The following is a 48,654-nucleotide window of genomic DNA, read 5'->3' as shown; positions in this document are numbered from 1 at the left end:
GGGGCGGCCGTGCTGGCCGCAAGGCCGGCCAGCACGGCCGCCCCGTTTCCGAGACCACGGGCGCCAGCGGCGAAGCGCCGCATTTTAAGAAGATTCCTTTGAGGTTTTTTACCTTAAGAGGCTTTCAAAGCATAATCCCTTCAAACTCGCCCTGAAAGGGCGACGGCCTGGGGCCGGAATTTTCCCTGCCGAGCCTGCCGCGAAAGCGGCGGCAGCGGCAGGGGAAATTCCGGCCCCATCTTCGTACCGCCAACGCCAACCCTCCCGGTGCCCGCAGCCTTCCCCGCAGCACCACGCCGCCCGGGGGGACCGGGGGGAGTGACTCCCCCCGGCGGGTGCAGGGCAGAGCCCTGCCGGGGTCCGGGGCAGCGCCCCGGCAGGGTCCGGGACAGCGTCCCGGAGATCAATCGACGTACTTCTGGGCGTAGGCGGCGTCGTTGTAGAGGGCTTCGCCGTGCTTGTCCTTACCGAAGGAGCGGATGATGTTCTGGCCTTCGGGCGAGGCGACGAAGGTGATGAAACCGACGGCGGTTTCCGAGGCCGGTTTGCCGTCTTTCTGGCCGCACAGGGCGTGGTAGGTATTTACGAGTTTCTTGTCGCCGGAGAAGAGGATTTTGAGTTTGGGCATGTTTTTCTGTTCGGCGGCCCAGGTGCTGCTGTCGGTCATGAAGTAGCCGCCCTCGTCGTTGGCGCGTTTGAGGGTCGCGGTCATGAAGTCTTTGGTGACGATGTACCAGTCGCCTGCGGGGGTGGTGCCGGCGTCCTTCCAGATGCCCAGTTCTTTTTTGTGGGTGCCGGAATTGTCGCCGCGGGAGTAGAATTTCGCCTTGGCATCGGCGATGGCCTTGTAGGCGTCGGCGGCGGATTTGGCTTTGGCGATGCCGGCGGGGTCGTTTGCGGGGCCGACGATGAAGAACTCGTTGGAGCCGATGAGGGTGGGGCAGCCGGCCCAGCCTTCGGCCACGGCTTTTTTCTCGGCGGCGGGGGCATGGACCATGATCATGTCCACTTCGCCGTTCTTGAGCATGTCGAGGGACTGTCCGGAGCCGGCTTTGACCCAGTCGAGGCGGCAGCCGGCCTTGGCGCAGTAGGCCTGGCCCAGTTGTTCGAGCAGCCCCAGTTCGCCAGGACTGCCGGTGGCCAGGGTGAATGTTTTTGGGCCGTTGCCGTAGCCCGCCTCCACTTTGGGGCCGGCCAGAGCCGTGGTGGCGCACAGGATGCAGAAAGCGGCGAGGCAGAGAATGCGGGTACGGATGCGGAACATGGCGGAACCTCCCGTGTTGTTTTGCGCCATCGTTATCAAGAATCACGATTTACGTCCAGGACGTGATTCTTAATTCTCTGTAAAATCGAGCGATTATATTAAAAATGACAGTACGCCCAAAACATGCTTGACACCCTTTACACGTAATCCCATTACGTGTTTTGATGCATTTAGAATGTGACGGGCATTCCTGATCTCATGGAAAAAAACGATTTCGCGACAGCTTTCGGCCGCAGGCTGCGCCAGGTGCGCCGCCTGGCGGATCTGACCCAGGCCGCTCTGGCCGAGCGCTCCGGCATGTCGCTCGAGCACCTCAACAAGATCGAGCGGGGCGCGGCCGCGCCTTCGCTTGCGGCCATCGAGGCCCTGCAACGGGCGCTCGAGGTGGAGCCGGCGTCGCTGTTTCTCTTTGCCGAAACCATCGAAGAGGGGGACGCGGAGCGTTTCGAGACAGAGAGCCTTTCCTCTTCCCGGCTCGGCGTTTTCGGCCTGCACCCGGACACGGGCATGGTCCGGCCCGCGCCGTCGTTGCGCCGACTGCTCGGCTGTTCCGGGAAATCCCGCCTGGAGCCGGTGGAGGGTTTTCTGCAGGGCCTTTTCGCCACCAACGCCCCGGCCGTTGCCGAGGCCCTGGCCGTGCTCAAATCCCCGGGCGACCGGCGCGTGTGCGGCGTCACGTTCTTGCGCCACGACGGCGAGACCCGCCGGGGCACACTGGTCCTCGAGATGCTGCGCAACGCCGACGCCCGCGGCCGGCTGGTGCTTGGCGTGCTCATCGACATTTCGGAGCGGGTGCGCCTGATGCGGATCATGCACGGCGAGACCGCGCGCATCGAGCGCAAGGTGCAGGAACGCTCGGCCAAGCTCGAGCGGGCCAAGGAGCGGCTGCGCCGGGAACGGGACGCCCTGGCCGTGCGGGAACGCCGCTACCGCGAGGCCTTCGAGCACTGCCCCACGGGCATCTGCCACATTGCGCCCACAGGCGCGCTGCTCGACGCCAACCCCTCCCTGGCCAGGCTTTTCGGGTTCGACACGCCGCAGCAGATGTGCCGGGAGGTGACGCATTTCGGCAGGCAGCTCCACGCCGACCCGGAGCGTTTCGAGCAACTGCGCGACAGGCTCAGGGAAGCCGGCCACGTCGGCGGTTTCGAAACCGGCGGCCGCCGCCGGGACGGCTCCTCGTTCATCGCCCGTTGCGAGGCGCGCAGCGTGGCCGACGCCGACGGCGCGGTCCAGTACTACGAAGCCTTCGTGGAAGACCTCCAGGACATGGCCAGCGCGGAACAGTACCTGCGCCGCTATTCCCGTATCATCGCCGCCTCCACGGACATGGTCTCGCTCATCGACGGGAACGGCTGTTACCTGTTCGTCAACGACGCCTACACGGCGGCCTACGGGCTGCCGCGCAACGCCATTATCGGCCGGCACGCCTCGGAGTTCCTGGGCAAGGAATTCTACGAGACACGGGTCGCCCCGCGGCTCGCCCGCTGCATGGCCGGGGAAACCGTCGCCTTCGAGAACTGGACGCAGCTGCCGGCTCTCGGCCGCCGCTATCTCAGCGCACGTTATGCGCCCTGGACCGACGAGGACGGGGTCAAAAGCGTTGTGGCCAACATCCGCGACATGACCGAGACGCGGCTGGCCGTTGAGGAGCTGCGCGAAAGCGAGAAAACCACTTCCATCCTGTACCGGGTGTCCAGCGCCGTGGCCTCGGAAGAGGATATGGACAGCCTCTACCGCACCATCCGCAACATCCTCGGCGAGGCCATCGACGCGCGGGAGTTCTTCATCGGCCTGGTCGACCACGAGAAAGACCGCCTGGAATTCGTCCACTGCGTGAGCGAATCCCAGCCGCCGCTGCCCCCCGTGACCGACCTCGCGCGACGCCTGACGCCCGTGACGCGCAACAACATCACCGACTACCACGAGGCCGACGCGATCATCGAGATCATGCGCACGGCCCATCCCCTGCTCGTGACCCGCCGGGGCATGCGCCTGACCGGCCTGTCCTGCCCGGGCCGCCAGCCGGAGGCGCTCCTTGGCGTGCCCATCCGCGTGCGCCAGGAAGTGCTCGGGGTCATGGGCGTCATGCATTTCAGCGATTCGAGCCGGTACGGCCGCAAGGACGCGGAACTCATGCTGTCGGTGGCCGAGCAGCTGGCGCTCGGCGTGGAGCGCCGGCGCAACCTCGACGCCCTGCGCGCCGCCAAGGAGGAGGCCGAGGAGGCCAACCAGGCCAAAAGCCGCTTCCTGGCGAGCATGAGCCACGAGATCCGCACGCCCATGAACGCCATCCTGGGGTTGACGGAGGTGGTCCTGCGCACGGAGCTTGGCGGCGAGCAGCGGGAATACCTGGACACGGTGCGGGACGCGGCGCGGCATCTGCTCGGCATCCTCAACGATATCCTGGATTTTTCCAAAATCGAGGCCCGGCGCATGGTGCTTGACGCCACCGTGTTCGCCCCGACTGCCCTGGCCGAGGCCGTGGTCAAGACCCTGGACGTGGGGGCCGCGGCCAAGGGGCTGCGCCTGTCGCTCGAGATCGCGCCGGGCGTGCCCGGCTACGTGTGGGGCGACGAGGGCCGGGTGCGCCAGATCCTGGTCAACCTCATCGGCAACGCGATCAAGTTCACCGACGAGGGCGCGGTCACCTTGCGCCTGTCCGCGGTCCGGGCCGAAAGCGGCGAGAGCCGCCTGTCCTTTGCCGTGTCCGACACCGGAATCGGCATTTCCCCCGCCATGCAGGAAGCCATTTTCGACAGCTTCCGCCAAGCCGACAACTCCACCGCCCGCCAGTACGGCGGCACAGGTCTCGGGCTGGCCATCAGCCGGGAACTGGCCGAGCTCATGGGCGGCGACATCCGCGTCTCCTCGACGCCGGGGCAGGGCAGCACCTTCGTCTTCAGCGCGCCCTTCCCCGTGGCCGGAGACGCCGCTCCCGCCCCCCTGCCCAAGACCGCCCCGCCGCCGCCGAGCCGGAAACTGCGCGTGCTCGTGGCCGAGGACAACCCGGTCAACACCAAGCTCATGACCATCCACCTCGGCAAGCTCGGCTACGAAAGCGTCACCACCACGTCGGGCGAGGCGGCCCTGCGCCGGCTGTCCGAGGAATCCTTCGACCTCGTGCTCATGGACATCGAGATGCCGGCCATGGACGGCCTGACCGCCGCGCGCATCATCCGCGCCGGCGGCAGCCCGGAGCAGCCCATCCGCGACAAGGACGTGCCCATCGTCGCCGTGACGGCCCACGTGTCCGGGGAGGTGCGTCAGGCCTGCGCCGAGGCCGGCATGAACGCCTATGTGGGCAAACCCGTGAACCTCGAGGAACTGGCCGCCACCATCGGACGGCTCGCCGCGGCGCAGCCGGGCCAGGGCGACGCCGCCACGGCCAAGGCCCGGGACTGCCCGAGCGGCGTCCTGGACGTGCCCTGGGCCCTGGCGCGCCTGGGCATCGAGCCCGAGCTGTTCGCCCCCATCCTGGCCACGTCCCTGGACGAATTCGCCAAACGGCTGCAGGGAGCCAGCGCCGCACTGGCTGCCGGGGACATGGGAACCCTGCGCCTGCACGCCCATACCCTCAAGTCCACGGCCGCGACCATGGGGGCCGGGGAATGCCTGCTCCTGGCCAGGGAACTGGAAGCCGCGGCGGCCAGGCCCGAGACGGACCGGTCGGCCCTGGCCGACCTGCTGTCCCGGCTGGGCTGGGCCGGTAACGCCGTCGCCGACGCGGCGGCCAAGCCTTGACGCCCCGCGTCCAAGGTGACAGGGAAACCCTCAACGCCGCGCCTTCCGGGCAGCGGCACAGGATATCCGCCATGCCGCTATTGCTGATCGCCGACGACTCCATGTTCCAGCGCTTCCAGGCCGCCAAGGTGGCCAAGGAAGCGGGATTCGACGTCATCGAGGCCAAGGACGGCCAGGAATGCCTGCGCCAGGCCCGGGAGCACGAGCCCAAGGCCGTGCTGCTCGACCTCAACATGCCGGACCCGGGCGGCCTTGCCGTCATGGAAATCCTGTCCAGGGAACAGCCGCGGATCGCCGTCATCGTAGTGACCGCCGACATCCAGGAATCCACGCGCAACCGTTGCCTGGAACTCGGCGCCGTCTGCTTTCTCAACAAACCCGTGGACGCCGCCTCCCTGCGCGAAGCCCTGGAACCTTTCGGCCGTTAGGACCCGGCAGCCATGCCCCTTTCCGCGTTGCAACTCGACATCCTGCAAGAGCTCATCAACATCGGCGTCGGCCGCGCCGCCGGCATGCTCAACCAGATGGTCAACACCCACATCCAGCTCCAGGTGCCGGTGCTGCGGGTGCTGACACAGTCCCAGTTGAGCGAACTCTACGCCGAACGGCCCAATTCCGTCTTTTCCGCGGTCCAGCTGGGATTCTCCGGCGAATTCGCCGGCATCAGCGCCCTGATCTTCCCGCCCGAGTCCGCTTCCAAGCTCGTGGCCGTGGTGCTCGGCAAGGAAGAAGGCCTGGCCGACGACGAGGCCATGCGCCGGGGCACCCTCCAGGAAGTGGGCAACATCGTCTTAAACGGCGTCATGGGCTCCATCGCCAACATCCTGCGCGAACCGCTGCGCTATTCCCCTCCGGACTTCATCGAGGACGACATCTCGAGCATCGTCGGCCAGGGCACGGGCATGATCCTCGTGGCCCGCACCCAGTTCAGCATGAAGGACCACCTCATCGAAGGCGAGGTGCTCATCATCTTCAGCCTCTCCTCCTTCGATTCCCTGCTCGCCGCCATCGACGCCCTGGCCGGCGCGTAACGCCCCCCGCCTCCCCGAATGTCCGCAACGGCCCCACGCAAGGCGCGGCCGCGAAGAAAGCCGCTGTTTCCTCGAAGGCAACACCCTTGAAAGGTTGTTTTCCTTTGAAAAATACTGCCGTATTTTTGAAGGGGCGCCACGCTATCCCGCGACGAGGGACACCATCCTGTCGATGGCCCCGGGCCAGACCGTGTCCAGGGTCATGAGCGCGGTCAGGCCGATGAGCCCCGCCACCGTGGCCCAGGCCACGGTGTTGAAAACCGGGCCGTTGACGAACGCGCCCATGAGCCGTTTGTCGTTGATGAGCAGGAGCATGAGGATGAGCACGAAGGGCAGCACCACGCCGTTGACCACCTGGGACACGTACATGACGGCCAGAAGCGGCATGCCCGGGACCAGAATGGTGAGCGCCCCGGCGGCCACGCTCAAGGTGAACAGCCAGAAGAACTCCGGGGCCTTGCGGAAATCCTTGTCGATGCCGAGCTCCCAGCCCATGGCCTCGCAGATGTAGTAGGCCGTGGACAGCGGCAGCACGCCGGCCGCGAAAAGCGAGGCGTTGATGAGCCCCACCGCGAAGAGCCCCGAGGCGTAGCGCCCGACCAGCGGCTCGAGCGCCCGGGCCGCGTCGGCCGCGGTTTCCACGGACTGGCCGTGCCCGTAGATCGAGGCGGCGCAGGACACCACGATGAAAAGCGCCACGGCCACGGCGAAAAAGCAGCCCACCACGACGTCCAGGCGCGTGTAGCCGTAGTTCTCGGCCGTGATGCCCTTCTCCACTACGGCGGCCTGCTGGTAGAACTGCATCCAGGGCGCGATGGTCGTGCCGACGAGGCCGATCATCATGGCCACGTAGCCGCCGTCGGCCCGGAACGTGGGCGTTACCGAAGCCTTGGCCACATCGAGCCAGGGCACGTCGGCGGTGAGCGCGGCCAGGGGATAGGCCAGGTAGATCACGCAGGCGACCAGGAACACCCGCTCCACGATGCGGTAGGAGCCCTTGACGATGAGCAGCCAGACGAGCGCCGCGGCGATGGGCACGGACACGAACTTGGAGACGCCGAAGATCTCCATGCCCGCGGCGATGCCCGCGAATTCCGAAATGGTGTTGCCGAGGTTGGTCAGAAAAAGCGCGATCATGATGTAGAACGTGGTGCGCAGGCCGAACGACTCGCGGATCAGGTCGGAAAGCCCCTTGCCCGTGACCGCGCCCATGCGGGCGCACATCTCCTGCACGACGACCAGGGAGACGGTGGTCGGGATGAGCATCCACAAAAGCGAGTAGCCGTATTGCGCCCCGGCCAGGGAGTAGGTGGTGATGCCGCCGGCGTCGTTGTCCACGTTGGCGGTGATGATGCCCGGGCCGAGAAGGGCCAGGAACAGGAGCAGGCTTTTGCGCAAGGATTTCTTCTGCGGCGCGGCGGCAGCGGCTGCGGTCATAGGCGTTCCCCGTGTGCGGATGCCGGCCTACATGGCGGCAAAACGTTTCTTGGTGACGGATTCGGGCAAAAACATTTCCAGCACGTCGTCGGCGGGCACGATGCCGGCCATGTGCCCGGCGTCGTCCACCACCGGCACGGCGAGGAGGCTGTACTTGGCGATGAGCTCCATGACCTCGGAGGGCGTGGCGTCCACATGCACGGACTTGAGCCCCACGGTCATGATCTCGGCCACGGGGGTCCTCGGCGGGGCGAGCAGCAGGCGCTTGAGCGTGACCACGCCAAGGGGCGTCTCGTCGCCGCGGATCACGTAGACATAATAGATATTGTCGATCTCCGCGCCGACCAGGCGGATGTAGTTGATGGCCTCCTCGGCGGTCATGGCCGGGGGCACGAAGGCGAAGAGGTTGTTCATGAGGCCGCCGGCGGTGTCCTCCTCATGTTCGAGGAGTTCCTGCACCATCTCGGCGTCCTCGGCGTCCATGAGGCCAAGCAGTTCGCGGGCCTTATCCTCGGGCAGGTCGCCGAGAAGGTCGGCCGCGTCATGGGGCTCCATTTCCTCCAGGATGTCCGAGGCCTGCTCGCTGTCGAGCTGGCTTATGACCTTGACGCCGAGTTCGGTGTCGAGTTCGCCCATGGTTTCGCCGAGCGTTTCGGGATCGAGGGACCCGAGCACGGTGCCGGCTTCCTTGTGGGGCAACTGGGCAAGGATCTCGGCGATGTCGGCCGGATGCATGTCGGTCAGGCGCTCGCGGGCCACGGTCAGGGTCAGGCGGTCGGCGTTGGGGTCGAGCTGGGCCACGAAGCGCCAGTCGATCTCCCGGACGGGCAGTTTCGCGCCGAAAAGTCCGGCCAGCCAGTTCCAGAAACGCAGCTGGCCCAGGCGGCGGGCCATGCCGCGCAACCCCACGTCCACGGCGGCGACGAGCAGGTTCGCCCCCCGCGTCGCGAGTTTGAGATCGTTGACGCGCACCACCTTGGCCCCGTCCACGTCCACGATCTGCCGATCAAGGATGTCGCGGCGCAACCGGATATCCGGCGCGTCGGCGGCATGCGCTTCGGCATGGCCGGCGGCGTCGGGATCGGCCGAGACCACGACCGGGGTGAAAAGGTTGACGGCCCGCCAGGGGATAAACCGCCGTTCCCCTTGCGCGCGGATGAAAAGCCCGGACACCACGGGCAGGGTCTCGCCCGGGACCAGGCGCAGGTCTTCCAGACGGCCGAGCGTCGCCCCGGACGGATCGATGACGGGCCGCCCCAGCACGGCGCTGACGTACAGTTCGCTCATGGCAGGCCTCCCCTGCTGCGGACGCCGCGAAAGGGCCGCGCGCGGCCGGTCCGGGCGTCCATGTGTGCAATCGCCGCCGCAAGGGCGCGGCGGGCGCACATGGAACAATCGGGTGAAACGCGAAACAGACGGCCGGAGCCGCCGGAGCACTACGACGAAGGCAGGGGGCTTGCTGACGGAGGTTCGGGGGCATGCGCCGCGCGCTCGGAGCGATACCGGCGCGGACACGCAAAAAGACTGACCGCCGCAAGGGAGCGGCCGGCATAGGGAAGGGGTCGCGAGGCGACGCTGTAGGACCGGATGAAGGGCGTGTTCATCGGGCGCCTCCTTTTCTGCCGCCGCCTGTCCGGCGGGCTGGCGGAGGCGACCCGTCTCCGCAAGGGGAGGGGGACGTCGGCGCGGGCCTTTTGGGCAGGGGGGCTATCTCAAAAGCACGTGCAAAACCGCTTGGTTTTCGCAACAACTACTGTACGGATCGTCCATTTTTTCCTCTAAAGGGTTACCGTGGTGGTTCGGCTTTAAGCCCGCAAGGCCGCCTTGTCAACCGGCCCGGGCGCCAACGGCCGCTATCGCCGCATTGAGCACGGAGGACGTGGCACCGCTGTCGTTACCGCCACTGGACGCGCTTTGTTGCCGCAAGGCCTGGGCATATTCGTTTTGCACTTGCATCAATTGCGTCTGCAACTGCATCAACTGCGCCTGCTTCTGCTCCTGGGGCAAGTCCTGGCTTTGCAGTTCCTGGATCTGCTGCATCAGTGCCTCAATGCGTTCCTTGAGCTTCTGGACCTTGTTGTCGGCCTCGTCCGACTCGTCCTGCGACGTGCCTTCCGACGCCTGGCCGGCGGACGTGCTGCGCCCCTGCGCGGCGTCGCCCGAGGCCTTGCCCGCCGTGGCGACGGAAAGGGCCTTGCCCGCATCGGAAAGGGTCACACTGTCGCCCGCGGCCTCCGCCACTGTGTCCGTCGCCGCCTGCGCCCCGCCGGAAACGCTTTCGGACAGCCGAAACGCCGTCAGGGACGTCGCCATGTCGCTGTAGGGGGAAAGGGCGTGCAATGCGTTCATGCCGGCCTCCTTGCCAGCATGCTTATCGGCCTTCCCGCACGAAGATTTAGGTGGCAACGTAACGGAAAACGTTTTTTCCCGTCGGAAAGGCGAGATGCGAGGGGCCGCGCAAAGGCGCGGTCGCGCTCCCCGGCCCCCCGCTCACTCAACCCGCCGCGCCGTAGGTGGTGGAAGCGGTATTACCGCCGGTGCCGCTCGAGCTGGAAGAGGAATTCTCCTCCTCCAGGGCCTGGGCGTATTCCGTCTGGAGCTGGGCCAGTTCGGACTCGAGCTGCATCTTCTGGGCCTTCTTCTCGTCCTCGGAAAGCTGCTGGCTGTCGAGCTTCTCGATTTCCGCCTGGACCTGCTGGATCTGCTCCTTGAGGTCGTCGAGGGTGTCGTCGGAATCGTCCGAATCGTCGTCCTCGTCCGAGGAACCGCCCGAAGCGCCACCCGCGGACATGCCCTGGGCGGAAGCGGCCGACGAGCCCTGCGACGCGGTCGAATCGGTCGCGGCGGCGGTATCCGTCGTGTCGGTGTCGGCGTCGGTGTCCGAATCGGTGGAGGACGCCGTGGTCGTCGCGGCATTGGCGTTGCTGGCCGTGGTCGTCGTCGAGGATGCGGACAGGGAATACATTGCCTTGGCCTCGTCGGAAATGGTCACGGTGTCGCCGGAGGAACCCGACGACGAGCCCGAAGAGGTGTCGGAGTCGGTTTTGCCGGTTCCGGTGAGGCTGAACGTTCCATAGGCCGACGCCGTGTCGACGTATGACGTGAGGGAGCTGATGGCTGCCATGCTGGCCTCCTTGTTTTCGCTCCCTATCGGCCCTGCGCACCGGATATTTAGGGTCATTTTCATAATAATATTTTTTTATTTTCAACAAAAAAACTGTATCCGAAGAGGGAAAGGACCGTCCGTCGATGCAACGATGTCTGCAACATTTGTAATTTCGCAGAACCATACCTTACTGCAATCAATAAGTGCGACCATTTTCCATCGGAAACCGTTTACGGCAATGCGTCGACAGGCAGACGCAAAAGCATTGCATCGGTTACACATCCAGACAAAAAAGGCGCGCCCGCAAACGCGGCGCGGGAGGAAAAACGGAGGCCGGCCGAACGAGACGCTACGGGCAGGAACAGCGGCCGTCGCCCGACCGCCCGAGCAGGCGGCCGGCGGCGTCCTTGTCCAGGGGACGCGAGAACATGAACCCCTGCGCCTTGTCGCAGGCGCACTGGCGCAGCCGGTCGAGCTGGTCCTCGCGCTCCACGCCTTCGGCGATGACGGTAAGGCCCAGGCTTCGCGCCAGGGAGATGATGGACTTGACGATCTCCTGGCTCTCGCCGTCGCAGTCCGCGCCGCTGATAAACGAGCGGTCGATCTTGAGGTGGTCGATGGGCAGCTGGCGCAGGTAGGACAGGGAGGAATAGCCCGTGCCGAAGTCGTCGATGGCGATCTTGACGCCAAGGGCCTTGAGGCGGGACAGCTCCTTGGCCGTATGCCGGGCGTCGTGCATGAGCACGGATTCGGTGATCTCGAGCTTGAGACAGTCCGGCGGCAGGCCGGTTTCGGCGAGCACCTGCGCCACGTGCTCCACCAGCCCGTCCTTCACGAACTGACGGCAGGACACGTTGACGCTGACCGAGAGCCCGCGCGCGAAGGGGTAGTCGCGCTGCCAGTCGCGCAGCTGCCGGCAGGCCTCGGCGATGACGAAGCGCCCGAGCGGCAGGATGAGCCCGGTCTCCTCGGCCAGGGGGATGAACTGCACCGGCGGCACCAGCCCACGGGTGGGGTGGTCCCAGCGCACGAGGGCCTCGAAACCCTCGATGCCGCCGTGCTGCACGTCCACGATGGGCTGGTAGTGGAGCAGGAGCTCGCCGGCGGTCAGGGCCTGGCGCAGGTCGGCCTCCAGGCTGATGGCCTCAAGGATCTCCTCGTGCATCTTGCGGTCGAAGACCATGGACGGCCGGCCCTGCTCCTTGGCGCGGTACATGGCGATGTCGGCGTCGCGCAGGATGTCCTCGGCCGAGACGTAGTCGCGGGTGCGCAGCACAATGCCGACGCTCGCCCCCGGGGTCACGACGGCGCCGCACAGGGGGAAGGGCTGGGCCAGGACCGTGCTGATGCGGTCCACCACGGACATGACTTCCTTTTTGGATTTGAGCTCCTCGAGGATCACGGCGAACTCGTCCCCGCCGAGCCGAGCCACGGTGTCCATGCCGCGCACGCAGCGGACAAGCCGCTGCGCCACCTCGACCAGCAGCGCGTCCCCTGCCTGGTGGCCCAGGGTGTCGTTGATCCCCTTGAACTTGTTGAGGTCGATCATGAGCACGGCGTACTGGTAGTCGTCGCGGCGGGCGGCGCGGGTGAGCGCCCGCTCCAGGCGGTCGGCGAACAGGCTGCGGTTGGGCAGGCCCGTCAGGGCGTCGTGAAAGGCCTGGTGGGTGATCTGCGCCTCGAAGGCCTTGCGCTCGGAAATATCCTGGTAGATGTAGACGATGCCCTGGGGCGTCCCCTGGATCACGATGGGGAAGCCGATCATGGACACGGGCAGCAGCCGGCCGTCGCGGTGGCGGCGCGCGGTCTCGCGCTCCACCGACTTGCCGGACAGGATGGCGCCGCGCACGTTCTCGCATTCCGTAAGCAGGTGGTCGGGCACGATGAAGGCGCGCATGCCGTAGCCCTTGATATCCGCCGCGCGGAAGCCGAACAGGCCCTCGAAGGCCGCGTTGACGTCCACGATGTTGCGGTGCATGTCGATCAGCGAAATGGCCTGGGGCGAATTGGCGAACAGCTGCGAGAAATAGGCGCGCTGGGCCGCGAGCGCCTCCTCGGCGCGCCTGCGGTCGGTGATGTCCACCACCGTGCCTTCGTAATAAAGCGGCCGGCCGGCGGTGTCGCGCACGACCCGGGCGTTTTCGGAAATCCAGATGACCGTGCCGTCCTTCTTGCGGATCTCGGACTCGAAATTGCGCACCTGGTCGTGGGCGGCGAGTTCGCGCACGAAGTCGTCGCGACGGCTCGGCACGACGTAGAGCTGGTTTTTGATGTCGCGGAAATGTTCGGTCATTTCGGCCACGGAGTCGAAACCGTAGATGCGGGCCAGGGTGCCGTTGACTTCCAGATAGCGGCCTTCGGGCGTGGTCTGGAAGATGCCCTCCACGGCGTTTTCGAAAATGGAGCGGTACTTGCGCTCGGCGGCGCGCAGCTGCTGCTCGGCGCGGCGGCGGCTGGAGATGTCGCGAAAGAGCATGCAGGTGACCGGCTTGCCGGCACTTGCGCCCACCACGAACTGGGAAACGCTCACGTCCGCCACGTGGCCTTCGCCGGCGCTCCAGCGGGTCTGGCGCAAAAACGCCGCGCCGGAGAGACTCCAGACCTCGCCGTCCTCGCCCATGCGGCTTTCCACGGGACGCACCACCGCGCGCAGGTCCTCGCCCACGACCTCTCCCGCCTCCACGCCGAAAAGCGCCTCGAAGGCCGCGTTGACGGCCAGCACGGCACCGTCGGCGTCGCGCAGCACGGCGGCGTTGGGGGAGCATTGGAACACGCGACGAAAGGCGTCGTCAGGAACATCGGGAAGAGCGCCCGGGGAATCGATAGCCATATTTCGCCTCTGGAAAGATTCCCGATGCTTTGCAGTATGCGCAGGCCGTTGTCAACCTATTGGAATCAAACGACTAAACAATAAATTCGCGTGACCGTGTTACATTTTAGTCAATAATCCCGAATTGTTGTCCACACCCGGGGAGCCCGAACACGCCAGAGGCCGGAAAACCGGGAAATCGACGTTGACGGATGAAAATCAGGGGGTATAGTAAAAATACTGCGGCCCTCCCTTCCCAGGGGAGAGAATCGACGCAGCGTCCGGGTCGGCACAATGCCGACAATCTGGTTGTGTCCCACATGAAAGGAGGTTTTTATGAAAATTCGTCGCATCGTTTCGATGTTCGCCCTCGCTTTCGCACTTCCTGTCCTTGTCCTTGCATTCGCCGGCATTGCCCGGGCCCAGGCAATGCCGCAAAACGCCATGACGTCGCAGCAACAGGCCATCCTGGCCGAAACCTGGACGCTGACGCCCCAAAAGACGGCCAAGGCGGGCTTCACGGGCCTGCCGCTTCGCAACTGCGAGGGCCTCTCCTGCGGCGTGCTGGGCAAGATGGCCCTCGGCGACCGGATCGACATCCTGATCGACGACCGCGAAGGCTGGGCGCTGGCCCATGTGCCGAGCCTCAACCTCTACGGCTGGGTCAACACGCACAACATCTACTGATCCCGCGAGGCGGATACCGCTCCCGGGGCCGGCCGGCGCGTGCAGCGTCCGGCCGGCCCCTTCGTTTCGCCGCGTCCGGCCCCATTTGACCCCTTGCCGGTTTTGGCCTATTTTTCTTGTTTCTTGCGGCCATGCCGGCCGCCTGAACCCCACCAGCAACGAGGTCCAGCCATGACCGCACCCGAAGCGGACGAAAAGGACAAATCCGGCCCGGTCGCGGGCCGCGATTTCATACGCCAGATCATCGACGAGGACATGAAAACCGGCAAATGGGGCGGACGCGTCCACACCCGTTTCCCGCCGGAACCCAACGGCTACCTGCACATCGGCCACGCCAAGTCCATCTGCCTCAATTTCGGCCTGGCCAGGGATTTCGGCGGCCAGTGCAACCTGCGCTTCGACGACACCAACCCGGCCAAGGAAGAGGTGGAATACGTCGATTCCATCCAGGAAGACGTGCGCTGGCTCGGTTTCTCCTGGGACGACCGGATGTTCTACGCCTCGAACTATTTCGACCAGCTCTACGCCTTCGCCGAGACGCTCATCGAAAAGGGCCTGGCCTACGTGGACGACCTGTCCCAGGAGGAAATCCGCGCCTACCGCGGCACCCTGACCGAGCCCGGCAAGGACAGCCCGTACCGGGGCCGCTCCGTCGCGGAGAACCTGGATCTTTTCCGCCGCATGCGCGCGGGCGAGTTCCCGGACGGGGCCAAGGTGCTGCGCGCGAAAATCGACATGCAAAGCCCCAACGTCGTGCTGCGCGACCCGGTCCTCTACCGCATCAAGCACGTGGAGCACCACCGCACGGGCGACGCCTGGTGCGTCTACCCCATGTACGACTACACGCACTGCATCTCGGACTCCCTCGAGGGCATCACCCACTCCATCTGCTCGCTGGAATTCGAGAACAACCGGCCGCTCTACGACTGGGTCCTCGACAACCTGCCCGTGCCCTGCCACCCGCAGCAGATCGAGTTCGCGCGCCTGAACCTCTCCTATACGGTCTTAAGCAAGCGCAAGCTCATCCAGCTCGTCACGCAAAAGGTCGTCTCCGGCTGGGACGACCCGCGCCTGCCGACCCTGAGCGGCATCCGCCGCCGCGGCTACACCCCCGAGGCCATCCGCGACTTCTGCGAGCGCATCGGCATCTCCAAGGCCGAGAACATGGTGGACATGGCCCTGCTCGAGCACTGCCTGCGCGAGGACCTCAACCGCAGCGCCAAGCGCGTCATGGCGGTGCTGCGGCCGCTCAAGGTCGTCATCGAGAACTACCCCGAGGGGCAGGTGGAGGAAATCGATTTCCCCTACCACCCCGAGGATGCCTCGCTCGGGTCGCGCAAGGTGCCTTTTACGCGGGAAATCTACGTCGAGCGCGACGACTTCATGGAAACGCCGGCGAAAAAATGGTTCCGCCTCGCCCCCGGGGCCGAGGTGCGCCTGCGCTACGCCTACTACGTGACCTGCACGGGCGTCGTGAAGGACCCGGCCACGGGCGAAGTGACCGAGCTGCGCTGCACCCACGACCCGGCCACCAAGGGTGGCTGGTCCTCCGACGGGCGCAAGGTCAAGGGCACGCTCCACTGGGTGTCGGCCGCCCATGCCGTGCCGGCCGAAGTGCGCCTCTACGACCGGCTCTTCACCAAGGAAAACCCCACCGAAGGCAAGGGCGACTTCATGGACGCCCTCAACCCCGACTCGCTGGAAGTCATCCCCGAGGCCCTCGTCGAGCCGAGCCTGGCCGCGCTCCCCGTGGGCGAGCGCGTCCAGTTCGAACGCCTGGGCTACTTCTGCGTGGACAAGGACTCCACGCCGCAAAAGCGCGTCTTCAACCGCGCCGTGGCCCTCAAGGATTCCTGGGCCAAGGCCGGGGGCCGGTAGACCAAAGAGGGGAAGAAGAAAAAGAAATGCCTCCGGCGGCCAGGAGGGGCCGGGGGCCCCTCCTGGACCACCCCGAAAGGGGGAGAGGCCCGCACGAGGTGGCATGAGCGGTCAAAGGTTTTGTACGCGCCCGTTGGGAAACGAAATCCCGGCGGGCGCGTGCATTTCACGAAGCCACCAGCGTAAATAGCAGGGAAAAGAGTTACGGGCGCGCAACCTGCGCCAGGCGGCGGCAAGAGGGCTTCGCTCAAGGCGAGGGCATGGCTGCAACCGCCCAGCGCGGGGCGCAAAGCCGCACAGCCGGCCACCGTAGCGCATTGCCCGCCGGGCAATAACGAAAACCCCAAAAAGCGGAAAAGGACTCCCGGGTCGCCATCCCTGGAGTCCTTTTCCTAAATTTGAAGTTCTTGGAGGAAGGATGCCTAGCGTATAGCAAGGGGCGGGCCAAACTTGCCAGCTGGCCAATTATATTTTTTTATCATGGCATTTCAAAGTATTAGAAAATCACCCGGCCGCTTCGCCGACAACAGACGCAGGATTTTCGGTACAGAATCCTGTACCGGTCCGGGCAAGCCGGCCAAGGGGGGTACAAGGGCTTGTACCGTCCGCCTCCCGGGGAGGATGCCGGCAAAGTTCCACGCAGCGTGCGCGTTGGGGCTTCCAAGCCGCGCCCGGGCGGTATATCGTGGCTGCATGGGGAGACCGGGCCGTCCCGGAAGAATTTTGGCCACGCGCCCGGAGGAGGTTTCGTCCATGAAGTTGTTCGTGCTGCCGCTTTTTTGCATCCTCGCCGCCGCCCTTGCGGGCTGCGGCGTCAGCAGGCCGCTGACCGATTCGGAATTCCGGGGCTTTTGCTACACAACCATCGGCCGCAAGGCCTCCTGCGACACCATCATCCTGTGCGACGAATACGACACCGACGTGCTCTCGACCAAGCACGCCTCCCGGGCCGACTGCGCCAAGGGCTGCGAGACCGTCTACGACCGCCAGTACGTGCCCAACGAATTCATCGGCTGCGGCCCGACCGTGCTGGCCGCCTACAACTGGTGCGTCAAATACTGCAACACCAACTACCCGGAGTGACGGGCCGTTGTTTCACGCAGTGACTCCCCGGCGCGAGGACGTTTCATCCGGTCAACCGGCTCGGGCCCGAGCGCCAGGGACGCGGCATGCCTTCAAGGCGCAACCTGCTGCGATAATACGATTTTACTGAAAACATTCGCGCCACCATTTCCGGCACGGTTCTTGCTTCGTCCCGTATACTTCTTGGGAGGAAGCATCATGTCTCTGCAAAGCGCCATGGAATTCGTCAACCGGCTCCGCGAGGATCAGGCTTTCCGCTGGGCCCTTGGAGAGTGCCGCAACAAATGGGAGCGCCGTCGCTTCGTCGTCACCCAGGGCTACCGGTTCACCCCGGCCGAGCTCGTGTGCGCCACGAGCCCCGGAGGCAACGTCACCGACGACCGCTCGGCGGTGATCGAACGGGTGCGCCGCCAGCAGCACGGCCACGGTTCCTACGCCTTCATGTAGCCGTCGCGCCATCCGCCCGGTCCGCCGCCGCTCGCCACGGCGCGCGGGCCTTGCGGTCTAGCGCCCTTGCCGCGCTCGCCGGCTTTTTCGCCGTACCCGGGACGCTCCGCGCCGCGACAACCAACGTCGCGGACGGCCTCATGGACCACTCCGCGGCGTTGGTTGTCGCCGGCTTCGCCTTCCTGCTTCTGTGCGGCCTCGTGATCTGGCAGCGGCTGCGTTGCCTGAAACGGACGCGTCGCGACCGGGATCTGCTGCGGGAACTCGCCATCGGGCGCGACCTGCTCGAAGCGGTGTTCGAGGCCACAAGCGACGCCATCCTGGTCCTCGACGAGAACTTCCGGGTCGTTTCCGCCAACCGCACCGCCGCCGCCCGTTTCGGCTGCGACATGGACGCGTTCATCGGCTGCGAAATCCTCACCCTGACCGATCCGGCCATTGTGGAGTCCCGGCGGGACCGCTACCGGCTGGCCCTGGAAACGGGGCGTCCCATCGCCTTTCGCGACGTCCGCGACGGCCGGTCCCTGGAAAACGTCCTGCATCCCCTCCCGCCGGGCCCAGGCGGCGAACGCAGGCTCGCCGTCTACGCCCGCGACGTCACGCGGGAGCTCGCCAGCCGCCAGATGCTCGCGGAAAGCCGCGACCGTCTGGCCAAAATCCTGCGCCTGACCCCGGTCGGCATCGCCATCGTCACCTCCCCCGAGGGCCGCTACCTCGAAGTCAACGAGGCCTTTCTCGCCGGCACCGGCTATACGCGCCAGGACGTCATCGGCCGCACCCCCGAGGAACTCGGCTTCTCCATCGTCCCGGCCGACCGCGCCCGCATCGAGAACGCCCTGGCCAGCGAGGGACTGATCCAGAACATCGAACTCGAATACCGCCTGCGGGACGGCGACAAGGGCACGGTGCTTTTCTCCGCGATCACCCTCGAAGCCTATGGCCAGCCCTGCATGCTGTCGGTCATCGTGGACATCACCGCGCGAAAGGCCATGGAACAGGCGCTGCTCCTGGCCAAGGACGAGGCCGAAGCGGCCAGCCAGACCCAGCTGCGCTTCCTGTCCGTCATGAGCCACGAGATCCGCACGCCCATGAACACCATCCTCGGCATGGTGGACCTGCTGCGCGACTCGGGCCTCACTTCCCACCAGGAAGAGTTTCTCGCCGCCCTGGAGCAGGCCGGGGAAGGCCTGCTCGCGCTGCTGTCCGACATCCTGGACGTGTCGCGCATCCAGTCCGGCCGGCTGCGCCTGGCGCGCGAGGCTTTCGATCCCCGCGCCCTGGCGCGGGAGGCCCTGGCCGCCCATGCCGCCCGGGCCGCGGCCAAGGGTTTGGCCCTTTCCCTGGTCGAGGCGCAGGATATGCCGCAAGCCGCCGTGGGCGATCCGGCGCGGATACGCCAGGTCCTCCACAACCTCCTCGACAACGCCGTGAAGTTCACGCGCGTTGGCGCGGTGCGCCTGGACGTCGGCCTGGAACGGAACGCGGCCGACACGCCGCGGCTGGTGTTCGCCGTGACCGACACCGGGATCGGCATCCCGCCGGAGAAGCAGGAACGGATCTTCGAGCCCTTTGCCCAGGCCGACGGGAGCACGACCTCCCGTCCCTACGGCGGCACGGGCCTGGGTCTCACCTTAAGCGCCATGCTGGCCCGAAGCATGGGCGGCCGGCTGCGGCTGGCCAGCCGCCCCGGACAAGGCAGCGTCTTCACCGTGACCCTGCCCCTGGCCCTCCCGGATGTAGCGCAGGAGGAAGCGACGTTCGTCCTTTGAGCCGTGGACAGCCGCGCATCAAAAGGATACGGTCGGAAAGAATGGCAAAGCCCCTGTTGCGGAGGTTCCACGATGGCCAGAAGGACATACGCCGACGAAGCGACGCAGGAACTGCGTGAGATCGCGCGCCACGCCGGGGCGCTGCTTGACGCCACGGCGGGAGAAGCCGACGAGCGCATCAAGAAAGCCCGGGCGCAACTCGAAGAACGGTTGGCCGTGGCCAAGGGAAAATACGCGGAACTCGACGGCATCCTTGACGAAGCCCTCGGGGACGCCGCGGCCGCGGCCGACCGCGTGGTGCGCGAACGCCCCTACCATGTCATCGGCGGCGCGTTCCTGGGCGGGCTGCTGCTTGGCTGGTTCATGAGCAGGAAGTAGCGTGGCCGCACGACCCGGCCCCCTGGCCGAACTGCTCGAGGCCGGCACGGCCGTCGTCGGCGTGCTGGCCGACATCCTGGCCACGCGCCTGGAGCTTGCCGGCGTCGAGGCCCGGGAGGCCGCCGTACGCCTAGTCCAGCTGTGCATCCTGGCGTGCCTCGGCTGCGGCCTGCTGCTTCTCGGCCTTGGACTGTCGCTCCTGGCCGCCGTGCTGGCCACGCCGCCCCCTTACCGGGCGCTCGCGGCCGCCGGCGGCGCGGTGCTGGCCCTCGGCGCGGGCGCGATCTTCCTGTGCGGCGTCCGGCGGCGGCTGGCACGCGCCCCGCGCCTTTTCACGGAGAGCGTCCGGGAGTTGCGAAAGGACAGGGAATGTTTCTAGACGGCCGTTTGCGCGCCCTTGAGGGCGAAAAGAAGCGCCTGTGTGCCCGCGCCGCGCTGGAGCGCCGGCTGCTCGAGGTCGAATGGGGCATGGCCAAGGCCGGCGGGGCGCGGGAATGGTCACGCCTGCGCGACGGCTGGGACCTGGCCGCCCGGCTGTTCGGCCTGTTGCGCCGGCGTTGAACCGGCCATCGCGCCGCGATCATGGCGGGAGAGGCATGTGAGACGCTTTCCCCAGACGCTCTCCATCCGGGCGGGACTCGTGCTCCTGGCCCTGCTGGCCGTCCTGCCGGCCCTGACCCTCCAGGTCTACGACGGCGTGAAGCAGCGCCGCCACCTCGTCGCCGACGCCACCATGGAAGCCCGGCGCGCCGCGGCGGCCATGGCCGAGTCCCAGGCCCGCATCACCGAGAGCACGCGCCTTCTGCTCGCCACCCTGGCCGCCATGCCCGAGGTCAGGCGCATGAACACGGCCGCCTGCGGCGCGCTGTTCGCCTCCCTGCTCAACGACAATCCCCTCTACATCAACATCCTGGCCGTGGACCGCCACGGCGACATCTTCGCCTCCGGCCTTCCCTTTGGCCGCGTCAATCTCGCCGACCGCAAGCACGTCATCGACGCCATGACCTCCGGGGGCTTCAGCGCGGGCGAATACATCGTCAGCCGCACGGGATACGATTCCGCCTTTCCCTACGCCTTGCCTTTCCGGGACGAACACGGGCAGATCGCCGGAGTGCTCATCGCCTCCATCAAGCTGTCGCATTTCGACGACGCCTTCGACCGGATGCTCATGCCCGCTGGCTCGATCCTCGGCATCACCGACCACCAGGGCATCCGCCTGTACTACCGCCCCAAATCGCCCACCAACCCCCCGGGCGCTCCCATCCGGGAGGAGGTGTGGAAAGCCATCTCCGCGGGCCCCAAAAACCAGGGCGTGGTGTTGCTGCCGGGCTCCGACGGCTTCAAGCGCTTCTACGCCTTCCAAAGGCTCTCGCTTGGCCCGGACCAGACGCCCTACATGTATTTCGTGGTCGGCCTGCCCGAAGCCACAGTCCTCGGCGCGGCGCGCAAGTCCCTGGCGGGCAACCTGTTCTTCCTGGCGGCCTCGGCCCTGCTCGCCCTGTGCGTGGCCTGGTTCTTCGGCGGTCCGGTCATCGCCAAGCGTCTGGACCGCCTGGCCGATACCGCCGGCCGCATCGGCCAAGGGGACCTCGCCGCCCGCACCGGCCTGCCCCACGGCGAGTCCGGCATCGCCAAGGTAGCCAAGAACCTCGATGCCATGGCGAGCCTGCTCGCCGCCCACGACGCCGCGCGGGAGCAGGCCCTGTCTGCGCTGCGCCAGAGCCAGGAACGCATGGGGCACATCGCCTCGAGCATGGCCGACTGGATCTTCGAAACCGACGACGAGGACCGCTACGTCTACATCAGCGAGAAGGTCGCCCGGACGCTGGGCTGCGAACCGGGCGCGCTGCTCGGCAAAACCCCCTTCGATTTCCTGGCCCCTGGCGAGGAGGACGCGTTCCGGACGGCGTTTGCCCAGGCCAAGGCCGCCCGTGCGCCCATCCGCGACCTCACGGCCTGGCGCGCCACGCGCGACGGCGACAAGCGCTGCGTCCTGACGAGCGCCGTGCCCTGGCACGACGAAACCGGCGCGTTCAAGGGCTACCGCGGCGTGGACAGGGACGTCACGGCGAGCGTGCGCGCGCAACAAAAACTCCGCCAATCTCTGGGGGAAAAGGACATCCTGCTCAAGGAAATCCACCACCGCGTCAAGAATAACCTCCAGATCATCTCCGGCCTGCTCTATCTCCAGGAAGAGCGCGTCCACGACCCCGTGGCCCTGGAGAGCTTTCGCGAAAGCCGCAGCCGCATCGCCTCCATGGCCCTGGTCCACGAGGAGCTTTATCGCTCGAACGACCTCGCGCGCGTGCGCCTCGACCACTACATCCAGGAACTGCTGCCGCGCCTGTTGGGGCACGACCAGAAGACGCCGGTCATCGCCTACGACTGCCGCCTCGCCTCCGTGGACGTGCCCATCGAAAAAGCCGTGCCCGCGGGCCTGGCCCTCAACGAACTGCTGACCAACGCCTACAAACACGCCTTCCAGGGACGCCCGGCCGGCATCCTGCGCCTGCGCCTCGAGGCCGATGCCCATACCGTGACCATCATCGTCGCCGACGACGGGCCGGGCCTGCCCCCGGATTTCGACCTCGAGGCGACAGGCACCCTCGGCATGCAGCTCGTCGCCAACCTCGCCCGCCAGCTCGGCGGCGAGGTGCATGGCGGCAACGACGCGGAAGGGGCCGTGTTCACCCTGCGCTTTCCCCGTTGACGCCGTTGGGGGCCCCTTTTCAATACGCCCGGGCGGCGCGCTGTCACGGCGCCTCTTCCCTGGAAAAATCCGCGAATTTTTTGAGGGACGCCCGCCACGCAACGTGCTAGCATGTTGTGCGTACGGCCTGTTTCCCCAGGAGGTGCCATGGCTCCCGAATGGACCAAACACGACGAGAGCACCCATTACCTGAACCTCGGCCGGGCCCTGCTCGTGGTCGTGGTCCACGAGAAAATGGGCGCGCCGGGCTGGAAGGTGCAGGTCGGCAAACGCTCGCTCAAGGACAAGATTCCCAACCTGGAGGACGCCAAACGCGTCGCCCTGGCCTATGCCGAACGCGTGGCCCGGGACATCCGCGCCGACCTCGACGCCCTCCTGCCGCCCGCACCCGACAAGGACGCCTCATGATCGACCGCGCATCCGCCCTGGCCCTGGTTTCAGCCGAACACCCCAATCCCGGGCTCCTGGCCCACGGCCGCCAGACCGAGGCCGTCATGCGCGCCCTGGCCGAACGCCTGGGGCACGATCCGGAGCTTTGGGGCATAACCGGCCTCGTCCACGATCTGGATTATCCGCGCACCGCCGCCGAGCCTGCCCGGCACGGCCTGGCCCTGCGCGAGGCCCTGCCCGAGGGGGCGCTGCCCGAGGAAGCGCTCTACGCCATCGCCGCCCACAACGACGAGCACACGGGTGTGGCCCCGCAAAGCGCCTTCGACTTCGCCCTGCGCGCCGCCGAATCCGTCACCGGCATCATCAGCGCCGCCGCCCTGGTGCGCCCCGACCGCATGAACGGCATGGCCCCGAAAAGCATCAAGAAAAAGATGAAGGACAAGGCCTTTGCCGCAAACGTCCGCCGCGCCAACATCCTGGAATGCGAAAAGGCGGGGCTTTCCCTGGACGAATTCCTGACCATCGCCATCGCGGCCATCGCCGGGGTCGCCGCCGAAACCGGGCTGGCCTGATCCCCTCCTGTATGGCGCACGATCCGAAGGCGCGTTTCGTGGCCCGCCTGCTCATCCTGGGGGCCATGGCCGCCCTGTTTTTTTCCAGCACCTTCGTGCTCAACCGGGCGATGAGTCTGGACGGCGGCCCCTGGGTCTGGTCGGCCAGCCTGCGCTACGCCTTCATGCTGCCGATCCTCGTCGCCTGGACGCTGGCTTCCGGGGGCGTACGCGGCCTGCGGGACACGCTCGCGCTTTTCGCCGCGCATCCCCTTTTCTGGACCCTGGCCGGGTCGGTCGGCTTCGGCGTGTTCTACGCCGGGGTGACGCTGGCGTCGGTTTTCTCCCCGGGCTGGGTGGTGGCCACCACCTGGCAGGTAACGATCCTGTGCTCGCCCGTGGTGCTGGCCCTGCTCGGGCGGCGGGTGCCGGCCAAGGGGCTCGTTTTCACGGCGCTCATTTTCGCGGGCATCGTGCTGGTCAACCTGGAACAGGCCCGAAGCGCCGCCGACGTGGGCAGCCTGTGGGGCGTGGCCGCGGTGCTCGTGGCCGCCTTCGCCTATCCGCTCGGCAACCAGTTGGTCTGGGAGGCCCGCCACGGCGGCGGGAGGGGAAAAGGCCTTCTCGCCCGCATTCCGCGCATCGACCAGCCCGCCCTGGACGCCGGGCGCGCGCCGACGCTGCTTTTGACCATCGGCTCGATCCCTTTCTGGATCGCGCTCGTCGCCTTTACGCAACCCCCGCCGCCCGCCACGGGCCAGATCGTGCAGACGGCGCTGGTGGCGCTTTTTTCGGGCGTGGTCGCCACCACGCTTTTCCTGCGCGCCAGAAGCCTGGCCAAAAGCGCCTACGAGCTGGCCGCGACCGACGCCACCCAGTCCCTGGAGGTGGTGTTTTCGCTTCTGGGCGAAACCCTGCTCCTGGCCGGCCCCTGGCCCGGCATCCTGGGCGCGGCCGGCATCGCCCTGGCCGTCGCCGGGCTCGTGCTCTACGTCTGCCGGCAAGTTTAGACTTCCCCCACCGCCTCGACGAGGAGTTCCGGGTAGCTCATGACCCGGATGCGGCCGGCCCCGGCCTGGCGCAGGGCGACGTTGCAGCCGGAGCAGGCGCAGACCAGGGTGTCCAGGCCCTGCGACGCGACCCAGGCCACGATCTTCTCCGCCGCGACCTTGCAGCACAGGTTCCCGGCAACATCCTGCACCGTAAGGCCCGCCACGCCGTCGAGGAACGCGCGATAACGCGGCCAGTCCAGGCCGGAGGCGGGAAACGGCTTGCGGTAGGAGGTATGGCAGCCCTCGAAATAGGCGACGCGCCGGGGCGCGAGCCGCAGCGGCCGGCCCACCAGGGCGTCGAGGAGCGTATCGAGGAGGTAGGCGTGCCGGGGGGCCTCGTCGGGCAAGGCCCCCTTGGCGGCATGGGCGCAGCCGGCGCAGCAGTAGACGAGCGTGTCCGCGCCCTTTTCCCCGGCCATGTCCCGGTTGGCCCGGACCGACTCCCGGGCCACGTCCATGACCTCGTCCGACCGCTCCCTTCCGGCCTGATGGAGCAGGGGCAGGCCGCAGCAGTATTCCTTTTCGAGCCAGGTGAAATCGACGCCGAGCCGCGTCAGCAACGCCACGGCGTCGCGCACGATGTACGGCGTGCTGAACGGACGGTAGCAGCCGAAGACGAGGGCGTTTCGCGCCGCAACCGCCGGCCGGCCCACGCCGTTTGCCCCCAGGGCCATGGCCCGCAGCAGGGACGGCGCGCCGTGATTGCCCTGCTCGCGCACGGCGGCGATCTGCGCGTCGAGGCTGCGGCCGGCGGCCGCCTTGGCCACCCAGTCGGCCTGCCCGGGTTTTTCCGTTTTTTCGCTCATGCCCGTCTCCTTGCGCTTCTTTGCCGGAAAGCCGGTTCGCAACCGCGAACCTTCCCGTCCGCTGCCCCCTTTAGCCGCGTCCGTCGCCGTCGGCAAGGAGCGGGCCGGCCCCCACCACTTCCCCCTTGCCCTTCCCCCCCGCCTGCCCTACTCCTGCCCGCAAGGACGGGCGCACCATACAGGCGGCTGCGCCCCACTCCACCCCTTTAAGAGTTTTTTGGGAAGGAGGGGGTTCGGGGGAGGAAACCTTGTTTTGCAACAAAAGGTTCCCTCCCCCGCTCCTCCCGCAAAGGACGCCATGGATCGTAACTTCATCTGGCCGGCGGAATTCGACCGGCATGCGGCGGTATGGCTGGCATGGCCGGGCAACGCCTCGGACTGGCCGGGCAAGTTCGCGCCCATCGCCTGGGTGTACGGCGAAATGCTGCGTGCGCTCTCGCGCGCAGGCGAAACGGTGCGCCTGCTCGTGCGCGACGCGCGCCAGGAGGCCGCCGCACGGCGCGTGCTGCGCGACGTCGGCGCGGACATGGGGCGCATCGCCTTTTTCACCGCGCCCATGGACCGGGGCTGGACCCGGGATTTCATGCCCTTTTTCGTGCGCGAGGGAGGGGGCATCGTGGCCGTGGACTGCGCGTTCACGGGCTGGGCCAAGTACCCGGACCATGCCCTGGACAACGCCGTGGGGCCGGCCGTGTGCCGACAGCGCGGCATGGAGGTCGTGCCGGCCCTGCATCACGGCCGGCACGTGGTCCTCGAAGGCGGGGCCATGGACGGCAACGGCGCGGGGGACGTGCTCACCACCGAGGAATGCCTGCTGGACGCGGCCGTGCAGGTGCGCAATCCCGGGTTTTCGCGCGGGGACTACGAGACGGTGTTCCGCAACTACCTCGGCACGAAAAACGTGCTCTGGCTCGGGCGCGGCATCGCCGGCGACGACACCCACGGCCACGTGGACGATTTGTGCCGCTTCGTCTCCCGCGACACGGTCGTGCTCTGCCGCGAGGACGACCCGGCCGACGCCAACCACAGGCCCCTGGCCGAAAACCGCGAGCGCCTTCTGGGCGCGCGCCTGGCGGACGGCGGCAGGCTCACGGTCGTGGACCTGCCCATGCCGCGCCCGCTCCACTTTCGCGGCCAGCGCCTGCCGGCCAGCTACGCCAATTTCCTCATCGCCGAGCGCGTCGTGCTCGTGCCCACCTTCAACGACCCGAGCGACCGGCTGGCCCTCGGCATCCTGGCCGAGGCCTTCCCCGGGCGCGAAGTGGTCGGCGTCCACGCCGTGGACCTCGTCTGGGGCCTCGGCACGGTGCATTGCCTGAGCCACGAGGAACCGGCGGCGTAAGACTGCGTTCTGCCGCTAGACGTTGAGAATTGAAACGCCGTCGATCGTCTCGCCGGGAAACGAACGCGCGACAAAGGGACCGTTTCGCAGATCGGGCTTGTTGTAGAGAAAAGGCGAGCCGTCATAGGCGGTCAGTTCCCCGCCCGCGCCGAGAAGCAGCGCATGGCCGGCGGCGATGTCCCATTCCATGGTCGGCCCCAGACGGGGATAGAGATGGCACGCGCCCATGGCCAGGGCGGCGAGCTTGAGGGCGCTGCCCCGGCTGGTCTGGCGCACGGCGGGAAAGCGGCGCAAATACGCGGCCAGTCCCGGGTCGGGATGGGAGCGGCTGGCCATGACGCAAATCTCCTCGCCGGGCGCGGGCGGCACGGCGCGGATCGGCTCGGCCGGGCCGCCGGCCACGCGGCGCACGGAGGGGATGCCCGGGCCACCGCAGAAAAGCGTGTCCGTGGCCGGGGCGTACACCACGCCGTACACGGGAGAACCCTTCTCGATCAGGGCGATCAGGACGCAGTACTCGTCCGTACGCCGGATGAACTCCTTGGTGCCGTCCAGGGGATCGACCAGGAAAAAGCGCTTCCAAGTGCGCCGCGCGGCATAGGGCGCATCCTCGGTTTCCTCGCACACGACCGGCAGGCCGGGAAAGACCTGGGCGAGCCCGGCCAGGATGATGCCGCTTGACGCCGTGTCCGCCGCGGTCACGGGCGATTGGTCCTCCTTTTCCGTGACGGCAAAGCCGGAACGGGCGATGTCCAGGATCGCCTGGCCGGCCAGCCGGGCGATGCCGCCAAGGGCGGAGAGGTCGAGGTCGTGCATGGGGACTCCCGGATCGTGGAATGGCAGCCACTATCAAGCCGGCGGGAAACGGCGTCAATAGCGGCGGCGGCCGGGAGCGGGACCGGGCGCGGTTGCTTTTCGGCGGACGCGCGGCTATGAAACGGCATCGTCGGCACGTCCAAGCGGAGGGATATTCGTGAGCGAGGCAGCAGCGGTGCGGGTGCTTCTGGTCGATGACGAGGAAAGCTACGTGGACACGCTGCGCAAGCGGCTGTCGCGCAGGGGGCTTTCGGTGCTGACGGCGAACAGCGGGGAACAAGCCCTGGAAACCCTGGCGGCCAACCCCATCGACGTCGTCCTGCTGGACGTCAAGATGCCGGGCATGGACGGCATGGAAACGCTTTCGCGCATCAAGCAGGCCCATCCCCGGGTGGAGGTCATCATGCTGACCGGCCACGCCAACGTGGACGTGGCCATACGCGGCATGGAGCAAGGGGCCTTCGACTACCTCATGAAGCCGGCGGAAATGGACGACCTGTACTACAAGATCCAGGACGCCCACAAAAAAATCCAGCTTTCCGAAAAAAGCTGATTCCGGACGCCGCCATGGATGACGCGGTCCGCCGCAGGGTGCTCATCGTCGAGGACGACCCGCTCTCGGCCCGGATCGCGGCCAAGATCCTGGCCCGCCTGGGCTACGGCGTGTGCGCCGTGATCGAAACCGGCGAGGACGCCGTGACCGGGGCCGCGCTGCACGCCCCGGACGTGGTGCTCATGGACATCAACCTGGCCGGGGCCATGGACGGCGTGGCGGCGGCCAAGGCGATCATCGAATCCGTGGGCGCGCCGGTGATCTTCCTCACGGCGGCCATGGACCGCGACATCATGGACCGCGTGGCCGCGACCGGCGCGGCGGGCTACATCCAAAAGCCGGTCAAGCTCCTGGACCTCAAGGCCAACCTCGAAATGGCCATCACGCGCCGCCAGCGCGAGCGGCCCTGCCCTACGGACGCCGTGGCCGCGCTCTACCGCAGCCTGCTTTTCGCCGTGGCGACGGCCTGCGCCGCGCCGCTGGTCGTGGTCGATCCCGAGGGCCGCGTGCTTTTTTCCCATCCCGACAACAGCATCGCGGGCGAGCTTTTCAGCGAAGCCTTCCCGGGCCGGCCGGCCTTTCCCCAGGCCGGGGACACGCCCTGCGAAGACGCGTCCGGCAACCTGCTCGGCTGGGTGCGGCTCTCGCCGTAACCGCCGTCCTTTTCCGCTTCCCTACCCTTACGGCATGCGCTCCTGCGCGTGTCCCGCCAGGGCCAGACGCCGCGCCGCGGGCGCATCGGGCTCGTGCGGCGCGGGCCGCCCGGCCAGCTTGACCGCCGCGGCGGCGTGGCGCTCGATGTTGGCCGCGAAATACGCCGTCACGGCCAGAGTCGCGCCCTTTCGCGCCATGGTCACGAGGCCGCCGTCGCGGGCCCAGGCCGCGCCCGCCGCGCCCGAGGCCGCCGGCGGCCCGAAGCGTTCGCTCAAATGTCTGGTCATGGCCGCCTGGTAGCCGTCGGCATTGCCCGTAAAGCGCAGGCTCATGGTGAGCAGGCCCGCGCCGACGCCGGAAAAGACGGCCGTGCCGGCGATGGGGCCGGCCGCATCCGTGCCGCCGGCGGCGTCGCGGGAAAAGGCGTAGGTGGCGAGCTGCCCGGGCAGGGTCGTCGCCAGGGCGCAGCACTGCCGACTGCGCTCGCGGATATAGTCCGCCACGGCCCCGCTCCCGGCGGCCGGCAGGGCCAGGGGCCGGGCGAAATCGCAGGACTCGCCCCGGTCGCGGCCGACGCGGAAGCGCTTGCGGCCGAGCTTGTCCGCCAGGGAGCGCGGCGTCTCGCCGGAACCGATGTCGTAGAAGGAGAAACCGGCCGGAGCCTCGGGCGCAGCGGCAAAGCGCACGGCGCGCGAAACCGGGGCGCGCAGGGCAAACGCCTGCGGCGGCACGGGCGCGGCCAAAAGCGCGGCCGGCGGCGCGGGCAGGCGCGGCGGCCTGCGCGAAAGCTCTTCGTAGTAGTAGGCCCCGGCGGTCAGCACGAAGGCGAGGCCGGTAAAAAGCGTTGCCAGGATATATTTGAGCAGCCCCAGCCGCTCCAGGGCCGGAACCCAGCCCGTGCGCGCGCCCGCCATGGCATCCTCCCGCGGAGTCTCTACCCGCCTATCGGACACGTCTCCGGCGTCCCTTAGGCCTCTTCCACGCGAACCGGCCTAAGGGCACGGCGCACCATACGGGGTGGTCCAGGAGGGGCCCCCGGCCCCTCCTGGCCGCCGGAGGCGTCTCCCCCCAATCATCTCGCGGCAGGTTTGGCCGGGATGCGGATGCACTGGGTGAGCGCCAGGGAGACGGCGCCGAGGCCCACGCCGATGAAGAACGGAATCTTGTAATCGACCATCCACAGCACGCCGCCGAGCACGGGCACGACCACGGCGGCGATGTGGTTGATGGTGAAGCCCATGGCCATGCCCGAGGCCATGTCTTCAGGCGCGGCGATCTTCTGGTAGTAGGTGCGCACGCCCACGTTAAAATTGAAGATGAGGAAATCGAGGACGTACATGATGCCGGCCACGATGTGGGAATCGGTGTAGGCGTAGGTGAGGAAGACGAGGATCATGCCGGCGTATTCGACGGTGAGCAGCTGGCGCTCGCCGAAACGGTTGATGGCCCGGCCGATCAAGGGGTTGAGGAAGTAGTTGATGGCGTTGTTGATGATGAAAAGGATGGAAATGGCCTGGATGGAATAGTCGAATTTCTTGACCAGCAGGAACACGGCGAAGACGATGAAGATCTGGCGGCGCGAGCCCTCGAGGAATGTGAGCACGTAATAGAGCCAGTATTTGCGACGCAGGTACATCTTCTTTTTCTGGGGCGCGCCGTGCGTCTCGCAAGGCTTCTTGCAAAGTCCCCACACGCCCACGGCCGCGACGAGGGCCCCGACCAGGGCGAACATGCCTTTGTAGCCCATGGCGTCGGAAAGGAAATAGATGAGGATGCCGACGGCGATATTGGCCAGGGCCCCCACGGCGCGCACGCGCGAAAGGACGACCGGAGCCTCGAAGGTGTTGAACTGCTGCAGGGTGAGCGACTGGTTGAGGGGCTCGTAGTAGTGAAAGCCCGTGGACATGACGAGGGTCGTCAGCGTGAGGCCCCAGAAGCTCGGGAAATAGCCCGTGGCCGCAAGCCCGATGCCGAGCACCAGGATGGACAGCGAGGCGGCGCGCTGCTCGCTGAGGACAAACAGCACGTAGATGACGAGCATGGAGAGAAAGCCCGGCACCTCGCGGATGGACTGGACGAAGCCGACGGCGTCGGCCCCGAGGTGGGCCGAATCCACGGCGAAGTTGTTGATGAGCGTCTGCCAGGCCTGGATGCCGGCCGTGGAGGCGATGGTGGACACGAGCAGGAAAAGCAGGATGTCCGCCCTGCCCGAGGCGCGAAGGGCCGTGCGGGTGAGGGCGTGTTCCGGCCGGGCCGGATCGAGGTGTGGCTTCACGGGATGATGCTCGGTTTGCGGCTACTGAGCCACAGTTGCAGGACCAGGAGCGTCCAGAGTTTCTTGCGGTGGTCGGCCGCGCCCGAGGCATGGTCGGCGACGAGGCGGCCGACTTCCCTGGGATCGAAAATGCCCTGCTCGCGCAGGTGCTTTTCGCCAAGGAGCATGTCCACCTGCGGCCGCAGTTGGCCGCGCAGCCAGGACGCCACCGGAATGAGAAAGCCGCGCTTGCCCCGGCCGAGAATTTCCTTGGGCAGCAAGTCCGCCACGGCTTTTTTGAGAATGTACTTGCGGTTGGTTCCCCGCAGCTTGTAGCGCGCGGGCAGGCGGCAGACGAACTCGGCCACGTCGCGGTCGAGAAAGGGCGCGCGCGCCTCCAGCGAATGCATCATGGAGCAGCGGTCCACCTTCACCAGGATGTAGTCGAGCATGTACTGGCGGGCGAAGACGTAGCCGACCCGGGCCAGGGGGTCCTGCGCGGGATAGGCCTCGAACAGCGCGCGCGTGGGCGCGAAAAGGTTCGCGGGATCGAGCAGCCCCGGCACGGGCTCCCGCCACAGGTGCGCCTGCGCCTCGGCGGTGAAGGCGGAAAGCCAGGTCTGCACGCGAAGCCACTTCGGGGCCACAGCCCCGGCAAGAAACGTGTCCGCGACGAAGCGCGGGTTCACGTAGCCGGCCGAGTGCGGCAGGAGTTTCGTCAGCGGCTCGATGACCCGCTTGCGGGCGAACGCCGGCAGGCGGTCGTAGGCCGCGGCCAGGTTGAAGGCCGGGAAATATTCGTAGCCGTAGAAAAGCTCGTCCGGGCCGTCGCCGCCAAGGGCCACGGTGACGTTTTCGCGCGTGACCTGGGACAGCAGGTAGGTCGGCACGATGGACGGGTCGGCCATGGGCTCGTCGAAGCGGGCGACGATCTCGGGCAGAAGCGAGCCGCAGGCGTCGGCGGAAAGGATGCGCTCGTGGTGGTCCGTGGCGAAGCGGCGGGCGACCAGGCGGGCGTAGCGCGACTCGTCGTAGGAGGCTTCGGAAAAGCCGATGCTGAAGGTCTTGATGCGGCTGACCATGCCGGCGGTCAGCGCCGCCACGGTCGAGGAGTCGATGCCGCCGGAGAGGAAGACCCCGAGCGGCACGTCGGCCACCAGCCGGCGCTTGACGGCCTGGGCGAGCAGCAGGCGCAGTTCGGCGCACAAATCCTCTTCCGAGGCCTTGGGCGCGGGGCCGGGCAGGGGCATGTCCCAGTAGGAGGCGGTGGTGAGCTTGCCGTCGCGCCAGAGCAGGCTGTGGCCGGGTTTGAGCTTGTAGACGCCCTTGTAGATGGTCTCGGGCGTGGGCACGTATTCGTAGGCGACAAAGCGCATGAGCGCGGCCAGCGGTGTTTCCAGGCGCAGGAACGGCAGCTTCTCGAAGGCGGAGAGCTCCGAGGCGAAGGCCAGCACGCCCCCCTGCGCCGTGTAGTAGAAGGGCTTTTTGCCGAAGCGGTCGCGTGCGGCGAAAAGCGTGCGGGAGGCCTTGTCCCACAGCGCAAAGGCGAACATCCCTTCCAGGGCGTCGAGCCCCTCCGGCCCGTCCAGGAGCCAGGCGGCAAGAAGCACCTCGGTGTCGGAATTCGTGCGGAAGCGGAAGCCCCGGGCGGCGTAGCGGGCCTTGAGCTCCCGGTAGTTGTAGATCTCGCCGTTGAAGGTGACGACCGCCCTGCCGTCCGCGTCCTCCATGGGCTGGGAGCCGGCGGCGAGGTCGATGATGGAGAGCCGCCGGTGGCCCAGGGCGCAGTGGCCCTCGAGGAGCAACCCCTCGCCGTCCGGGCCGCGGTGGCTCAAAGCGCCGGTCGCGGCGGCAAGCCAGCCCAGGCGCTCGGGTTCGGGGGGCGGCGTCTCGGCCAGGGGCCAGACGAAGCCGGCGATGCCGCACATGTCAGCGCACGCCCTGCGCCGCCGTCTGGGCGAAGAAATCGAGGATGGCCCGGGTGTTGGCCTCGGGGTCGAACATGCGGGCCACGCGTTCGCGGCCCGCTTGCGCCATGGCCACGGCCCGGTCGCGGTTCGCGGCCAGGTCCATGACGGCGTCGGCCAGGGCCTCGGGGTCGCGCTGGCGCACGAGCCGGCCCGTGACGCCGTCCTCCACCACTTCCGGGATGCCGCAGACATCCGTGGCGACCACGGGAATGCCGTGGGCCAGGGCCTCCATGATGACGTTGGGGATGCCGTCGCGGTCGCCGGTGGGATGCACGACGCTCGGCATGACGAAGACGTCGCTTGCGGCGTAGAGTTCGCCCATGCGGTCGTGGCTGACGAACCCGGGCAGGAAGACGCGGGCGCGCAGGCCGTGGATGCGGACGCGGCGGCGGATGACGGCCGTGGGCCAGGGCATGCCCGCGCCGACCAGGGTGAGCTGGTAGGGAAATCCCCGGCGCGAGAGGATGGCGCAGGCGTCGATGAGCACGTCGAAGCCCTTGGTGCGGCAGAAACGCCCCACCGCGAGCAGCCGGTACGGCGGCTCCATGTGCACCGGGGAGCGGCTTTTGCCGGCAAGGGTCAGGCTGTTGTAGATCTGGCGGATCTTGCCCGCAGCCTCCGGGGCCGTGTCGGCGAGGTAGGCGATGTTGGCCTTGTTGTTGGTGAGGATGGCCACGGCGGCGCGCATCTTTTCGGCCAGCGCCCCGTCCGGGGGGTAGATGTCGCCGGCGCGCGCGGAAAAGGAAAAGGGGATGCCGGACAGGCGCGAGGCCACCCAGGCGGCCGTGGCCGGGCCGTTGGCCCAGCCGGCGTGGATGCGGCGGATGCCGTCGGCCAGGAACCTGCGGGCCAGGGTGAAGCCGGCGCACATGGCCCAGACGTTTTCGCCGGCCACTTCCAGGCAGCTCCAGCGCCGGAAAGGAATACCGGCGAGGATGCGCGCCGTTTCCACGGGTCGGCGCAACGCCCACCAGGCCATATCGGCCAGGATGCGCGGGACGGCGGCCATGCCCAGGCGCGTGACGCTCGGCGCGACCTCGCGCATCTGGGGGGAAAGGTGCTTGGCGGCCTCGCCGTAGAGCGCGTAGACGCGAAACGGCATGCCGGCGGCCTTGGCGTTTTCCACTTCCCGAAAGATGAAGGTCTCGGAGGGCAGCGGATACCACAAAAGGATATAGGCGGTTTTGGGGAGGCTCAAATCGTATGCTCGCCTGCTGAGGGCTTGGCGTTTCCGGACAACGGCGGCTATGTAGTCCAGGGAGCGGCGCGCTGTAAAGCCGAGAAGGCGAAACGGCGCAAAGCGCTTGCGCCCCGGGCGGCTTACGGCTAAGCATAGGGTTGGGATATGCCGCGCGCGGCGTGCCCGAAGCTGCGGCTGGGGCGGCTGGCATTTTGGGGCGATAACGGCAAGCGGGCAGGGAACCTCGATGGCGCAGACCAACATTCTCCTGGAAACCGGGACCAACGAACTCGAAATCATCGAATTCTACATCGACGAGGCGCCGGAAGAGGGCGTCAAGCCGTACCGGGCTTATTACGGCGTCAACGTGGCCAAGGTGCTGGAGATCATCCGCCTGCCCAAGGTCACCGGCATGCCGCAGACGCCGCATCCGTGCGTGATCGGCACGTTCAACCTGCGCTCCCGCGTCATCCCGCTGATCGACCTGAGCATGTGGCTCGGCAAGCCCATGGCCCGCGACGACAACACCAAGGTCATCGTCTCGGAGTTCAACAAGGTCATCAACGCCTTCATGGTTTCGGGCGTCACGCGCATCCACCGCCTGAGCTGGTCCGAGGTGGAGCCGCCCTCGGGCTACGTGACCTCGTTTGCGGCCAACAATTTCACGGGCGTGGTGAAGTTCCCGGACCACATCGTGCTGCTGCTCGACATGGAGCAGATCATCTGGGACTTGAACCCCGCCCTGGCCATGAAGACCGAGCGGGAAAGGCAGGAGGCGTCGATCCCCGAACCCCAGCGTTCGGCCTACAAGACCCTCGTGGTGGACGACTCCAACTCGATCCGCCGGCTGATCGCCACCTACCTGGAGAAGGACGGCTTCGAGGTGTTGCAGGATATCAACGGCCAAAACGCCTGGGACCGGCTCATGGCCTGGAAGGAAGAGACGGTCAAAAACGGCGTGCCGCTCGCGCACAACGTCAATCTCGTCGTGACCGACATCGAAATGCCATCGATGGACGGGCACACCCTTTGCCGCAAGATCAAGGACGACCCGGTGCTCAAGGACTTGCCGGTGGTGCTGTTCTCGTCGCTGATAAACGACCAGCTCTACCACAAGGGCCTTTCGGTGGGCGCGGACGACCAGGTGACCAAGCCCGAGGTGGGCACCCTGGCCGAGCGGGCGCGCAAGCTCATCGAGGAGCGGCGTTAGCGCGGCGCAGCGGCAAGAGGCAAGCGGCGCGCCTGAGGCGTCCGGCGGGCGCACGGCGGCGGCGTTCGGATCGCTTGCGGCGCAACGCAAGTGCGTCCGCAACCCGATTCGGGGCTCTTTTACAGTTTCCAGGCGCATTCGCTGCGGCGTTTTCAACGAACCGTCACCCTCCGGGCGTAGGAACTCGAACCCCGAAGGCGTGGACTGCGACGCGCCTTGCGGGCGGAATGTTTGTCCGCAAACCACAGTTGTGCAGACGAGGCGTTTCCCATGCGGATGTTGCTTGTTGTCCGCGACGACCGGGCCAGGGACCGCTACAGCGAGGAACTGGCCGCCCTCGGGGCCGCGTGCGACGTGGCCCGGACATCGGAAGAATTGCAGGCCGCCACGCGGCACTGCCGGTACAACGGCGTGCTCTTCGACGTGCCGACCCTGGTGCGGGCCAAGGATCTCGACCGCCGGCTGTTGCAATCCCTGACGGAAATCTATCCTTCGGCGCGGCTCAAGCTCGACCCGGCAACGGGCATGGTCTACGCCCTGGGCAACAACGCGGGACCGGGCTCGCGCGACGGGCTGTCGGTGTTCGTGGCGGCCTGCCGGGACTTCCTGCCGCGGGGGATGCGGCGCGGGGAGCGTGTGGAGGCGCACCTGCCGGCAGTGCTCTGGCGCACGCCGCCGGACGGCAGCGGCCGGGGGGAGCGCACGTCCACGATCAATGTTTCCTACCTGGGTTGTTTCCTCCATACCGCGAGCGACTGGACCCTGGGCGATACCGCCTGGGTGGAGTTTCCGGACGTGACGGAGGAGACCACGCGGGCGCGGGTGGCGTGGCACGAGCCCTGGGGCCTGCGACGCGTGGCCCCGGGCGTTGGGCTGGCTTTTCTGGACATCCCCGAGGCGCTCTACAAGGAGCTCGGCCGCCTGGGCTGCGAGCCGGTGGATTTCGAGGTTGCCTCAAAGGACAAAGCCCTTTAGGTAGCGCTTGCACGGAGGGATGGCCGAGCGGTTTAAGGCGGTGGTCTTGAAAACCATTGACGGGGCGACCCGTCCGGGGGTTCGAATCCCTCTCCCTCCGCCAAATGATGATCCAGCCAAGTCCGATACGATCCAAAAAATCAGTGATTCCAGCGTAGAACCGGCCTAACGAGGTCCGATGGGGTCCAGTTTGGTCGTTTGACATCCGGGTAACAGGCGGGTAGCTATCCGGGTAGGCGTTTTGGGTAGACGGGTAACCGTCAAAACCTAGGCCCTGCCTGGATGGAGGTCCACATGCCTCTTACCGATCTTGCCGTAAGAAATGCCAAGCCGAGCGCCAAGACTGTCCGTCTCCGCGATGAACGCGGCCTTTACCTCGAAGTCAGCCCCAAGGGCGGTAAGTGGTGGCGTCTGCGCTACACCTTCCAGGGGAAGGAAAACATGCTCTCCCTCGGCGTCTACCCTGACGTGTCCCTCAAGGATGCCCGGGAGCGACGCGACGCCGCCCGTAAGCACCTTGCCCAAGGTATAGACCCGAGCAAAATCCGCCAGGAAGAAAAGGCCGAAGCTGCCGCCGAGGCCCTGACCTTCGAGCACGTGGCCCGGGAGTGGTACGAACGCTTCAAGCCCAAGTGGTCGCCTTCCCATTCCCTGGACGTGATCCAGCGGCTTGAAAAAAACGTCTTCCCTTCTCTTGGCCCCCGCCCCATCCGCGACATTACCGCCCCCGAATTGTTGGCCGCCGTCCGCCTCATCGAAGGACGGGGAGCCGTGGAAAGCGCCCGCCGCATCCTGCAAATGTGCGGTCAAATCTTCCGCTATGCCATCGCCACGGGACAGGCTGACCGGGACATTGCCGCCGATCTGCGCGGGTCATTGCCGCCTGCCAGGGAGAAGCATCACGCCAGCATCACGGACCCCAAGGCCGTAGCGCAACTCCTGCGGGCCATAGATGGTTATCAAGGGGCCTTCATGGTCCTATGTGCCCTGCGGTTGGCTCCGTTGGTATTTGTACGGCCGGGTGAACTGCGCCATGCGGAGTGGTCGGAGATAGACTTCGACAAGGCAGAATGGCGCATCCCAGGCCCCAAGATGAAAATGAAAGAGCAACATATCGTGCCTCTTTCCACTCAAGCAATCGCCATCCTGCGGGAACTGCATCCCCTGACCGGGGCGGGCAAGTATGTGTTCCCGTCCGTGCGGTCCTCATCCCGGGCCATGAGCGAGAACACCGTCTTGGCCGCCCTGCGCCGCATGGGCTACACCAAGGACGAAATGACCGGCCACGGCTTCCGCTCCATGGCTTCTACCCTGCTCAATGAATTGGGATGGAACCGTGACGCCATCGAACGCCAGCTTGCCCATGCAGAGCGCAATGCCGTCCGAGCGGCCTACAATTTCGCTGAACATCTGCCCGAGCGCCGCCGCATGATGCAGTCGTGGGCCGACTACTTGGACACGCTCAAGGCCGGGGCGAAGGTGACGCCTCTGCACGCGACGGCGGGAGAATGACCACCACCATGGAGGAATCCGCCTGAAGGGGGCGGACCTTATAAATCGGCCCCGGCTGGTGCTAGCTCCACCGGCCAGGGCCTTATCACAACCGACCTGAAAGGAAGGTGCGGCCATGACTGAGACGGGCATATCGTACGGCAAAAGTCCCAGCAAGCGGCCCCGGTGCGCGGCATGTCGCTGGAGGCTTGACAATTCCTGCCACAAGCGTTCCCCGTGGATTGTCGCGGGACAGGTGACGGGCGGGCACGGGCATGTGGGCGTTTGGCCCGAGGTGCCGGCGGATAGCTGGTGCGGTGACTTCGCATATCAGCAGGAGGTCTAGGCCATGAGCGACAAGGAATATCAGGGCGGCAAGCTCGGTGAAGACGTTGTGCGCGGCGTGGACTGGCTGGCGGAATTCCTCCGGGATTTCGTGGACCGCTTGTCCTTCATTGCCGAAGGGCTGGGGGGCAAGGAGCCGACGATCCGGGGCGCGGAACTGGCCGTGCGAGACGCCGAGAAGACCATGTGGGAAATGATCGACACGGTGAAGGGCCTTCCCGAAAAGACCCGGGAACTGGCCGAGATTGCCGAGGGCAAGGGGCCGCTGCTACCCGAGACGTTTTCCGAGGTCGAGCTTTTCAAGGCGTTGGCCGAGGCCCGGGAAATGCCGCATGGCCTGACCGCCCGCAACTTCATGTGCGAGGCCGCCATCAAGGCTTTTGAGGTCTACAAAGAGAAGTACGCCGAACCCTACCCCCACGAAGAGGCTGTCGCCGCTGTCGTCGAGGCCACCATGGAGAAGATGCCCGAAGCCGAGGGGGCATCCCATGCCTGAGGTCAACACCGATCATGAGCCGTATTTCCTGGCGGACAAGATTTACGCCCGTGCATCCTTCACGGCTGAACTGCTGAAGTTCTACCCCCATGTGCCGACTGAATTGGACATGACCGCGATGTGGGCCATGTTGGAAGACATCGCCGCCGACGCCAAGAAAGTGATGCAGGCCCTTGACCCGGCCAAGGCGCAAAACACCATAATCGGCCAGGGGGCGGACCATGGATAAGCCCCAGCTGCACAGCATCGGGAAGGACGGCCAGAAGTCCAACCCCACCGAACCCGAGGAAGAGCTTGACTACCACGTCGAGGTTTCGTCAGCGGCCAACGTGTTCCGGTTCTTCGAGGAGTACTTCAACGTGGTGGGCGACGGAACCGCCGAGGTGACAGAGGCGGACGGCTACGCCTTGGCGCATATCTTCGGCCTGTGCTCCAAGCGCCTGTATTTGGTCCTGTAGCTGCACTGCGTAGACATTTCCCCGCCCTAGGGTAGCTCCTGAAAAGCCGGAACCCTACCGGCCTGGGCGGGGATTTTTGATAGGGGCAAGCTGAGGGGGCTTAAAATGTGTATAATCCGTTTTTACGAGGGAACGTCAGTAGACGATGACAATGACAATCCGTTTGTGACAGAGGACAACCTTTTATTCTGGAAAATTCAATACATAAAACGAAACAAAAGAGTGCAAAACCAACGCGCTATTGAACTCGAAAAACTACAGAAATTATCCAAAGAAGATGATTCTGTCACATCTATTCTGCACGCAGAGGGCTGTCCTCCGCTTTTTCACGCAGAGTATGGCCCTAAGCCTGTAGAGATAATTCAACAGATTGCAACTAAGACGTTCAAGCCAACAGCATACACCTGGGACCCGCCAGATCAGTACTTAGTAGAGTTTACTGTCAAGCCCGATTTATTGCTTGCTGAAATAAATTGGCGCGGATCAAAAGAAAAAATACTACACCAAATATCGCTTATGCTAGATATTTTAAATGGTAAAAGTAGGCCAGTTTCTACTATCGAAACCATAAAGAACGATAAACGACAAGAAGGCGCAAACGATGGGCCAGTGTCAATATACAATAAACCAATATATATTATAGAAAAATGTTGTCACAAAGAAGAGAGAGATGTTGTTTGCAACAACAGCGATTTATCCCGTGCCATTGGCTTATGGCTCTGGGATTGTGTTTATGAACTTGGAGGAAAGCGTGGCACAAAAATTAAAGCAATCCGTGAGATTGAAAACATATTCCACGCTAAAAATACAGAATTGCCGTATGATAGGGATTATTGCTATTATTTATTAAGAAGAACTGACGAGTGCATCGAAAAGTGTAATGTTCTGGGAATTGACAGAAAAGCATGAGAAAGTTTGCAAATATTTTGCCATGCATTTTACTGAAATAATAAATTAAGTAGATTTCCAGGGTCTAGCTGTGGCCTCATGAACCCCGGCGAAAAGCCGCTTCCCTTGGCGGTCTGGCCCTGGATTATTTCAAGGGGAAGTTGAAGGGGGCTGTTGGAGTGAAAAAACAATCACAAGACATTAAGACTTTGTTTTATCGCTTGTGGTCATTGGAATATGTTTCTAGAAATAATCACTTTATCAACGACAAATATAAAATTAGTGCATTAGAAAACAAGCTGGAGCCATATTCTAAAGTTATGCTCGACGAGCTTGATGATTATTATAGGAAGTTAGGGATTTCTTTGACACATGAGGAGCTTGTTGACAAATTATCCGAGGGCAAAGAATATCTTAGGCATGATATAATTAAAGAATTTGATGAGTATGATCAAAATTACCCGTGGCAAAAAGATGAATGTCATATTTTTGACAGGGATAGATTTGTATTGGATGAATTTGTCAAATTAAAATCCTATACAGACCTACCTGACAGCATTAAATCAATAATGGCAGAGGGGTTCTTTATTTCACAAGAATGTGAGCTTCGATATGGATTTTCTTTGTATGAAAGACCAGCAAGAAATTCTGAATATATATTGTTAAACATAAACACTCCAACGCGTATGGTATTTCCTTATCACAATCGTGGTATCGCTCCAGGGTATAAAATTGAAGAATTCGGAAATTTTGATGGCAAACGGAAAATCATCGCTCGTGAAGAACATAAAAAAGACATAATTTACACTGGGCGTCCCGGTGATTTCTTTTTATGTCTCAATTTTAACGAGCCACTACCTATAGTTATAGATTGGATTACAAAGCTATATAATTTTTACATTAAAAAAGATAACTTCAAGCCTGATGATTTGTCAACTGAATGTCTCCGCGCCACTGCATTGGGTGAGTGTACCCCAAAGAGTCAAGCCCCCCGCGCTGCCGGATTATGGCTTTGGGACCGAGTAAAGGAGCTTAGAGGAGGTGAAGGTGCCAAGACTCAAGCTATCGACGAAATACAAGATAAGTTTGATTTAGACATGCTAGGACTTGGCAATAAACAAATTACTGAGTTCTACCATTATCTAAGAAGAACTGAGGCTTGTATTGAAGCAGCCAAGGTACTTCCTTTCGACAAGAAAAATCCCGAAAGCAAAAAGCGCAAGCGTCCTTCTGGAACCCGAAAGCGTAAACTGGTTCCAGGAACAAAAACCGCCAAGTAGGTTCCAGGAACCAAAAAACATTTTCCGGTTCTTTTTCATTCTCGGACTTTTTTGGTTCAAACTGACCATTCCACCCCACGGCCCGTGAGTCTCGCCGCGAGGGTGGTCACTCCGAACAGGAGAATGGCCAGTTGCAACCAGACCTTCACAAGTCCGAACGTCTCCTCCGTCTCCCTGCCGTCCTCGACCGTGTTGGCTACAAACGTAGCCGTTTCCTCGACCTTGTGCGCCAAGGCGTGTTCCCCCGGCCCGTCAAGCTGGGAGCGCGTGCTGTGGCGTGGCCTGAAAGCCAAATTGACGAACTGGTGGACCGGCTGGCGGCTGGGAAGGGGGCTTGTCATGAGTAGCCCCCAGGAAATGCAAAACCCCGGTGACGGCCGGGGCTTCGCGGGAAAGGTTGTCTGCGACGACAAGCCCATTCTGCCCAGCCCTACCGAAAATGGCAACGACAATTCCGCATCTGCCCAACGGTCCCGGTTGTTGGCCGCCCTCATCAAAGGCCCCGTCTCGACCCTGGCCGCCCGCAAGTATCACGACATCTTACACCCGGCCGCCCGAGTGCAGGAGCTACGTAATCGCGGCCACCTGATCGACACGGTACGAATCGACGACGTTACAGCCGAAGGCAACGTGCATCGCGTCGCTCTGTACCTCTATCGGGGCATGAAGGGGGCGGAATGACAGCCGCCCTTGATACCCTGCAAACCCCAGCCGAATTTCTTGCTCTGCTCTATCCCGACGCAGACTTCGACGGGTGGTTGACCTTTTTCACCAAGACCCGGGGCGGCAAGACGGTGACGGCGGCCTTCCATCGTTCAAGGCTGGCCGATGCCGAGAAATGGGCGCTTGCCCAGGCCAAGACCGCCAACGTCTGGCACGGTGTCGGGCTGCGAAAAGAGAAGCCGGCGAAAAACGCGCGCGGCAAGGCCGAGGACGTGATCGCCATTCCGGGAATCTGGCTAGACCTCGACGTGAAGGGGCCGGGCCATGCCCAGGAAAACTTGCCCGCCACCTTCGAGGAAGCCCTCGACTTCATCAACGCCTTACCCCTCAAGCCCTCGCTCATCGTCTTCACGGGTGGAGGGCTGCAACCGTACTGGCTTTTCCCGGAACCGATGCGGCTTTCGGCGAAAGAGGAATGGACCCGGGCAAAGAACCTGTCCGAGCGGTGGCAACGCTTCATCATCGCCATGGGCATGGGGCGCGGGTGGAAGTTCGACAATACCGCCGACCTCCCCCGCGTCCTGCGCCTGCCGGGGACCTGGAACCGCAAGACCGGCCAGCCCGTGCTGGTCACGGTCCCGGCCGAGCATGTGGACCTCGCGGCCCGGTATGATCTGGTAGCCGTCGAAGCCGTGTTACCCCCGGTCGAGACGCCCCAGGCCGAACCGGATCATGCCGAGGGCCGCGACGACGTGGCCGACGCCGACATCAAGTTGATCTTGGGCAAGTGCGCCTGGGCGCGGCACTGCCGAGACGACGCCGCCGGCCTGCCGGAACCCGAGTGGTATGCGCTGCTCTCCATCCTGGCCCGGTGCAAGGATGGTGCGCGGCTGGCGCATGAGTCGAGCAAGGCCCATCCGAAATACAACCCGGCCGAAACCGACGCCAAGCTCAAGCAGGCCATGGACAAGGCCGGTCCCCGGACTTGCGAGAGCATCAAGGCCGACTTCGGCACGTACTGCAACGGCTGCGCCGCCAGGGTCAAAAGCCCCATCGTCTTGGGCCGGGTAGACCGCCTGCCCGAAGGCTTCCAAGTCCGGGAAAACGGCATCTACTTCAGGACCGAGGACAACGACGGCAACCCGGAATGGCATTGGCTGTGTTCGCCGCTCAAGGTGCTTGCCCTGACCCGTGAAGGCGATGACCTGGAATGGGGCCGGCTGGTCGAGGTCCGCGACCCGGACGGCAACGCCCATCGGTGGGCCATGCCGATGCGGGCCTTGCGCGGGTCTGGTGATGATCTACGGGGCGAGTTGATGGCTATGGGGCTGTGTCTCGCTCCTGGCAAAGGCCCTGCCCGGCTGCACCAGTTCCTTTCCCTGTGTCGCCCGCGTGGCCGTGTGCGCTGCGTCCCCCGGATAGGCTGGCACGGCCGCCGGTTCATCTTGCCCGATGCCGTCTTCGGCTTCGAGGCTGGGGAATCCGTCATCCTGCAAGCCGAGCGCGTGGACAATCCTTTTAAAGTCCAGGGCTCGCTATCCGACTGGCAAGAGTCCATCGGCCGCTTCTGCGTCGGAAATTCCCGGCTGGTACTGTCCGTGTCCGCCGCCCTGGCCGCGCCTCTGCTTTATCTGGCCGGTGCCGAGTCCGGGGGGCTGCATTTCGTCGGCAGGTCCAGTCACGGGAAAACCACGGCGCTTATTGTGGCCGGGTCCGTGTGCGGCGGCGGCGGCGGTGTCCGGGGTTATGTCCTGCAATGGCGGGCCACGGCCAACGGCCTGGAAGGCGTGGCGGCGGGACACTGCGATGCGCTCCTTTGCCTGGACGAGCTGTCCCAGGTGACGCCCCAGGCGGCCGGCGAGACGGCCTACATGCTGACCAACGAAACCGGCAAGACCCGGGCCACCAAGCAGGGAACCGCCCGGAAGCCGGCGGAATGGCGCATCCTGTTCTTGAGCACGGGGGAAATCACCTTGGCCGACAAGATCAGGGAGGACGGCAAAAGCCGGGCCATGGCGGGGCAGTTGGTGCGCGTCGTGGACATTGACGCCGATGCGGGCGCGGGGCTCGGTTTGTTCGAGAACTTGCACGGCTTCCCGGATGGAGACGCCTTCTCCCGCCACCTCAAGGAAGCAGCCAAGCGGGCCTATGGCGTGGTGTTGCGGGCGTTCCTGGAAAAGCTGGCGGCCGACTATGACGACGCCATGCGGGTGGTCCCGGCGCTCATCACGACCTTCACGGCCGAGCACTGCCCAGCCGGGGCCGATGGACAGGTCCGGCGCGTGTGCAACCGCTTCGCCCTGGTGGCCGCTGGTGGCGAGTGCGGCGCGGCCTACGGGGTCTTGCCCTGGCCGAAAGGTGAGGCAACCCAGGCGGCGGCGCGGTGCTTCCGTGATTGGCTGGCGCTGCGAGGCGGCACGGGCGCGTCCGAAACGCAGGCGGGCCTTGCCCAGGTGCGGGCGTTCTTCCAGGCCCACGGGTCCAGCCGGTTCGAGGTGTGGGGCAATCAGGCCGACGAGTCCAAGACCATCAACCGCGCTGGTTTCCGCCGGAAGGACAAACTGACGGGCGCATGGGAATACTATGTGCCGGCGGCCGTGTTCAAGTCGGAGATCGCTAGAGGGCACGACGATAGGCGGCTGGTCAAAGAACTGGTTGAGCGTGGCCTTGTTATCCTCGGCACGGACGGCTTGCCGGCTTCTGGTCATCGCATCCCCGGACAACCCTTCGCCCGGTACTACCACTTCGCGTCGAGCATCGTCTCGGAAGATTCCGATACGTCAAAAAGCGCCGTTGCAATCGTTGCAACCGTTGCATCCAGCAATGGCGCGGGTTCCAGCCGCAACGGTCCCGAATCCGCCGTCGTTGCAACCGTTGCATCTGACCGGCGCAACGGTGGACCTGCAACGGCCGCAACGATGGGCGAAACGGTATCGTTGCAGAAAAAGAGCAATGATTACAGTCACGCAACGACTGCAACGGCCGCAACGATCGAAAACGATAACCCCGAACAAAAAACGGCCCCGGTCATCGACATGAAGCCGGCCGAGGGAACCGGCTTATGGACCGGCCCGGCCGAGGTAGAGATATGAGCGCCGCCCGGATCATCACCGACATGGGCGCGGCGGTCGCCTTCGTGGATGGCAAGGTGAAGCTCTCCGGGCTGGACCGCCTGCCGGCCAAGGTTGTCGAGCGAGTGCTCAACGTGGCCCGGGAACGTCGGGAAGAACTGCGCCGGGAGCTAGACCCCACGGGTTTGGGCTGGCTCCCCGGTCCTCCCGATGGTGCCGCCCCATCGTTTGACGGCTGGTGGGCCGCCTTCGATCTGGCCGACGTGTGCCGCCTGTACGGCGTGCGGATCGTCCATGCCGGCAAGCGCATCCTCGCGGTCTTCGACCCGACCATGGAGCCCGAGCTTGTGGCTTACGCCTCCGAACTGCTGGCCGAGGCCCGGCCGTACCTTGCCGCCAATATGGACCGCCTGCCCATCCTGACCCAGGCCGAGGCCGTGAAGATTCTCTTGGACATCATGCGCCAGCACAAGGGCCTTCGGTTTTGTCGAGGTGACGGTGGGAGCCGTTGGCCATTGTTCCCAAAAGGATGGACCGCCGGGCAAAAGGCAACGGTGCAATCTCTGTGGTTCGCGGCTGGTGACGCCCTGGACGAGGATTCCTTCATGGAGGTGGACGCATGAGCCATCTTCGCATCATCGGCCCCACGTCTGACGATACCAGCATCGCAACCCACGACGAATTGAGCACCGGGGTCGAGGCCGTCTATGACCGGGTTCACGCACTGACCGTAGACGCGCTGCGGGAATCCTTCGCGAAATTGGAGAAAGATAAACTTAAGGCCCGCCCCGTCGCGTTCCTCGGCATAGACCCTGGCGCTACCGGATGTGCGGCCCTCATACATGCCGGAGGACATGATCTGTTCGACTGGCCCGGCGATGCCGCGCTTGTGGTGCCCAGGCTGGCGGATTGGCTGGCCCACTTCGACGTGCGCCTCGCTGCCTTAGAAAAGGTGGGCGCGATGCCCGGTCAAGGCGTCGTCTCCATGTTCACCTTCGGCCAGAACGTCGGCACATGGCACGGCATCCTCGCCGCTCTCGGCATCCCCTACGTCTGTCCCAGGCCCCAGGACTGGCAGCGCGGGCTTGTGGACAGGAAGGCCGGCAAGGACACGAAGGCCGCATCGCTGGCCACGGCACGGAGGCTGTTCCCCGACGCTGCCCTCGGCCGGAAGAAGGACCACGGCCGGGCGGATGCGCTCTTGCTGGCGTGGTGGGCACGTCGCCAGGGAATCGGCGCGGGGTAGCCCCCCTCCCTGGTCAACGATCTGGATATGGGAAGGGGATAACCCCCCGGGTCATGCCCCCCCCATGAAGCGCATGGGACTCCCGGTCATGTAGTACCTACTCCAAGAATTTTTGACGATTCCCACATGGAGGAAGATATGGGCAACGTGAAGCAATTCCCATTCATGCGGCAACAGGCCAAGCGCGACATGGGCAGGCTGAAACAGTGGGCCGCCAACTATGAGCGCAAGCCTGTGGTGGATGAAGACGATTTGTTTAACCGACTGCAAGACCTGTTGGCCTTCGTCCGCTTGGGCATGGTCGATTCCATCTTCACCGAAACCGACGTGCCGCCGGAACTGAAGGCGACACATGGCGTCATCCTCGACGCCATGGACTACTTGCCCGGTCGGCTGGCCCGAGCCTTCGCCCTGGATCGCTATTACCCGGAGGTGGCCGCCAGCATCCCCGACACCTTCACCATGGAGGACGACGAATGAAAGCCAAGCCCGCCGTACCCGGATATGACGGCCCCCGGAAAACCGCGCTTGAGAGCATCCGCTTGTTCTGTATCGGCTGCATGGGCGGATCGTTCGCCTTGGTGTCGGAATGCCCGTCTGTGGGTTGCGCCTTCCATGCCTACCGATCTGGCGTCATCGAGGCCGGCGCGTCTCGGCGTTTGCTCAAGATCATCCGCGCCTACTGCGACGGCTGCGCCCTTGGTGGCGACGTGGCTGGTTGCAAGGCTGGTAAGATATACTTGGACCTGTCGCCGTGTCCGATCTGGCCCTTCAGGTCGGGGCGGTCGCCTTACTATTCCGCCGAGGCCCGGGAACAACGACGGGCGCGGGCTATTTCTCTTTTCGGGAGCGCCACACAGGAAGCGGATTCCGGGCCAGGATTTCACGGGAACGCGACGACTGGGACAACCGGCCATCCTGCCGCAAGCGGTCGATAAAGAGGAGCCGTCGCCATGGGTAAAGAACAGGTTGCGAAGACGGGCAGGCCGAGCGGCTACTCGGAAGAGGTGGTGGGGACCATCTGCCAGGAGATCATGGCCGGCAAGAGCCTTCGGACGATCTGCGCCATGGAGGGGATGCCGGCAGCTTCGACGGTCTATGCTTGGCTGGGGCAGTACCAGGGGTTTCAGGACATGTACGCGCACGCGCGCGAGGTGCAAGCCGACATGTTGGCCGATGAAATTCTCGAAATTGCCGACTCGGACCTCGACCCGAACCGGGCGCGTGTGATGATCGACGCCAGGAAATGGCTTGCCGGGAAGTTGCGGCCGAAGAAATACGGCGACCGTGTGGAGCTTGACCACAAGGTGGACGGAACCCAGCCGATGCAAGTCACGGTGAACGTGGTGCCTTGCGGGAGCCCCGAGCCCGCCATCGAGGGCGAGATCGTCAAGCCGGCGCTGCCCGAGGCGAAGCAATGAACGCGACCGAACGCCGCGAGCTTGCCCAGGCGGCCAGTGCTTAAAACCACAACCGAACCTTGGAGGAAAGAGTATGACTGACGCCCCGTACAATCCCGAAACCGGCGAATGGACGGTGTTTGCTGACCCCAGGCCCGACAAGGCGGGTCCTTACGGGAAAGCTGTTGCTCATGTTCCCGGAACGCGCCCCTACTCCACGCCGACGCAAGTTTTGCTTTGGGGCGACGTGAAGCGCGCCGAAAGCTACTACCCCCAGGCCGCGCAACTGTTGGCGCAGGCGAACCGGGAGAACGTCAATGACCAGCCGTACTTTTTCAAGGAACGGAAGCTGGGCGGCGATGTTCGGTTCAAGTGTCGTCGTGATTTGTATCAGGACTTCATTGAGATTGAGGCGAAGCCGAAGCCGGTAAGCCCGGGGCCTCTTCATTTAAACTTTGACTCAAGCGCCGACGGCTTTTTGTCTGGCAACATTATTAAAGACAAAAATGTCGGCATGCCCATAGAGTACCCTGCCGAAATGGACGGTTATAGTTATCATCAACCGGGTATTGTTAAAGTCAACGGGGTGGATGGACTAGGAATTTTAGCAACAGATCCATGGAAAGGCCGTGCTTCAAGCGGCTCACTGTATTTTACTCCAAAAGAGCCAAGCTTAAATAAGACTATGTTCGTGTTGCTTAATTTCAGCAATGACGATTCTATAGATATTGGGTTTGGAACTGGCAGAATAAGAAAGGAACTTTGGTATGACAAGGCAACTTGTGGGCTAGATTTTAACTATAGCAGGTTACGCGGAGTTACAACTGTCAAAGAATATTCGTATGGTTATAGCTACGCATCAAATGACCCTGCATATTCGTCAATAGTGTCATTGAGGTATGATGTTTTGGAGTCTAAGCTAGATCCTTTGTATGGTGGCACCGTGAGGCGTGTTAACGCTTTGTCCACCCTTTGTATAAATGGCAGTGTTGTATTCAAAGGCGAAGAAAGCTATTCTTATGGCGGGGGAAACGGCCATAATGTCTATAGTCATATACAAGGTTCCATGGGGTGTTCTTTAAACTTCTCTCAATTTATGATCTGCGACCAATCCTTGTCTGGCGACGACGTTTGCCGCCTCACCGACGAGCTTGCTAAAAAGTGGGGTTTCTAGGCGGGGCAGATTGAACTAGCGGGTGGGGGCGGTAGCCGTCGCCAAT

At 64.8% G+C, this 48,654-nt stretch carries 46 protein-coding genes and 1 tRNA gene; 35 read left to right on the top strand and 12 right to left on the bottom strand.

The window, feature by feature from the left end:
* Positions 1–403 precede the first annotated feature (403 nt).
* Positions 404–1,264 (bottom strand): ABC transporter substrate-binding protein, encoded by an 861-nt coding sequence (locus Q368_RS0103245; protein ID WP_043784773.1) that lies wholly within the window; start codon positions 1,262–1,264, stop codon positions 404–406.
* A gap of 198 nt (positions 1,265–1,462) precedes the next feature.
* On the opposite strand from Q368_RS0103245, the gene Q368_RS22910 reads away from it, so the two are divergent.
* From Q368_RS22910 to Q368_RS0103230, 3 genes are all read left to right on the top strand, one after another.
* Positions 1,463–5,008 carry an ATP-binding protein gene (locus Q368_RS22910; protein ID WP_043784769.1) on the top strand — a complete coding sequence of 1,182 codons (3,546 nt, stop codon included), beginning with the start codon at positions 1,463–1,465 and terminating at the stop codon, positions 5,006–5,008.
* A 71-nt stretch (positions 5,009–5,079) separates the two neighbouring features.
* A complete protein-coding gene (locus tag Q368_RS0103235) occupies positions 5,080–5,436 on the top strand; it encodes a response regulator (RefSeq protein ID WP_029457294.1) in 357 nt (118 codons plus the stop codon).
* Between the two features lie 12 nt (positions 5,437–5,448).
* Entirely contained in the window at positions 5,449–6,039 is a 591-nt protein-coding gene (locus tag Q368_RS0103230) for a chemotaxis protein CheX (RefSeq protein WP_029457293.1), read from the top strand.
* 141 nt (positions 6,040–6,180) lie between these two features.
* Here Q368_RS0103230 and Q368_RS0103225 read toward each other — a convergent pair whose 3' ends face one another.
* From Q368_RS0103225 to Q368_RS0103200, 5 genes are all read right to left on the bottom strand, one after another.
* Positions 6,181–7,476 (bottom strand): Nramp family divalent metal transporter, encoded by a 1,296-nt coding sequence (locus tag Q368_RS0103225; protein ID WP_029457292.1) that lies wholly within the window; start codon positions 7,474–7,476, stop codon positions 6,181–6,183.
* Between the two features lie 27 nt (positions 7,477–7,503).
* Positions 7,504–8,763 carry a magnesium transporter gene (locus Q368_RS0103220; protein ID WP_029457291.1) on the bottom strand — a complete coding sequence of 420 codons (1,260 nt, stop codon included), beginning with the start codon at positions 8,761–8,763 and terminating at the stop codon, positions 7,504–7,506.
* Between the two features lie 540 nt (positions 8,764–9,303).
* Positions 9,304–9,825, bottom strand: coding sequence for a hypothetical protein (locus Q368_RS22905; RefSeq protein WP_043784763.1), 522 nt, complete (start codon positions 9,823–9,825; stop codon positions 9,304–9,306).
* A 145-nt stretch (positions 9,826–9,970) separates the two neighbouring features.
* Positions 9,971–10,600 carry a hypothetical protein gene (locus Q368_RS0103205; RefSeq protein WP_029457288.1) on the bottom strand — a complete coding sequence of 210 codons (630 nt, stop codon included), beginning with the start codon at positions 10,598–10,600 and terminating at the stop codon, positions 9,971–9,973.
* 331 nt (positions 10,601–10,931) lie between these two features.
* The gene (locus tag Q368_RS0103200) at positions 10,932–13,412 is read right to left on the bottom strand and encodes a sensor domain-containing protein (RefSeq protein ID WP_029457287.1); all 2,481 of its coding nucleotides are present in this window, start codon (positions 13,410–13,412) and stop codon (positions 10,932–10,934) included.
* A 315-nt stretch (positions 13,413–13,727) separates the two neighbouring features.
* On the opposite strand from Q368_RS0103200, the gene Q368_RS0103195 reads away from it, so the two are divergent.
* The 12 genes from Q368_RS0103195 to Q368_RS0103140 all read left to right on the top strand — a co-directional run bounded on the left by Q368_RS0103195 (position 13,728) and on the right by Q368_RS0103140 (position 24,294).
* A complete protein-coding gene (locus Q368_RS0103195) occupies positions 13,728–14,078 on the top strand; it encodes an SH3 domain-containing protein (RefSeq protein WP_029457286.1) in 351 nt (116 codons plus the stop codon).
* A gap of 171 nt (positions 14,079–14,249) precedes the next feature.
* Entirely contained in the window at positions 14,250–15,956 is a 1,707-nt protein-coding gene (locus tag Q368_RS0103190) for a glutamine--tRNA ligase/YqeY domain fusion protein (RefSeq protein WP_029457285.1), read from the top strand.
* Positions 15,957–16,709: 753 nt separating this feature from the next.
* Positions 16,710–17,039, top strand: coding sequence for a hypothetical protein (locus Q368_RS0103185; protein WP_029457284.1), 330 nt, complete (start codon positions 16,710–16,712; stop codon positions 17,037–17,039).
* 198 nt (positions 17,040–17,237) lie between these two features.
* Positions 17,238–17,486, top strand: coding sequence for a Nif11-like leader peptide family natural product precursor (locus Q368_RS0103180; protein ID WP_029457283.1), 249 nt, complete (start codon positions 17,238–17,240; stop codon positions 17,484–17,486).
* A gap of 50 nt (positions 17,487–17,536) precedes the next feature.
* Complete coding sequence (locus Q368_RS0103175) at positions 17,537–19,255, top strand: ATP-binding protein (RefSeq protein WP_052359997.1); 1,719 nt, start codon at positions 17,537–17,539, stop codon at positions 19,253–19,255.
* A gap of 72 nt (positions 19,256–19,327) precedes the next feature.
* Complete coding sequence (locus Q368_RS0103170; protein ID WP_029457281.1) at positions 19,328–19,633, top strand: DUF883 family protein; 306 nt, start codon at positions 19,328–19,330, stop codon at positions 19,631–19,633.
* A gap of 1 nt (position 19,634) precedes the next feature.
* Positions 19,635–20,012, top strand: coding sequence for a phage holin family protein (locus Q368_RS0103165; protein WP_029457280.1), 378 nt, complete (start codon positions 19,635–19,637; stop codon positions 20,010–20,012).
* Positions 20,003–20,194: a hypothetical protein gene (locus Q368_RS0103160; RefSeq protein ID WP_029457279.1), complete on the top strand. Its 192-nt coding sequence runs from the start codon at positions 20,003–20,005 to the stop codon at positions 20,192–20,194. Before Q368_RS0103165 ends, Q368_RS0103160 begins: the two co-directional genes overlap by 10 nt.
* Before the next feature lie 37 nt (positions 20,195–20,231).
* On the top strand, positions 20,232–22,343 hold the full coding sequence (locus Q368_RS0103155) for a histidine kinase dimerization/phosphoacceptor domain -containing protein (RefSeq protein ID WP_029457278.1): 2,112 nt from the start codon (positions 20,232–20,234) through the stop codon (positions 22,341–22,343).
* Between the two features lie 147 nt (positions 22,344–22,490).
* Complete coding sequence (locus tag Q368_RS0103150) at positions 22,491–22,751, top strand: hypothetical protein (protein ID WP_029457277.1); 261 nt, start codon at positions 22,491–22,493, stop codon at positions 22,749–22,751.
* The gene (locus Q368_RS0103145) at positions 22,748–23,305 is read left to right on the top strand and encodes an HD domain-containing protein (RefSeq protein ID WP_029457276.1); all 558 of its coding nucleotides are present in this window, start codon (positions 22,748–22,750) and stop codon (positions 23,303–23,305) included. The genes Q368_RS0103150 and Q368_RS0103145 overlap by 4 nt, the downstream gene beginning before the upstream one ends.
* A 38-nt stretch (positions 23,306–23,343) precedes the next feature.
* Positions 23,344–24,294, top strand: coding sequence for a DMT family transporter (locus tag Q368_RS0103140; RefSeq protein WP_029457275.1), 951 nt, complete (start codon positions 23,344–23,346; stop codon positions 24,292–24,294).
* On the opposite strand, the gene Q368_RS0103135 is transcribed toward Q368_RS0103140, so the two are convergent.
* Positions 24,291–25,142, bottom strand: coding sequence for a heterodisulfide reductase-related iron-sulfur binding cluster (locus Q368_RS0103135; RefSeq protein WP_029457274.1), 852 nt, complete (start codon positions 25,140–25,142; stop codon positions 24,291–24,293). The two genes, Q368_RS0103140 and Q368_RS0103135, sit on opposite strands and share 4 nt — an antisense overlap.
* A 298-nt stretch (positions 25,143–25,440) precedes the next feature.
* On the opposite strand from Q368_RS0103135, the gene Q368_RS0103130 reads away from it, so the two are divergent.
* Positions 25,441–26,484: an agmatine deiminase family protein gene (locus Q368_RS0103130; RefSeq protein WP_029457273.1), complete on the top strand. Its 1,044-nt coding sequence runs from the start codon at positions 25,441–25,443 to the stop codon at positions 26,482–26,484.
* Between the two features lie 15 nt (positions 26,485–26,499).
* Here Q368_RS0103130 and cysQ read toward each other — a convergent pair whose 3' ends face one another.
* Complete coding sequence (gene cysQ / locus Q368_RS0103125; RefSeq protein WP_043784757.1) at positions 26,500–27,300, bottom strand: 3'(2'),5'-bisphosphate nucleotidase CysQ; 801 nt, start codon at positions 27,298–27,300, stop codon at positions 26,500–26,502.
* A 151-nt stretch (positions 27,301–27,451) separates the two neighbouring features.
* Here cysQ and Q368_RS0103120 point away from each other — a divergent pair, with 151 nt between their 5' ends.
* Both Q368_RS0103120 and Q368_RS0103115 read left to right on the top strand, forming a co-directional pair.
* Entirely contained in the window at positions 27,452–27,853 is a 402-nt protein-coding gene (locus Q368_RS0103120) for a response regulator (RefSeq protein WP_029457271.1), read from the top strand.
* 14 nt (positions 27,854–27,867) lie between these two features.
* Positions 27,868–28,506 (top strand): response regulator, encoded by a 639-nt coding sequence (locus Q368_RS0103115; RefSeq protein ID WP_029457270.1) that lies wholly within the window; start codon positions 27,868–27,870, stop codon positions 28,504–28,506.
* A 27-nt stretch (positions 28,507–28,533) separates the two neighbouring features.
* On the opposite strand, the gene Q368_RS0103110 is transcribed toward Q368_RS0103115, so the two are convergent.
* The 4 genes from Q368_RS0103110 to Q368_RS0103095 form a co-directional block, all read right to left on the bottom strand.
* Complete coding sequence (locus tag Q368_RS0103110) at positions 28,534–29,421, bottom strand: hypothetical protein (RefSeq protein ID WP_029457269.1); 888 nt, start codon at positions 29,419–29,421, stop codon at positions 28,534–28,536.
* 158 nt (positions 29,422–29,579) lie between these two features.
* Positions 29,580–30,782 carry an MFS transporter gene (locus Q368_RS0103105; RefSeq protein WP_029457268.1) on the bottom strand — a complete coding sequence of 401 codons (1,203 nt, stop codon included), beginning with the start codon at positions 30,780–30,782 and terminating at the stop codon, positions 29,580–29,582.
* Positions 30,779–32,689 carry an asparagine synthase (glutamine-hydrolyzing) gene (gene asnB / locus Q368_RS0103100; RefSeq protein WP_029457267.1) on the bottom strand — a complete coding sequence of 637 codons (1,911 nt, stop codon included), beginning with the start codon at positions 32,687–32,689 and terminating at the stop codon, positions 30,779–30,781. Before asnB ends, Q368_RS0103105 begins: the two co-directional genes overlap by 4 nt.
* Before the next feature lies 1 nt (position 32,690).
* Complete coding sequence (locus Q368_RS0103095; protein WP_029457266.1) at positions 32,691–33,929, bottom strand: glycosyltransferase family 4 protein; 1,239 nt, start codon at positions 33,927–33,929, stop codon at positions 32,691–32,693.
* Positions 33,930–34,158: 229 nt separating this feature from the next.
* Here Q368_RS0103095 and Q368_RS0103090 point away from each other — a divergent pair, with 229 nt between their 5' ends.
* The 17 genes from Q368_RS0103090 to Q368_RS25510 all read left to right on the top strand — a co-directional run bounded on the left by Q368_RS0103090 (position 34,159) and on the right by Q368_RS25510 (position 48,608).
* Positions 34,159–35,121 (top strand): chemotaxis protein, encoded by a 963-nt coding sequence (locus tag Q368_RS0103090; RefSeq protein WP_029457265.1) that lies wholly within the window; start codon positions 34,159–34,161, stop codon positions 35,119–35,121.
* Between the two features lie 270 nt (positions 35,122–35,391).
* A complete protein-coding gene (locus Q368_RS0103085; protein ID WP_029457264.1) occupies positions 35,392–36,096 on the top strand; it encodes a PilZ domain-containing protein in 705 nt (234 codons plus the stop codon).
* Positions 36,097–36,109: 13 nt separating this feature from the next.
* Positions 36,110–36,199 (top strand) — tRNA-Ser (locus Q368_RS0103080).
* A 191-nt stretch (positions 36,200–36,390) separates the two neighbouring features.
* The gene (locus Q368_RS0103075; RefSeq protein ID WP_029457263.1) at positions 36,391–37,608 is read left to right on the top strand and encodes a tyrosine-type recombinase/integrase; all 1,218 of its coding nucleotides are present in this window, start codon (positions 36,391–36,393) and stop codon (positions 37,606–37,608) included.
* Between the two features lie 328 nt (positions 37,609–37,936).
* The gene (locus Q368_RS0103070; protein WP_029457262.1) at positions 37,937–38,428 is read left to right on the top strand and encodes a hypothetical protein; all 492 of its coding nucleotides are present in this window, start codon (positions 37,937–37,939) and stop codon (positions 38,426–38,428) included.
* Complete coding sequence (locus tag Q368_RS0103065; protein ID WP_029457261.1) at positions 38,421–38,657, top strand: hypothetical protein; 237 nt, start codon at positions 38,421–38,423, stop codon at positions 38,655–38,657. The genes Q368_RS0103070 and Q368_RS0103065 overlap by 8 nt, the downstream gene beginning before the upstream one ends.
* Positions 38,650–38,886, top strand: a complete 237-nt coding sequence (locus Q368_RS0103060) for a hypothetical protein (RefSeq protein WP_029457260.1) — start codon at positions 38,650–38,652, stop codon at positions 38,884–38,886. The genes Q368_RS0103065 and Q368_RS0103060 overlap by 8 nt, the downstream gene beginning before the upstream one ends.
* A gap of 222 nt (positions 38,887–39,108) precedes the next feature.
* Positions 39,109–39,795, top strand: coding sequence for a hypothetical protein (locus tag Q368_RS25520; protein ID WP_156955629.1), 687 nt, complete (start codon positions 39,109–39,111; stop codon positions 39,793–39,795).
* Between the two features lie 158 nt (positions 39,796–39,953).
* Positions 39,954–41,054 (top strand): hypothetical protein, encoded by a 1,101-nt coding sequence (locus tag Q368_RS25515; RefSeq protein WP_156955628.1) that lies wholly within the window; start codon positions 39,954–39,956, stop codon positions 41,052–41,054.
* Positions 41,055–41,185: 131 nt separating this feature from the next.
* On the top strand, positions 41,186–41,401 hold the full coding sequence (locus tag Q368_RS27370; protein ID WP_084158651.1) for a helix-turn-helix transcriptional regulator: 216 nt from the start codon (positions 41,186–41,188) through the stop codon (positions 41,399–41,401).
* A complete protein-coding gene (locus Q368_RS0103050; RefSeq protein WP_084158650.1) occupies positions 41,394–41,735 on the top strand; it encodes a helix-turn-helix domain-containing protein in 342 nt (113 codons plus the stop codon). Before Q368_RS27370 ends, Q368_RS0103050 begins: the two co-directional genes overlap by 8 nt.
* On the top strand, positions 41,732–44,809 hold the full coding sequence (locus Q368_RS23700) for a DUF927 domain-containing protein (protein ID WP_052359996.1): 3,078 nt from the start codon (positions 41,732–41,734) through the stop codon (positions 44,807–44,809). Before Q368_RS0103050 ends, Q368_RS23700 begins: the two co-directional genes overlap by 4 nt.
* Complete coding sequence (locus tag Q368_RS0103040; protein ID WP_029457256.1) at positions 44,806–45,411, top strand: hypothetical protein; 606 nt, start codon at positions 44,806–44,808, stop codon at positions 45,409–45,411. The genes Q368_RS23700 and Q368_RS0103040 overlap by 4 nt, the downstream gene beginning before the upstream one ends.
* Positions 45,408–46,034, top strand: a complete 627-nt coding sequence (locus Q368_RS22900) for a RuvC family protein (RefSeq protein ID WP_052359995.1) — start codon at positions 45,408–45,410, stop codon at positions 46,032–46,034. The genes Q368_RS0103040 and Q368_RS22900 overlap by 4 nt, the downstream gene beginning before the upstream one ends.
* Positions 46,035–46,172: 138 nt before the next feature.
* Positions 46,173–46,514 (top strand): hypothetical protein, encoded by a 342-nt coding sequence (locus tag Q368_RS0103030; protein ID WP_029457254.1) that lies wholly within the window; start codon positions 46,173–46,175, stop codon positions 46,512–46,514.
* Between the two features lie 473 nt (positions 46,515–46,987).
* Positions 46,988–47,455: a terminase small subunit-like protein gene (locus Q368_RS0103025; protein ID WP_052359994.1), complete on the top strand. Its 468-nt coding sequence runs from the start codon at positions 46,988–46,990 to the stop codon at positions 47,453–47,455.
* A 73-nt stretch (positions 47,456–47,528) separates the two neighbouring features.
* Positions 47,529–48,608: a hypothetical protein gene (locus Q368_RS25510; RefSeq protein ID WP_156955627.1), complete on the top strand. Its 1,080-nt coding sequence runs from the start codon at positions 47,529–47,531 to the stop codon at positions 48,606–48,608.
* Positions 48,609–48,654 lie beyond the last annotated feature (46 nt).

Source organism: Solidesulfovibrio alcoholivorans DSM 5433 (assembly GCF_000702665.1).
Lineage (GTDB): Bacteria > Desulfobacterota > Desulfovibrionia > Desulfovibrionales > Desulfovibrionaceae > Solidesulfovibrio > Solidesulfovibrio alcoholivorans.
This window is presented reverse-complemented; position numbering and strand designations above follow the sequence as displayed.

Excerpts from the sequence above, each read along its gene's own strand:
- Q368_RS0103245 (WP_043784773.1), bottom strand. The coding sequence starts at position 1,264 with ATGTTCCGCATCCGTACCCGCATTCTCTGCCTCGCCGCTTTCTGCATC.
- Q368_RS22910 (WP_043784769.1), top strand. The coding sequence starts at position 1,463 with ATGGAAAAAAACGATTTCGCGACAGCTTTCGGCCGCAGGCTGCGCCAG.
- Q368_RS0103235 (WP_029457294.1), top strand. The coding sequence starts at position 5,080 with ATGCCGCTATTGCTGATCGCCGACGACTCCATGTTCCAGCGCTTCCAG.
- Q368_RS0103230 (WP_029457293.1), top strand. The coding sequence starts at position 5,449 with ATGCCCCTTTCCGCGTTGCAACTCGACATCCTGCAAGAGCTCATCAAC.
- Q368_RS0103225 (WP_029457292.1), bottom strand. The coding sequence starts at position 7,476 with ATGACCGCAGCCGCTGCCGCCGCGCCGCAGAAGAAATCCTTGCGCAAA.
- Q368_RS0103220 (WP_029457291.1), bottom strand. The coding sequence starts at position 8,763 with ATGAGCGAACTGTACGTCAGCGCCGTGCTGGGGCGGCCCGTCATCGAT.
- Q368_RS22905 (WP_043784763.1), bottom strand. The coding sequence starts at position 9,825 with ATGAACGCATTGCACGCCCTTTCCCCCTACAGCGACATGGCGACGTCC.
- Q368_RS0103205 (WP_029457288.1), bottom strand. The coding sequence starts at position 10,600 with ATGGCAGCCATCAGCTCCCTCACGTCATACGTCGACACGGCGTCGGCC.
- Q368_RS0103200 (WP_029457287.1), bottom strand. The coding sequence starts at position 13,412 with ATGGCTATCGATTCCCCGGGCGCTCTTCCCGATGTTCCTGACGACGCC.
- Q368_RS0103195 (WP_029457286.1), top strand. The coding sequence starts at position 13,728 with ATGAAAATTCGTCGCATCGTTTCGATGTTCGCCCTCGCTTTCGCACTT.
- Q368_RS0103190 (WP_029457285.1), top strand. The coding sequence starts at position 14,250 with ATGACCGCACCCGAAGCGGACGAAAAGGACAAATCCGGCCCGGTCGCG.
- Q368_RS0103185 (WP_029457284.1), top strand. The coding sequence starts at position 16,710 with ATGAAGTTGTTCGTGCTGCCGCTTTTTTGCATCCTCGCCGCCGCCCTT.
- Q368_RS0103180 (WP_029457283.1), top strand. The coding sequence starts at position 17,238 with ATGTCTCTGCAAAGCGCCATGGAATTCGTCAACCGGCTCCGCGAGGAT.
- Q368_RS0103170 (WP_029457281.1), top strand. The coding sequence starts at position 19,328 with ATGGCCAGAAGGACATACGCCGACGAAGCGACGCAGGAACTGCGTGAG.
- Q368_RS0103160 (WP_029457279.1), top strand. The coding sequence starts at position 20,003 with ATGTTTCTAGACGGCCGTTTGCGCGCCCTTGAGGGCGAAAAGAAGCGC.
- Q368_RS0103150 (WP_029457277.1), top strand. The coding sequence starts at position 22,491 with ATGGCTCCCGAATGGACCAAACACGACGAGAGCACCCATTACCTGAAC.
- Q368_RS0103145 (WP_029457276.1), top strand. The coding sequence starts at position 22,748 with ATGATCGACCGCGCATCCGCCCTGGCCCTGGTTTCAGCCGAACACCCC.
- Q368_RS0103135 (WP_029457274.1), bottom strand. The coding sequence starts at position 25,142 with ATGAGCGAAAAAACGGAAAAACCCGGGCAGGCCGACTGGGTGGCCAAG.
- Q368_RS0103130 (WP_029457273.1), top strand. The coding sequence starts at position 25,441 with ATGGATCGTAACTTCATCTGGCCGGCGGAATTCGACCGGCATGCGGCG.
- cysQ (WP_043784757.1), bottom strand. The coding sequence starts at position 27,300 with ATGCACGACCTCGACCTCTCCGCCCTTGGCGGCATCGCCCGGCTGGCC.
- Q368_RS0103115 (WP_029457270.1), top strand. The coding sequence starts at position 27,868 with ATGGATGACGCGGTCCGCCGCAGGGTGCTCATCGTCGAGGACGACCCG.
- Q368_RS0103110 (WP_029457269.1), bottom strand. The coding sequence starts at position 29,421 with ATGGCGGGCGCGCGCACGGGCTGGGTTCCGGCCCTGGAGCGGCTGGGG.
- asnB (WP_029457267.1), bottom strand. The coding sequence starts at position 32,689 with ATGTGCGGCATCGCCGGCTTCGTCTGGCCCCTGGCCGAGACGCCGCCC.
- Q368_RS0103090 (WP_029457265.1), top strand. The coding sequence starts at position 34,159 with ATGGCGCAGACCAACATTCTCCTGGAAACCGGGACCAACGAACTCGAA.
- Q368_RS0103085 (WP_029457264.1), top strand. The coding sequence starts at position 35,392 with ATGCGGATGTTGCTTGTTGTCCGCGACGACCGGGCCAGGGACCGCTAC.
- Q368_RS0103075 (WP_029457263.1), top strand. The coding sequence starts at position 36,391 with ATGCCTCTTACCGATCTTGCCGTAAGAAATGCCAAGCCGAGCGCCAAG.
- Q368_RS0103070 (WP_029457262.1), top strand. The coding sequence starts at position 37,937 with ATGAGCGACAAGGAATATCAGGGCGGCAAGCTCGGTGAAGACGTTGTG.
- Q368_RS0103065 (WP_029457261.1), top strand. The coding sequence starts at position 38,421 with ATGCCTGAGGTCAACACCGATCATGAGCCGTATTTCCTGGCGGACAAG.
- Q368_RS0103060 (WP_029457260.1), top strand. The coding sequence starts at position 38,650 with ATGGATAAGCCCCAGCTGCACAGCATCGGGAAGGACGGCCAGAAGTCC.
- Q368_RS0103050 (WP_084158650.1), top strand. The coding sequence starts at position 41,394 with ATGAGTAGCCCCCAGGAAATGCAAAACCCCGGTGACGGCCGGGGCTTC.
- Q368_RS23700 (WP_052359996.1), top strand. The coding sequence starts at position 41,732 with ATGACAGCCGCCCTTGATACCCTGCAAACCCCAGCCGAATTTCTTGCT.
- Q368_RS0103040 (WP_029457256.1), top strand. The coding sequence starts at position 44,806 with ATGAGCGCCGCCCGGATCATCACCGACATGGGCGCGGCGGTCGCCTTC.
- Q368_RS22900 (WP_052359995.1), top strand. The coding sequence starts at position 45,408 with ATGAGCCATCTTCGCATCATCGGCCCCACGTCTGACGATACCAGCATC.
- Q368_RS0103030 (WP_029457254.1), top strand. The coding sequence starts at position 46,173 with ATGGGCAACGTGAAGCAATTCCCATTCATGCGGCAACAGGCCAAGCGC.
- Q368_RS0103025 (WP_052359994.1), top strand. The coding sequence starts at position 46,988 with ATGGGTAAAGAACAGGTTGCGAAGACGGGCAGGCCGAGCGGCTACTCG.
- Q368_RS25510 (WP_156955627.1), top strand. The coding sequence starts at position 47,529 with ATGACTGACGCCCCGTACAATCCCGAAACCGGCGAATGGACGGTGTTT.